At 65.5% G+C, this 56,197-nt stretch carries 53 protein-coding genes and 1 pseudogene (2 of these 54 cut by a window edge); 33 read left to right on the top strand and 21 right to left on the bottom strand.

Annotated features, from left to right (window positions below; translation table 11 throughout):
- Positions 1 to 1,797: the 3' portion of an AMP-dependent synthetase/ligase gene (locus AC066S_RS08880; RefSeq protein WP_478269444.1), read on the top strand. 51 nt of this gene lie to the left of the window's left edge; 1,797 of the gene's 1,848 nt are visible here — the last part of the coding sequence; its start codon lies off the left edge, out of view; the stop codon is at positions 1,795 to 1,797.
- A gap of 51 nt (positions 1,798 to 1,848) precedes the next feature.
- Entirely contained in the window at positions 1,849 to 3,453 is a 1,605-nt protein-coding gene (locus AC066S_RS08875) for an oleate hydratase (protein ID WP_478269443.1), read from the top strand.
- 164 nt (positions 3,454 to 3,617) lie between these two features.
- On the opposite strand, the gene AC066S_RS08870 is transcribed toward AC066S_RS08875, so the two are convergent.
- From AC066S_RS08870 to AC066S_RS08855, 4 genes are all read right to left on the bottom strand, one after another.
- Positions 3,618 to 4,196: a hypothetical protein gene (locus tag AC066S_RS08870; protein ID WP_167767424.1), complete on the bottom strand. Its 579-nt coding sequence runs from the start codon at positions 4,194 to 4,196 to the stop codon at positions 3,618 to 3,620.
- 204 nt (positions 4,197 to 4,400) lie between these two features.
- Entirely contained in the window at positions 4,401 to 5,714 is a 1,314-nt protein-coding gene (locus tag AC066S_RS08865; RefSeq protein ID WP_478269442.1) for a tetratricopeptide repeat protein, read from the bottom strand.
- 16 nt (positions 5,715 to 5,730) lie between these two features.
- Positions 5,731 to 6,741, bottom strand: a complete 1,011-nt coding sequence (locus AC066S_RS08860; protein ID WP_126260352.1) for an aldo/keto reductase — start codon at positions 6,739 to 6,741, stop codon at positions 5,731 to 5,733.
- 167 nt (positions 6,742 to 6,908) lie between these two features.
- Positions 6,909 to 7,334 (bottom strand): PaaI family thioesterase, encoded by a 426-nt coding sequence (locus AC066S_RS08855; protein WP_167772068.1) that lies wholly within the window; start codon positions 7,332 to 7,334, stop codon positions 6,909 to 6,911.
- A gap of 70 nt (positions 7,335 to 7,404) precedes the next feature.
- Here AC066S_RS08855 and AC066S_RS08850 point away from each other — a divergent pair, with 70 nt between their 5' ends.
- Both AC066S_RS08850 and AC066S_RS08845 read left to right on the top strand, forming a co-directional pair.
- On the top strand, positions 7,405 to 8,031 hold the full coding sequence (locus AC066S_RS08850; protein WP_478269441.1) for an NUDIX hydrolase: 627 nt from the start codon (positions 7,405 to 7,407) through the stop codon (positions 8,029 to 8,031).
- Positions 8,032 to 8,084: 53 nt separating this feature from the next.
- Positions 8,085 to 9,302, top strand: a complete 1,218-nt coding sequence (locus AC066S_RS08845; protein WP_478269440.1) for a hypothetical protein — start codon at positions 8,085 to 8,087, stop codon at positions 9,300 to 9,302.
- A 169-nt stretch (positions 9,303 to 9,471) separates the two neighbouring features.
- On the opposite strand, the gene AC066S_RS08840 is transcribed toward AC066S_RS08845, so the two are convergent.
- Positions 9,472 to 9,789, bottom strand: coding sequence for a hypothetical protein (locus tag AC066S_RS08840; protein ID WP_126260356.1), 318 nt, complete (start codon positions 9,787 to 9,789; stop codon positions 9,472 to 9,474).
- A 193-nt stretch (positions 9,790 to 9,982) separates the two neighbouring features.
- Here AC066S_RS08840 and AC066S_RS08835 point away from each other — a divergent pair, with 193 nt between their 5' ends.
- The 5 genes from AC066S_RS08835 (at position 9,983) to AC066S_RS08815 (ending at position 15,213) form a co-directional block, all read left to right on the top strand.
- Positions 9,983 to 10,462: a hypothetical protein gene (locus AC066S_RS08835; RefSeq protein WP_167767423.1), complete on the top strand. Its 480-nt coding sequence runs from the start codon at positions 9,983 to 9,985 to the stop codon at positions 10,460 to 10,462.
- 329 nt (positions 10,463 to 10,791) lie between these two features.
- Positions 10,792 to 11,739, top strand: coding sequence for a TAXI family TRAP transporter solute-binding subunit (locus AC066S_RS08830; protein WP_126260358.1), 948 nt, complete (start codon positions 10,792 to 10,794; stop codon positions 11,737 to 11,739).
- Positions 11,740 to 11,900: 161 nt separating this feature from the next.
- Complete coding sequence (locus AC066S_RS08825) at positions 11,901 to 14,015, top strand: TRAP transporter permease (protein ID WP_478269439.1); 2,115 nt, start codon at positions 11,901 to 11,903, stop codon at positions 14,013 to 14,015.
- Positions 13,976 to 14,395, top strand: coding sequence for a DUF1850 domain-containing protein (locus AC066S_RS08820; RefSeq protein ID WP_478269438.1), 420 nt, complete (start codon positions 13,976 to 13,978; stop codon positions 14,393 to 14,395). Before AC066S_RS08825 ends, AC066S_RS08820 begins: the two co-directional genes overlap by 40 nt.
- A gap of 11 nt (positions 14,396 to 14,406) precedes the next feature.
- The gene (locus tag AC066S_RS08815; RefSeq protein ID WP_135168824.1) at positions 14,407 to 15,213 is read left to right on the top strand and encodes an SDR family NAD(P)-dependent oxidoreductase; all 807 of its coding nucleotides are present in this window, start codon (positions 14,407 to 14,409) and stop codon (positions 15,211 to 15,213) included.
- A 179-nt stretch (positions 15,214 to 15,392) separates the two neighbouring features.
- Here the strand turns inward: AC066S_RS08815 and AC066S_RS08810 are convergent, their stop codons facing one another.
- On the bottom strand, positions 15,393 to 16,163 hold the full coding sequence (locus AC066S_RS08810) for a hypothetical protein (RefSeq protein ID WP_478269437.1): 771 nt from the start codon (positions 16,161 to 16,163) through the stop codon (positions 15,393 to 15,395).
- Between the two features lie 127 nt (positions 16,164 to 16,290).
- Positions 16,291 to 17,835, bottom strand: a complete 1,545-nt coding sequence (locus AC066S_RS08805; RefSeq protein WP_167767421.1) for a cation:proton antiporter — start codon at positions 17,833 to 17,835, stop codon at positions 16,291 to 16,293.
- Between the two features lie 137 nt (positions 17,836 to 17,972).
- On the opposite strand from AC066S_RS08805, the gene AC066S_RS08800 reads away from it, so the two are divergent.
- From AC066S_RS08800 to AC066S_RS08780, 5 genes are all read left to right on the top strand, one after another.
- Positions 17,973 to 18,737, top strand: coding sequence for a tetratricopeptide repeat protein (locus AC066S_RS08800; RefSeq protein WP_478269436.1), 765 nt, complete (start codon positions 17,973 to 17,975; stop codon positions 18,735 to 18,737).
- Positions 18,738 to 18,868: 131 nt separating this feature from the next.
- The gene (locus tag AC066S_RS08795; protein ID WP_478269435.1) at positions 18,869 to 20,260 is read left to right on the top strand and encodes a tetratricopeptide repeat protein; all 1,392 of its coding nucleotides are present in this window, start codon (positions 18,869 to 18,871) and stop codon (positions 20,258 to 20,260) included.
- 313 nt (positions 20,261 to 20,573) lie between these two features.
- Positions 20,574 to 22,484, top strand: a complete 1,911-nt coding sequence (locus tag AC066S_RS08790) for a propionyl-CoA synthetase (protein WP_478269434.1) — start codon at positions 20,574 to 20,576, stop codon at positions 22,482 to 22,484.
- 161 nt (positions 22,485 to 22,645) lie between these two features.
- The gene (locus tag AC066S_RS08785; protein ID WP_126260366.1) at positions 22,646 to 22,915 is read left to right on the top strand and encodes a hypothetical protein; all 270 of its coding nucleotides are present in this window, start codon (positions 22,646 to 22,648) and stop codon (positions 22,913 to 22,915) included.
- Between the two features lie 192 nt (positions 22,916 to 23,107).
- A complete protein-coding gene (locus AC066S_RS08780; RefSeq protein ID WP_167772064.1) occupies positions 23,108 to 23,854 on the top strand; it encodes an OmpW/AlkL family protein in 747 nt (248 codons plus the stop codon).
- A 302-nt stretch (positions 23,855 to 24,156) separates the two neighbouring features.
- On the opposite strand, the gene AC066S_RS08775 is transcribed toward AC066S_RS08780, so the two are convergent.
- Positions 24,157 to 24,852, bottom strand: a complete 696-nt coding sequence (locus tag AC066S_RS08775; RefSeq protein WP_164718923.1) for a DUF1013 domain-containing protein — start codon at positions 24,850 to 24,852, stop codon at positions 24,157 to 24,159.
- A 265-nt stretch (positions 24,853 to 25,117) separates the two neighbouring features.
- On the opposite strand from AC066S_RS08775, the gene ispH reads away from it, so the two are divergent.
- From ispH to rnhA, 3 genes are read left to right on the top strand one after another with little or no spacing between them, the layout of a single operon-like run.
- Positions 25,118 to 26,086: a 4-hydroxy-3-methylbut-2-enyl diphosphate reductase gene (gene ispH, locus AC066S_RS08770; protein ID WP_126260369.1), complete on the top strand. Its 969-nt coding sequence runs from the start codon at positions 25,118 to 25,120 to the stop codon at positions 26,084 to 26,086.
- Positions 26,087 to 26,092: 6 nt separating this feature from the next.
- A complete protein-coding gene (locus AC066S_RS08765) occupies positions 26,093 to 27,076 on the top strand; it encodes a homoserine kinase (protein WP_478269433.1) in 984 nt (327 codons plus the stop codon).
- Positions 27,073 to 27,537, top strand: coding sequence for a ribonuclease HI (gene rnhA / locus AC066S_RS08760; RefSeq protein ID WP_126260371.1), 465 nt, complete (start codon positions 27,073 to 27,075; stop codon positions 27,535 to 27,537). Before AC066S_RS08765 ends, rnhA begins: the two co-directional genes overlap by 4 nt.
- 148 nt (positions 27,538 to 27,685) lie before the next feature.
- Here the strand turns inward: rnhA and AC066S_RS08755 are convergent, their stop codons facing one another.
- From AC066S_RS08755 to AC066S_RS08730, 6 genes are all read right to left on the bottom strand, one after another.
- Positions 27,686 to 28,171, bottom strand: a complete 486-nt coding sequence (locus tag AC066S_RS08755; protein WP_126259570.1) for a peroxiredoxin — start codon at positions 28,169 to 28,171, stop codon at positions 27,686 to 27,688.
- Between the two features lie 108 nt (positions 28,172 to 28,279).
- On the bottom strand, positions 28,280 to 28,852 hold the full coding sequence (locus AC066S_RS08750; RefSeq protein ID WP_478269432.1) for a DUF924 family protein: 573 nt from the start codon (positions 28,850 to 28,852) through the stop codon (positions 28,280 to 28,282).
- 12 nt (positions 28,853 to 28,864) lie between these two features.
- Entirely contained in the window at positions 28,865 to 30,550 is a 1,686-nt protein-coding gene (locus tag AC066S_RS08745) for a long-chain-fatty-acid--CoA ligase (RefSeq protein WP_478269431.1), read from the bottom strand.
- Between the two features lie 188 nt (positions 30,551 to 30,738).
- The gene (locus tag AC066S_RS08740) at positions 30,739 to 32,277 is read right to left on the bottom strand and encodes a D-alanyl-D-alanine carboxypeptidase family protein (protein ID WP_478269430.1); all 1,539 of its coding nucleotides are present in this window, start codon (positions 32,275 to 32,277) and stop codon (positions 30,739 to 30,741) included.
- A gap of 189 nt (positions 32,278 to 32,466) precedes the next feature.
- The gene (locus AC066S_RS08735) at positions 32,467 to 34,263 is read right to left on the bottom strand and encodes a glucan ABC transporter ATP-binding protein/ permease (protein WP_478269429.1); all 1,797 of its coding nucleotides are present in this window, start codon (positions 34,261 to 34,263) and stop codon (positions 32,467 to 32,469) included.
- 85 nt (positions 34,264 to 34,348) lie between these two features.
- The gene (locus AC066S_RS08730; RefSeq protein ID WP_478269428.1) at positions 34,349 to 35,401 is read right to left on the bottom strand and encodes an ABC transporter substrate-binding protein; all 1,053 of its coding nucleotides are present in this window, start codon (positions 35,399 to 35,401) and stop codon (positions 34,349 to 34,351) included.
- Between the two features lie 228 nt (positions 35,402 to 35,629).
- Between AC066S_RS08730 and AC066S_RS08725 the strand changes: the two genes are divergently transcribed.
- The 7 genes from AC066S_RS08725 (at position 35,630) to AC066S_RS08695 (ending at position 41,433) form a co-directional block, all read left to right on the top strand.
- On the top strand, positions 35,630 to 35,989 hold the full coding sequence (locus AC066S_RS08725; protein WP_126259575.1) for a hypothetical protein: 360 nt from the start codon (positions 35,630 to 35,632) through the stop codon (positions 35,987 to 35,989).
- Positions 35,990 to 36,107: 118 nt separating this feature from the next.
- Complete coding sequence (gene hisE / locus AC066S_RS08720; RefSeq protein ID WP_126259576.1) at positions 36,108 to 36,512, top strand: phosphoribosyl-ATP diphosphatase; 405 nt, start codon at positions 36,108 to 36,110, stop codon at positions 36,510 to 36,512.
- Positions 36,513 to 36,557: 45 nt separating this feature from the next.
- Positions 36,558 to 37,160: a YqaA family protein gene (locus AC066S_RS08715; RefSeq protein ID WP_205680526.1), complete on the top strand. Its 603-nt coding sequence runs from the start codon at positions 36,558 to 36,560 to the stop codon at positions 37,158 to 37,160.
- Between the two features lie 47 nt (positions 37,161 to 37,207).
- Complete coding sequence (locus AC066S_RS08710) at positions 37,208 to 37,747, top strand: hypothetical protein (RefSeq protein ID WP_478269427.1); 540 nt, start codon at positions 37,208 to 37,210, stop codon at positions 37,745 to 37,747.
- A 131-nt stretch (positions 37,748 to 37,878) separates the two neighbouring features.
- Positions 37,879 to 39,279, top strand: a complete 1,401-nt coding sequence (locus AC066S_RS08705) for an aspartate ammonia-lyase (protein WP_478269426.1) — start codon at positions 37,879 to 37,881, stop codon at positions 39,277 to 39,279.
- 266 nt (positions 39,280 to 39,545) lie between these two features.
- Positions 39,546 to 40,514, top strand: a complete 969-nt coding sequence (locus AC066S_RS08700; RefSeq protein ID WP_126259579.1) for an NAD(P)H-dependent flavin oxidoreductase — start codon at positions 39,546 to 39,548, stop codon at positions 40,512 to 40,514.
- Positions 40,515 to 40,659: 145 nt separating this feature from the next.
- Positions 40,660 to 41,433, top strand: a complete 774-nt coding sequence (locus AC066S_RS08695) for a thioesterase family protein (RefSeq protein WP_478269425.1) — start codon at positions 40,660 to 40,662, stop codon at positions 41,431 to 41,433.
- Positions 41,434 to 41,774: 341 nt separating this feature from the next.
- Here AC066S_RS08695 and AC066S_RS08690 read toward each other — a convergent pair whose 3' ends face one another.
- Positions 41,775 to 43,337: an AMP-binding protein gene (locus tag AC066S_RS08690; RefSeq protein WP_478269424.1), complete on the bottom strand. Its 1,563-nt coding sequence runs from the start codon at positions 43,335 to 43,337 to the stop codon at positions 41,775 to 41,777.
- Positions 43,338 to 43,460: 123 nt separating this feature from the next.
- Here AC066S_RS08690 and AC066S_RS08685 point away from each other — a divergent pair, with 123 nt between their 5' ends.
- From AC066S_RS08685 to AC066S_RS08670, 4 genes are all read left to right on the top strand, one after another.
- Positions 43,461 to 44,435: an NAD(P)H-dependent flavin oxidoreductase gene (locus AC066S_RS08685; RefSeq protein WP_135171332.1), complete on the top strand. Its 975-nt coding sequence runs from the start codon at positions 43,461 to 43,463 to the stop codon at positions 44,433 to 44,435.
- 139 nt (positions 44,436 to 44,574) lie between these two features.
- The gene (locus tag AC066S_RS08680) at positions 44,575 to 44,823 is read left to right on the top strand and encodes a hypothetical protein (RefSeq protein ID WP_126259583.1); all 249 of its coding nucleotides are present in this window, start codon (positions 44,575 to 44,577) and stop codon (positions 44,821 to 44,823) included.
- Between the two features lie 145 nt (positions 44,824 to 44,968).
- Positions 44,969 to 45,688 carry a hypothetical protein gene (locus AC066S_RS08675; protein WP_167767764.1) on the top strand — a complete coding sequence of 240 codons (720 nt, stop codon included), beginning with the start codon at positions 44,969 to 44,971 and terminating at the stop codon, positions 45,686 to 45,688.
- A gap of 86 nt (positions 45,689 to 45,774) precedes the next feature.
- Positions 45,775 to 46,503, top strand: coding sequence for a hypothetical protein (locus tag AC066S_RS08670; RefSeq protein WP_478269423.1), 729 nt, complete (start codon positions 45,775 to 45,777; stop codon positions 46,501 to 46,503).
- A gap of 60 nt (positions 46,504 to 46,563) precedes the next feature.
- Here AC066S_RS08670 and AC066S_RS08665 read toward each other — a convergent pair.
- Positions 46,564 to 46,780: pseudogene (locus AC066S_RS08665) on the bottom strand (hypothetical protein); the annotation flags it as partial.
- A 92-nt stretch (positions 46,781 to 46,872) separates the two neighbouring features.
- Here AC066S_RS08665 and pcaB point away from each other — a divergent pair.
- From pcaB to AC066S_RS08650, 3 genes are all read left to right on the top strand, one after another.
- On the top strand, positions 46,873 to 48,234 hold the full coding sequence (pcaB, locus tag AC066S_RS08660; RefSeq protein ID WP_478269422.1) for a 3-carboxy-cis,cis-muconate cycloisomerase: 1,362 nt from the start codon (positions 46,873 to 46,875) through the stop codon (positions 48,232 to 48,234).
- A gap of 113 nt (positions 48,235 to 48,347) precedes the next feature.
- Positions 48,348 to 49,595, top strand: coding sequence for an aminopeptidase (locus AC066S_RS08655; protein WP_126259586.1), 1,248 nt, complete (start codon positions 48,348 to 48,350; stop codon positions 49,593 to 49,595).
- 303 nt (positions 49,596 to 49,898) lie between these two features.
- Positions 49,899 to 50,348, top strand: coding sequence for a cupin domain-containing protein (locus AC066S_RS08650; RefSeq protein ID WP_126259587.1), 450 nt, complete (start codon positions 49,899 to 49,901; stop codon positions 50,346 to 50,348).
- A 262-nt stretch (positions 50,349 to 50,610) separates the two neighbouring features.
- On the opposite strand, the gene AC066S_RS08645 is transcribed toward AC066S_RS08650, so the two are convergent.
- The 3 genes from AC066S_RS08645 to AC066S_RS08635 all read right to left on the bottom strand — a co-directional run bounded on the left by AC066S_RS08645 (position 50,611) and on the right by AC066S_RS08635 (position 52,252).
- Entirely contained in the window at positions 50,611 to 51,132 is a 522-nt protein-coding gene (locus tag AC066S_RS08645) for a hypothetical protein (protein ID WP_164718851.1), read from the bottom strand.
- A gap of 65 nt (positions 51,133 to 51,197) precedes the next feature.
- Positions 51,198 to 52,010, bottom strand: a complete 813-nt coding sequence (locus AC066S_RS08640) for an MBL fold metallo-hydrolase (protein WP_126259589.1) — start codon at positions 52,008 to 52,010, stop codon at positions 51,198 to 51,200.
- Positions 52,010 to 52,252, bottom strand: coding sequence for a hypothetical protein (locus tag AC066S_RS08635; RefSeq protein ID WP_478269421.1), 243 nt, complete (start codon positions 52,250 to 52,252; stop codon positions 52,010 to 52,012). The genes AC066S_RS08640 and AC066S_RS08635 overlap by 1 nt, the downstream gene beginning before the upstream one ends.
- On the opposite strand from AC066S_RS08635, the gene AC066S_RS08630 reads away from it, so the two are divergent.
- Positions 52,217 to 53,317 (top strand): acyltransferase family protein, encoded by a 1,101-nt coding sequence (locus tag AC066S_RS08630; protein WP_478269420.1) that lies wholly within the window; start codon positions 52,217 to 52,219, stop codon positions 53,315 to 53,317. The genes AC066S_RS08635 and AC066S_RS08630 overlap by 36 nt on opposite strands.
- 20 nt (positions 53,318 to 53,337) lie before the next feature.
- On the opposite strand, the gene AC066S_RS08625 is transcribed toward AC066S_RS08630, so the two are convergent.
- Complete coding sequence (locus AC066S_RS08625; protein ID WP_126259591.1) at positions 53,338 to 54,864, bottom strand: permease; 1,527 nt, start codon at positions 54,862 to 54,864, stop codon at positions 53,338 to 53,340.
- On the bottom strand, positions 54,861 to 55,610 hold the full coding sequence (locus tag AC066S_RS08620; protein ID WP_167767763.1) for an ABC transporter ATP-binding protein: 750 nt from the start codon (positions 55,608 to 55,610) through the stop codon (positions 54,861 to 54,863). Before AC066S_RS08620 ends, AC066S_RS08625 begins: the two co-directional genes overlap by 4 nt.
- Positions 55,611 to 55,885: 275 nt before the next feature.
- On the opposite strand from AC066S_RS08620, the gene AC066S_RS08615 reads away from it, so the two are divergent.
- Positions 55,886 to 56,197: the 5' portion of a branched-chain amino acid ABC transporter permease gene (locus AC066S_RS08615; RefSeq protein ID WP_126259593.1), read on the top strand. The gene runs 564 nt beyond the window's last position; only the first 312 of its 876 coding nucleotides appear in the window; it begins with the start codon at positions 55,886 to 55,888; the stop codon falls past the right edge of the window.

Genomic DNA, 56,197 nt, shown 5'->3' with positions numbered 1-56,197 from the left:
CCGCAGCTGCTGCGCTGGCGCGTCGAGGCGACGCCGGCGGCGGAGGCCTATCGCCATTTCGACGCGAGCTCGCGGCGCTGGGTCAGCCAGTCCTGGCGCGAGATCGATGCGGAATTCGAGCTATGGCGGCGGGCGCTCGCCGCGGAGGCCCTCGCGCCGGGCGAACGTATCGCGATCCTGATGCCGAACGGCGTTGCGCATATCGCCATGGACCAGGCGGCGCTGTCGCGCGGTCTGGTGCCGGTGCCGATGCACGCCGTCGACAACCCCGACAGCATCGCCTACGTCCTGGTCGATTCCGGCGCGCTGCTCTTGTTCATCGATACGCTGGAGCGCTGGCAGGCAATCGTGGCGACCGGCCAGCCGCTCGACCATCTCAAGCGCGTCGTCTGCGCGGATGCGGGCGGGCTCATCACGCCGGATGCACGCATCGTCGGGCTCGACCACTGGCTCGCGCAAGCACCTGGCGCGACCGCGCCGCTGCCCGATGTCGCGATCGAACCGGACGATCTCGCCGCCATCGTGTACACCTCGGGCACCACCGGACGGCCGAAGGGGGTGATGCTGTCGCATGGCAACGTGGTCGCCAATGTGAAGGCGATCGCGCGCCGACTCAAAGCCGAGCCGCACGACGTCTTCCTGTCCTTCCTGCCGCTCTCGCACACCTTCGAGCGCACCGGCGGCTATTACTATCCGATCGCGGTCGGCGCCTGTGTCGCTTATGCGCGCTCGGTGCCGCAACTCTCGGAGGATCTGAAGCATGTGCGGCCGACGGTGCTGGTCTCGGTGCCGCGGATCTACGAACGGATCTACGCGCTGATCATGCAGCATCGCGCATCAGCGGGGTGGATCGAACGCTCATTGCTCGACCTCACCATCGCCGTCGGCCGGCGACGCTTCGACGCGCGGCAGCGGCATGGCGTGCCGTCGCTGCTGGACCGGCTGGCCTGGCCGCTGCTGAAGCGCCTCGTCGCCGACAAGGTGCTGGTGCAGCTCGGCGGCCGCCTGCGCGTCGCGGTCTCCGGCGGCGCGCCGATCGCGGAGCCCGTCATCGGCCTGTTTCTCGCGCTCGGGCTCGACGTGCTCCAGGGCTACGGCATGACGGAGACCTCGCCGGTGGTCTCGGTCAATATTCCCGACGACAACGATCCGCATTCGGTCGGCCACGTCCTCGACGGCGTCGAGGTCAGGCTGGGTGAGAACGACGAATTGCTGGTGCGCGGCCCCAGCGTGATGCTGGGCTACTGGCGCAAGCCGGAGGAAACGCGGCGCGCCAAGGACGCCGACGGCTGGCTGCACACCGGCGACCAGGCCCGCATCGAGAATGGGCACATCACCATTACCGGTCGCATCAAGGACATCCTTGTCACCTCCACCGGCGAGAAGATCGCGCCGGTGGATCTGGAGACCGCGATCCTCGCCGATCCCTTGTTCGAGCAGGTGCTGGTGGTCGGCGAACAGCGGCCGTACCTCGCCGCATTGGTCGTGCTGAATGCCAAGGCCTGGGTCGAGGAGAAGGAACGGCTGGCGGCGCGCGGCCAGCAAGGCGGCGCGGCGGAGCGGGCGGCGCTGCTGGCCAGGATCGCCGCGGCCGTGAAGGCCTATCCGTCCTACGCGACGCCGCGCGCGGTGTGGTGGACGCTGGATCCGTGGACCATTGCGGCGGGCCTGCTCACGCCGACGCTGAAGAACAAGCGGCCGGCGCTCGAACGTCGCTTCGCGGACGAGATCGAGCACATCTATGCGAGGAAGGCGAATATTTCGCCTCTTCCTCCGCGGGCGCTCACATCCTCTTGAACGCTGCGTCCGACGCGCTTGATCCAGCGCAACTTACAGCGCGGCCTCCGCATGCAATGTCGCCGCCGAAACTTCGTACGGCAATCGAGGCAAGTCATGAAGGCGTATTTCATCGGCGGCGGCATAGGATCGCTCGCGGGCGCGGCGTTCCTGATCCGCGACGCACACCAGGCGGGGCGTGACATCGTGATCTACGAGGCGCAGCCGCTGGTCGGCGGCAGCCTCGACGGCGCCCAGCTCGCGAACGGCGCCTATTCGCTGCGCGGCGGCCGCATGCTCACCACCGACCACTACGAATGCACCTGGGACCTGCTCTCGAGCATCCCCTCGCTGGAGCATCCGGGCCTCAGCGTGCGCGACGAGACCATCGCCTTCAACGTGGAGAATCCGGCGCACTCGCAGGCGCGGCTGGTCGACCGCAACCGCTTCAAGGTCGACGTCTCGCATATGGGCTTCTCCGCGCGCGACCGGCTGGAGCTGCTGCGGCTCACCGAGGCCTCGGAAGAGGCGCTCGGCAACAGCCGCATCACCGACTGGCTGTCACCCGGATTCTTCGAGTCCAATTTCTGGTACATGTGGCAGACCACCTTCGCCTTCCAACCCTGGCACAGCGCGGTCGAGCTGAAGCGTTATCTGCATCGCTTCATGAACGAGTTTCCGCGCATCGAGACGCTCGCCGGCGTCAAGCGCACCGTCTACAATCAATACGACGCGATCGTGCGGCCGCTCGCCGACTGGCTGAAGCGCCAGGGCGTGCAGTTCGTGCGCGGCACGCGCGTCACCGACATGGCGTTCGAGACCGAAGGCGCGCGCTTGCGCGTGCGCCAGCTGACGCTCGACCGCGACGGCCGCACGGCCAACGTCCGGCTCGAGGACGACAACATCGTCGTCTTCCAGAACGGCTCGATGACGGACGCCTCGAGCCTGGGCACGATGGCCGAACCGCCGCCGCGCCTGACCAGGAAGGACAGCCAGGGCTGGGCGCTGTGGGAGACGATCGCGCAGGGCCGTCCCGAATTCGGCAATCCGGCCGCCTTCAACACGTCGATCCCGGAATCCTACTGGCTGTCCTTCACTGTCACCTGCCGCGATCCGCTGTTCTTCGACCGGATGGAGGAGTTCTCCGGCAACCGGGCCGGCACCGGCGGCCTGGTGACGTTCAAGGATTCCAACTGGCTGATGTCGGTCGTGCTCTATCACCAGCCGCATTTCGTGGGACAGCCGAACAACGTGCAGGTGTTCTGGGGCTATGCGCTGCATCCCGATCGCGTCGGCAATTTCGTCGCCAAGCCGATGTCCGATTGCGGCGGCGCGGATATCCTGAAGGAGCTGCGCGGTCACCTGAATTTCGATGCGAGCGTGTTCGACGACGCGATCTGCATTCCCTGCCGCATGCCCTACATCACCAGCATGTTCATGCCGCGCCATCTGGCCGACCGGCCGCTGCCGGTGCCGAAGAACTCGGTCAACCTCGCCTTCGTCAGCCAGTTCGTCGAGATCCCCGACGACGTCGTGTTCACCGTCGAATATTCGGTGCGGGCGGCGCAGATGGCGGTCTATCAGCTGATGAAGATCGACCGCCCGGTGCCGCCGGTGACGCGGCACGACAAGTCGCTCGCGGTGATCTTCGCGACGCTGGAAAAGGCGTTCGCGTGAAGCTGTTTCTCCCTCGCCCCGTTATTACGGGGAGAGGGGTGGGGTGAGGGGCTTTCTCCACAAATACGGTGGCAGATGGACTCGCGGAGGCCCCCCCCCCCTCACCCGGAATTTGCTGGCGCAAATTCCGGCCTCTCCCCGCAAGCGGGGAGAGGCGAGAAGAGCTACTTGAACGGATCCTGGATCGAGGGCGAGGACTGCCGGATGCGGCGCACGCTGACCGGCGTGCCGTCGGAGACGAACAGCAATTCGTAGCGCCGGCCCTCGCTGTCGGTGGCCGAGCAGGTGACGTCGTTCACCTTCCTGGCGGCGAAATTGCCGGTCTGGCGGCAGAGGCCGGTGGAGGTCTGCTCGGCCGGCACCGGCAGGCCGTCGACCTTGGGGCGGTGCTTGGAGTTGAGCAGCATGCGGTCGATCCGCAGCTCGTAGGAATTGTCGTCGGCACGCTTGCCGTTCTCGCCGGAGAACGACACGACGTGGCTGTCGTCGGCGGGATCGTCGACCGCGACCGCGAAATTGACCCGGCCTTTGTCGCCATGGGCGTAGGCGACCGTCTTGCAGGCAAAGGCGCGGCCGGCGACCTTGAACGTCTTGCATTGGCCGGACATCAGCGCCAACAGGTCGATGAGACCATTCTGCTGCGCCGGCGGATTGTTGACCGGGATAGGGCTGGAAGTCTCGGCAAAACAAGGACTTGCCAAAGCCATGGTCAAGGCGGCGAGAACCGGTCGGCAGAAGCGCATCGTCGGGCTCGTGTGCCAGAGGGCCGTGGCGGCGGAGGAAAAGTTCCGCACCATAACCATCGAACCGCAAATTGGTTGCGATCCCGTTTGTTCTGCAACACCCGCCTGGAATACCACCGCGCCACCCCCACGGCGATTCGTCCACATCGCCCAACCCGTCCGCCCGGCACTTGCCGCCAGGCCGGTGTTTTTTTCGTGGCGGAGCTAGCCCGTGGCCGCCTGCCAGCGCGTGTCGCGAAGCGATGGCCGACGGTGCAGGCGGGCGTCCAGCAGGGCGCGGGCGCGGGGCAGCTCGCCGCTGCGCATGAGCGCGACGATGTAGGTGTCCTCGATCAGCTCGCGCTGGGCGTGGCTGCCGCCGATCCGCACGACCTCGGCGAGAACAGGCGCGAGCATTTGCACGGACGAGGCGTAATCCTCGCCGGCAAAGGCCGCCAGCGCGCGGACGATCGCCGGCACGACCGGGCCGGCCGGCAGCTTGCCCTCGGCGAGCCGCTGCTCGATCGTCGCAAGGCGCGCGGTGAGCGCCGCGTGGTTTTGCGTCGCCGCCGCGAACAGCGCCATGTGAACGTCGGCGAAGGGCAGGCTCGACTTCGGGAACATTTTTTGCGCGGCGGCGTCGGCCTCCTGCCACAGCGTCTTCGGCACGGTGTGGCCGTACGCCGACAGGCGCCAGAGCAGCGAGGCGGCGTCGGTGACGACGTTGAGCGGCGGCGCCTGTGTGACCGCCGGCTGAAGCACGTCGGCATAGATCGCGAGCGCGCGCGCCGAATCGTCCCGCTCGAGCGCGCCGAGCGCCTGGTGCCAGCGGATATGGCCGTGCAGGATGCCGGCGCGGTCGTAAGTCGGAATCCAGTCGTCGACGAGGCGATCGGCCGCCTCGATCGAGCCGTCCTCGAACATCGCGTGCAGCACCGCATGCGCCGCATGGGCGTTCGCCCGGCGCAAATTGAAGCCGCGCTCGGTCACGCTGCGGCCGCGGGCGACATCGCCGTTCTCGGTCATGGCCCAGCCGGCCATGGTCAGGAACCACCAGTCCTCGCCGTAATGTTGCGCGACGCGCTCGCACAGCTCATGCCGCGCGCGATCGTGATCGGCCATGCCGGAGAAGGCGAACAGGCCGAACGCACCGAGCGGCAGCGACAGCACCAGGGCATCGCGCGGCCAGCTCTCGATGTGCTTCAGCGTCGATGCAATCGCCTCGTGCAGCCGGCCCTCGATTGACAGCGCCAGCGTTTCGACATGCGAGCGTTCGCGCTCCGTGCCCCGCCTGGCGACCAGCTCGCGCGCGAGCGCCGCCTTGCTCCGTGCCAGATCGCCTTGCTGGTAGAAGGCATGCACGCGGGCACGGGCGATATGAGGCAGCGCGAAGTCGGGATCGGCGGCAATCGCGCGCTCCAGCGTCTCGGCCATGCCGGTCCACCCCGAGAGCATGAGGTCGACGCCGTCGCGATAGGCGTCAGCAGCCGCATCGGACGCGGTGGAGAGCGGCAGGCCGTAGCGATCTTGATGCGCCATCGTCGTCTCCGAGAGGTCACGCCGTCCGGGCGCGACGGCCTTCGATCGGGTAGGCGGGATCGTTGTAGCCCGGCGTCGAGGGATGGCCCGGGGTGACCAGCCGGTCGACCAGTGCCTCGTCCTCCGCGGTGAAACGATAGTCGAGCGCGCTGATGTAGCCGTCCCATTGCTCCTCGGTGCGCGGGCCGGCGATGATCGAGGAGACGAAGGCGGAGTTGAGCACCCAGGCAACCGCGAACTGGCCGGCGGTGATGCCCTTCCTCTCCGCGTGCGCCTTGATCTCCTGCGCCAGCTGAAGCGATTCCGGCCGCCATTCGGTCTGCATCATGCGGGTGTCGTTGCGCCCCGCGCGCGTCTCCTTGTCGGGGGCGGCGTCCGGCTTGTACTTGCCGGTGAGCACGCCGCGCGCCAGCGGGCTGTAGGGGACGATGCCGAGGCCGTAATAGGCGCAGGCCGGGAAGTGCTCGACCTCGGGCATGCGGTTCATGGCGTTGTAATAGGGCTGGCTCACCGCGGGACGGTCGATGCCGAGCCGGTCGCAGATGTTGCAGATCTCGGCGACGCGCCAGGCGCGGTAGTTGGAGACGCCGAAATAGCGCACCTTGCCGGCGCGGATCAGATCGCCCATCGCGCGCACCGTCTCCTCCAGCGGCGTCGCATGGTCTTCCTTGTGCAGATAGTAGATGTCGATGTGATCGGTGCCGAGCCGCTTCAGGCTCTCGTCCGCGGCCTGCAGCACCCAGCGCCGTGACAGGCCGACACGGTTGGGATCATCGCCCATCGGGTTGGCGAGTTTGGTCGCGAGCACCCAGGCATGCCGGTCGTCGGCAATGGCGCGGCCGACGACCTCTTCGGATGCGCCTTTCGAATAGGCGTCGGCCGTATCGATGAAGTTGATGCCGGCCGCGTGCGCCTTGTCGATGATCCGCTTCGACGCGGCTTGATCGGTCGGCCCGCCGAACATCATGGTGCCCAGGCAGATGGGCGACACTTTCAGGCCGGAGCGGCCGAGCTGGCGGTATTGCATGGGCTATCCTTGCTGCTTCCTCTGCAGGAACATAGCCGCCCAGTTCCGTCATTGCGAGCGCAGCGAAGCAATCCAGAGATGCGTCCGCGGAAAGATCGTGGATTGCTTCGTCGCAAGGGCTTCTCGCAATGACGAGGAGAGCGCGGTGGCAGTTCGACTGTGCGTCTCTATCCCGGCCCCTTCAAGATCTTGAACACGCCGTTCGCCATCACGATGCAGCGGTCGTCGACCGTCACCTCCGTGCTCATGAAGATCAGGCTGCGGGTCGAGCGCACCACGCGCGGGCGCGAGATCAGGATGTCGCCGATCTGGCCGGCCTCGACGAAATGAGTGTCGAGCTGCACGGTCGCCATGAACTCCTTGCCGGAGACGTAGCGGGCGGTCATGCCGCAGGTGCGGTCGGCGAAGGTCATCATCACCCCGCCCTGGACCATGCCGCGACGGTTGTGGTGCTTGTCCTCGGTCGCGAGCGCGAATTCGTAATGGCCGTCGACCTTGCGCTCCCACAACGGGCCGACCAGGTGCACGAAGCCGGTGGTCTCGAGAATGCTCCAGCCCTCTGATTTCAGCCTTGTCGCGGCCCTGCTCGTCATCGCTCCGTCCACCCCTGCAACGCTGTCTCGCCTCGTTTCATCAGATGCGGTCCTGGTGTAGTCAAGCACCATGAGACCTTTCGACGATGCCACCCGGCGGAATATCGCAGAGGCCTGCGCCTCCTTCGCGCGGCTGCCTGACGAGGCTGAGCCGTCGGCACTGAAGCGCGCCGCGGTGGTGCTGGCGCTGACCGAATCCAGCGACGGCGACGACACCGCCTTCCTGCTCACCAGGCGTGCCTCACACCTGCGTGCGCATCGCGGCCAATGGGCGTTGCCCGGCGGACGCTGCGATGCCGGCGAGACGCCGGTCGAGGCGGCGCTGCGCGAGCTCGACGAGGAGCTCGCGCTCAAGCTTCCAGCCGAGGCGGTGCTCGGCCTGCTCGACGATTATCCGACCCGCTCCGGCTATCTGATCACGCCGGTCGTGGTTTGGGCGGCCGACAGTGCCGCGATCATTCCGAACCCGGACGAGGTCGCCTCCGTGCATCGCATCGCGCTCGACACGATCGAACGCGACGAGGCCTTCGATTTCGCCGCGATCCCCGAAAGCACCCGCCGCGTGATTCGGTTCCATCACCAGATGAGCCTGATCCACGCGCCGACGGCGGCCCTGATCTACCAGTTCCGCGAGGTGCTGGCGGGACGGCACACCCGCGTCACCGAGCTGGAACAGCCGGTATTCGCCTGGAAGTGATGGTAAACGGCACGTTAACGTGCCGGTTACCGGATGCCTGCTAAGAGGGCGGCATGCATCGATCGATTCGAAACACATTGGCGCTGGTTCCACTTGCGCTTGTCCTGATCACGCCCGCCGTACGTGGCGGCGAGGCCGACGCATTGTCGCCGTCCGTGCGCGGCGCCAACGCCCAGCTGCTGTCGCAGTTCTTTGCGCAAGGCGCGGGGGCGTCCCCGGCCGTGCTCGAATATCGTCGCAAGCTCGCCGAGTATCAGGCGGCGCGCGCGGCCTTCGACGCCGAGGCAAGCGCCTATTGGAGCCAGATCTCGGAGAAGCGGAAGGGTCGCAATGCCAAGCGGCGCAGCGGGCAGCAGGTGACGCTCGATGATTACGTGCTGGAGCATCCGCCGCTCTATAACGGGCCGAAGAAGCCGGTGAATCCGGAGCCCGAGGAAACGCCGGACCGGCCGCCCCGCAAGCCTATCCCCGTCGTCGCCGATTTCCTGCGCGCGGCGCAGGAGCTCTATCAGTTCACGCCGCAGCGCCCGTCCGGCGAGGTCGAGTTCAAGCGCGCTTATGCGCGCTACGCGCTCGCCTCCGGGCTGACGCGCGAGCAGGCCGTGCGGGTTTACGCCTTCGAGACCGGCGGCACCGGCAGCCACGACGTGCAGGCGGGAATTGAACATGGCGGCAAGCGCGCGATCTCGACCGCGATGGGTTACAACCAGCTCCTGACCACCAACAGCGTCGAGCTGCTGGCGGAGCAGGGACACGAACTTATTCGCGCGCTCTCCGAGAAAGTGGCGCGGTCGTCAGGACCGGCGCGCCAGGCGCTCGAGCACAAGCTCGTCGTGCTGAAGAAGATGGTCGCGCATGCCAAGTCGGTGCCCGACACCTGGTCGGAGCACGAGAAGATCGGCAATACCGCGCAGGGCTGGGCCATGCATGCGATGGTGCTCGACATCGATATCGGGCCGATGCTGCAGACGCACAAGCTGCTGACCTCGGTGCTGTTCGCCCGCGCCAAGGGCCACACCCGTCCGCTCACCGCGGCCGAGCTCGAGATGATGAACCTCACCGGCGACGGCACCGGGCTCGACATGGTGACGATGCCGCAGGCCATGCGCGAGCAGGTGCCGACCTCGAACTTCTTCCAGCGCGGCGGCTACGAGCGCAACCCGGTCGCGATCCGCCACAACACGGTGGCCAAGCTGCTGGCGGTCACGGACGATCGGATGGACGTGAACAGCGGCAAACCCGGCGCCCGGGAATTGGCGGCGGCGTTTTAGCCCCTTCGCGCTGCCGCATCCTCCACTGTCATGCCCCGGCTCGACCGGGCATCCAGTACGCAGCGGCCTCTCGATTCAATCACGACGGCCTCTGGAATACTGGATCACCCGCCTTCGCGGGTGATGACACCGAGAGTGTGGCCGCGCATCGTCCCGCCCGCCGCAGCTCCTACTGATCCGGCCCGAACTTGAACTTGCCGTCGCCTTCGAGATAGGGGCCGCTGCGCATGTAGAGCTGGCCGTTCTGGCCGATGAAGAACAGCGTGCCCTTCGGCACCTTCTTGGCGCCCTTCAGCAGCTCGCCGGCATTGCTGGTGCCCATCTTGTAGGAATAGGTCTTGCCGTCCCTGTCATACGCATAGCCCATGTCGGACTTGAGCTCCCAGGGCGTTGCCGTCGATTGCGCGCATGCGGGCGCGGCGAACCCGCCGAGCAGCGTTACGCATGCGACCGAAACCAGCGCAAATGTCTTCGTTGAAAATGCCATGATCCCATCCTCCCCGTCGTGGGCATCGGGCTTGAACAAATCACGAACGGTGCACCCGGGTCAATTTGCGAAAGCGCCGCAGCGCATCACGTCTTGTCCAGCAGTTTGTGATTTTCCCTCCGTCCCCTCGCGACTATGTTCCGCTTTCCGTCTAGAACGCAACTCGACAAAATTATTGGTGGGGATGATTCGGATGCGCCATGTGATCAAACTTTGCTGGGCTGCTGCATTGTCGTTGACGGCGCTGGCGCCGGCCGCCCGGGCCAACGATTACCAGCTCAGCCACAACCAGCGCATTTCGTGCAGCCGCGGCCTTGCCCCGGGCAAGCTGAACACGGCGACCTGCAAGTCCTACACCTATCTCTTCAACACCAGGACCTCGGAATATTTCCGCTGCCAGGTTTCGCTGGCGCTGACCCGCGACAACAAGGAAGTCATCAACGTCCAGACCGATGGCGGCTGCACCAAGAAGCCGCGCATCTTCGAGACCGACGGGAAGTATGATTTCGATGCGACCGAGACCGAGCCGCCGAACACCAATTCGTTCTTCGGCCCCGGCGGCTATTCGGTCTGGGCCGCCGACGTCGGCGCTCAGAAGGTGCGCGGCTGCATCACCATCTCCTCCGGCCTCGGCTCCGACATCTCCAAGTGCCTGGACATGACGTTCCAGTGAGAACGCGCTCGATCGCCTCATAGGCGGTGCACTCCCTCCCCCGCCTGCGGGGGAGGGTCGGGGAGAGGGTGTCTCGGCATCGGGACAATCCCCTGGAGGAGAAAGCCCTCACCCGCGCCTTCGGCGCGACCTCTCCCGCGAGCGGGAGAGGTGACGGAGCCCGCGGCGCGTGCGATTGAGCCTCACGCTGCGCCACCTCGCCGCACCCACCGGTTCCCAAAGTCCAGTCGGATCGGCCGTTCGCCGCAGTCCTGTTTTGCCTTTTGGATGGGTTGACCCGCATGCCTCATCCGGCCAATTTCGCGCCCGGTTTGGGGAGAACAACAACCATGAAACGGACCATTTTCGGCGTTGCCGCGGCTCTTGCTCTGGCGGCGTCGGCACCTTGCGCGCAGGCGCAATCCTTCATCAACGTGCTGACCGGGGGTACCTCCGGCGTGTATTATCCGCTCGGGGTCGCGATCGGAAAGATCTACGGCGACAAGATCCCGAACGTGAAGACGCAGGTGCAGGCCACCAAGGCGTCGGTCGAGAATCTCATTCTGCTGCAGCAGGGTCGTGGCGAGCTGGCCTTCACGCTGGGCGACTCGCTGAAAGCCGCCTGGAACGGCGAGGAGGAAGCCGGCTTCAAGACCAAGCTCGACAAGCTCCGCACCATCGGCGCGATCTATCCGAACTACATCCAGATCGTCGCGACCGCCGACAGCGGCATCAAGACGCTGGCCGACCTCAAGGGCAAGAGCCTCTCGGTCGGCGCGCCGAAGTCGGGCACCGAGCTGAACTCGCGCGCGATCCTGGCCGCGGCCGGCATGAGCTACAAGGATCTCGGCAAGGTCGAGTATCTGCCGTTCGCCGAATCCGTCGACCTCATGAAGAACCGGCAGCTCAACGCGACGCTGCAATCGGCCGGGCTTGGCGTCGCCTCGCTGAAGGACCTGTCGACCTCGAGCCCGATCACGGTGGTGTCGGTGCCGAAGGAGACCGTCGACAAGATCGGCCCGCCCTTCGTCTCGGCGATCATTCCGGCCAACACCTATACCGGCCAGGACAAGGACGTTCCGACGGCGGCCGTGATCAACTATCTCGTCACGAGCTCCGCCGTGTCGGACGATCTCGCCTATCAGATGACCAAGCTGGTCTACGAATCGCTGCCGGAATTGCAGACCGCGCATGCGGCCGGCAAGGAGATCAAGCTCGAGACCGCCGCGACAGGCAGCCCGGTTCCGCTGCACCCCGGCGCGATCCGCTATTACAAGGAAAAAGGGCTGATCAAGTAAGGTCGGCTCTCGGTATCGGACGTCATGGCCGGGCTTGTCCCGGCCATCCACGTTCTTAGGCAGGGCGAGAAAGCTCGTGGATGCCCGGGACAAGCCCGGGCATGACGGTCTGGAGACGCTGTGCAATGTTATAAGCGCTGGACGGTTGGGGACGGATTGAAATGCTGGAAAAGGCAGAGGGCACTGACGCTGCCCCCATCAAGGTCGAGTTCGACAATTTCGAGCACGGTTTCCCGGAAGGCTTCGGCCCGGGCGTGTGGGGCGCGCTTGCGTACTGGATCGGCATCGCCTTCGCGACCTTCCAGCTCTATGTCGCCGCTTTCAACTATCTGCCGAGCCAGGTGGTGCGCGGCGTCCATGTCGGCTTCCTCGTTCTGCTCACGTTCGGCCTGATCGCCAACTTCACGGCGAGGAGCACTGCCGGCCGCGCGCTCGGCTGGGCGATCGGCGGCGCCGGCTTCCTCTGCGGGCTCTACCAATGGATCTTCTATGCCGACCTGATCGCGCGCGACGGCGACCCGACGCGGCTCGATCTCGTGGTCGGCACGCTGCTGGCGGTGCTGATCTTCGAGGGCACGCGGCGCCTGATGGGCGCGGCGCTGCCGCTGATGTGCGGCGCGTGCCTCGTCTACTGGTTCTTCGGCCAATATCTGCCGTCGCCGCTCAACCATCGCGGCTACGACTTCGACCAGATCGTCACGCATCTGTCGTTCGGTACCGAAGGCTTCTACGGCGTGCCGATCTACGTCTCGGCCACCTACATCTTCCTGTTCATCCTGTTCGGCTCGTTCCTGGAGCGCGCCGGCATGATCCAGCTGTTCACCGACGTCTCGCTCGGCCTGTTCGGCCGCACCCGCGGCGGCCCGGCCAAGGTCGCGGTGTTCGCCTCCGGCATGATGGGCACGATCTCCGGCTCGGGCGTCGCCAATGTGGTGACCGTCGGCCAGTTCACCATTCCGCTGATGATCAGGTTCGGATATCGCCGTGCCTTCGCCGCCGGCGTCGAGGCCACGGCCTCGATGGGCGGGCAGATCATGCCGCCGGTGATGGGCGCGGTCGCCTTCATCATGGCCGAGACGCTCGGCGTGCAATATTCGGAGATCGTCAAGGCGGCGGCGATCCCTGCGATCCTGTATTTCGCGTCGGCCTTCTGGATGGTGCATCTGGAAGCAGGCAAGCACGGGCTCGTCGGCATGAAGCGCTCGGAAATTCCGAGCGCCTGGAAGGCGCTGGTGACGCGCTGGTATCTCGTGCTGCCGCTCGCTGCCCTCGTCTACATGCTGTTCGAGGGCTTCACGCCGCTCTATGCCGGCAGCATGGGCCTCGCGCTGACCGTGACGCTGATCCTTGGCGCTGCCATCACGGCCGGCGTCTCCGCAACCGCCATTCGGTACATCTTCTGGATCGGACTCGCGCTCGTGGTCGCCGCGCTCTCGCGCGATGGCTTGCAGATCGTGCCGGTCGCGAGCGTCGTCGTCGGCCTGATCGTGATCACCGCCTTCGTCCGCGGCGGCTTTGCGGCGCTGCGTGCCTGCCGCGACGCGCTGGCCGAGAGCGCCAAATCCGCCATCACCGTCGGCATGGCCTGCGCCATCGTCGGCGTCATCATCGGCATGATGTCGCAGACCGGCGTCGGCACCATCTTCGGCGGCTGGGTGATCGGGCTCGGCGAGAAGAGCCTGTTCCTGGCGCTGATCATGACCATGCTGCTGTCGATCCTGCTCGGCACCGGCATCCCGACCATCCCGACCTACATCATCACCGCCGCGCTCGCCGCGCCGGCGCTCGCCAAGCTCGGCGTGCCGCTGATCGCGAGCCACATGTTCGCGTTCTATTACGGAATCATGGCCGACCTTTCGCCGCCGGTGGCGCTGGCTGCGCTCGCGGCAGCCCCGATCGCCAAGGAGAACCCGGACAAGATCGGCTGGGAGGCGATGCGCATCGCGCTCGCCGGCTACGTCATCCCCTTCATCTTCGTCTATTCGCCGGCGCTGCTGTTGCAGACGGGCGATCCCATGGCGGCCAAGCTCGGCTTCTACGGCGCGGTGGCGCTGGCCGCCACCAAGGCATTGGTGGCGATCGGCCTGTTCGGCATGGTCGCGATCGGCTTCCTGTTCACGCGGCTGACGCTGATCGAGCGCCTGGTCGCGCTCGGCGCCGCGTTCTGCCTGCTCGGCGAATTCCCGTTCAGCGACACCGCCGGCTTCGTGCTCGCTGCTGCGCTGGCGCTGTGGCAATGGCGGCAGCGCCCGCCGGCGCCGGTCGAGGCGGTGTGAGCCTCTGCTTCGCAACAGCTTTCGGCGTGAAGGCGCTGGCGCTGTCCGCCTTTACGCTGGCCTGGACGCATTCGGTTGCGAAGGTCGACTGGCAGGAGGATTGGCGCGTCACCCCCGCCGGCCTCGAGCTGGTGCAGGCCCGCGTCAAGGGCACCGGCCCCGGCATGGAGCCGCCGCCGGAGGCACGGCTGGTCGACGGCTGGTTTCAATGGCAGCCGAAGCGGGCGCCGATGCAACAGGTCGTGCTCGGCAATTCCGGTGCGGCCGGGGAGTGGCGGTTGTGCCATGACGGGACGTGCCGGACGCTGTCCGAGATTGTCGGCCATCCGATCGGTGCTAACGTCACCACAATGAGCATCTGCGAACAACAAAAGAAATAAGGGAGATCACGATGGATCGGCTCAAGGGCAAGGTTGCGATGGTGGTGGGGGCCGGCTCGATCGGGCCCGGCTGGGGCAACGGCAAGGCCACTGCCGTGACCTTCGCGCGCGAGGGCGCGCAGGTGTTTTGCGTCGACCGCAACGGCGCCGCGGCCGAGGAGACCGCGAAGATCATCACCGGCGAGGGCGGCAAGGCGACGGCGTTCACCGCCGACGTCGCGCGTCCGGCCGAGATCGAGGCCATGGTGGCGGCGTGCCTGAAGGCCTATGGCCGCATTGACGTGCTCGACAACAATGTCGGCATCGCCGAGATGGGCAGCGTGGTCGAGGTGACCGAGGAGAGCTGGGACCGCGTCTTCAGCGTCAACCTCAAGAGCGCCTATTTCGCCATGAAGCACGTCATTCCCGTGATGGTGAAGCAGGGCGGCGGCTCGATCATCAACATCTCCTCGATCGCCTCGATCCGCCACATGGGCATCTCCTACGTCACCTACGGCAGCTCGAAGGCAGCGATGAACCAGATGACGCGCACCACCGCGATCGAGTTCGCGCGCCAGCATGTACGCGTCAATGCGATCCTGCCCGGCCTGATGAAGACGCCGATGGTTGAGCATTCCGCAGGCCTGGCCGCCAGCTACGCCAAGGGCGACGTCGAGGCGATGTGGCGCGCCCGCGATGCGCAGGTGCCGATGGGGCACATGGGCGATGCCTTCGACGTCGCCAACGCCGCGCTGTTCCTGGCGTCGGACGAATCGAAATACGTGACCGGGATCGAGCTCGTGGTCGACGGCGGGATCACCTGCAAGGCGGGGGCGTAAATTACTTCAACCAGTCCCGTCATCCTGAGGTACGAGCCGCGCGGCGCAACGCGGCGCGCGGGGAGCCCCGAAGGATAGACGGCCCCGATGCAGCCGGGCCGTCGCCCTTCGAGGGCCGCTGAAGAAGCGGCCGCCTCAGGGTGGCGGATTGAAATTGATGCTCGGGACGACAGCGGTGATTACTGCGCCAGCGCCAGGATCCCGCCGGCGAACGAATGCCACGCCGCACTCTCGCTGACCGGCCAGTTCAGCACCTTCACCGCCAGCAGCGCCAGTGTGCCGTAGATGTAGACCGGATGCACGCGGCCTTCGGCGCGCCAGTCGCGCGCCATGGCGACGACGAGCAGGAGCGAGGCGACGACGGCCGGCGCGATCGTCACCGGCACCGGCGGCGGGCCGGGCGGGCCGGGAGGCGCCAGGAAGGTCAGGAACCAGCGCGCGATGGCGGCATCGAGGATCGAGACCGCGGCCAGCAGCATCAACCGCTTGTGAACCTCGGGCCTGCGCGTGTTCATGATCGCGAGCACGAACACGATCGCGAAGAACGCGATCCCGCTCATCGGCACGATCGAGAAGCCGATGCCGGCCTCGCGCTGGCCGAGCGCGGCGGAATGCTGCATCACGTGCACCGAGGCGAGGAAGCCAAATATCGTCATTGCGGTGGCGAGCGACACGCCGGCAATGCCGAGCGAACGGTGATTGACCACGCGGCCCGAGGCCGCGAGCCAGGTCTGCAGCACGAAATAGAGAGACCAGGTGAAGAACAAGAATCCGTGAAAATGAATCACCGGGCTTGCGGACAGCGTCCGGTGGGCGAGCGGCACCCAATAGGTCGGCGCGAAACCGAGAAACGCGGTGGCCGCGCAGGCCAGGGCCATGTGCAGATAAAAATACCGTGCAGGCGACGCATCACGCGCGCGTACACGACGGTCGTCGGTCAGGGTCGTCATCTGGAGTGAGTCTGGAGACGAGGGATTTGGTTCAATGCCGGCCGTTCACGCTCGGCTGTCCCGGATCGGCGCGCGCTTTAAGGCGCGCTTGTCCGGGACGACACCGAGCTTGTATCCACGAGTTGCCTCATCCCCCCGCGCTCAATTCTGCGCGATCGAGCTCCTCTTCGATGCGGTGGAAGGCATCGTCACCTATCACCTCGGTGGCGCGGAGGTCGAAGATCGCTTTGCGCGCGGCGTCGATGGCACGGCGGCGCAGCGGATCGGCCGGCAGTTCGCCGTTGGCGATGCCGCCATTGGGATCGTTCTCGGCCTGCATCAGGATGGCGCGATATTCGAGCCGCAGGATCTCCGCCTCCTCCGACGGATCGCTCTCGATCGCCTCGAGCGCAGCGCGATACGCGACGGCACGTCCGCGCGCGACCTCGATGCCGACGGGATCGTCGTCTTCGAGGCGGAAGGCGAGGATCAGCGGCCGCAGCGTCAGGCCCTGGATCACCAGCGTCCCCAGCACCACCGCGAAGGCGATGAAGACGATGAAATCGCGATAGGGGAAATTCTCCGGCAGGGCAAAGGCGGTGGCGAGCGTGACGAGGCCGCGCATGCCGCACCAGGAGATGATGAGCCCGCCCTTGGGCGAGGCCACCTGTTTCGGATCCTTGGGATGATAGAGCCCGCGCGCGATCAGCACCCGGAGCGTCGTGCGATAGAACGTGACCCAGAACAGGCGCACCATAATCACGGTGAGCAGGATCCAGGCGGCGGCCACGCAATATTCCCAGCGGACGTCCGCATCCAGCCGCGTCCAGATCGGCCGCATCTGCATGCCGATCAGCATGAAGGCGAGCACGTTGAGCACGAACACCGTGGTCTCCCACACCGCATAGGATGGCACCCGCAGCCGCGCCGGCATGCGCGCGGGCGCGGTGCGCGCCAGGGTGATGGCGTAGACGACGATGGTGAGGATGCCGGAGAGGCCGAGATGCTCGGCGGCGATCCAGACCATGAAGGTGGTGGCGAACTGAACGATGATCGCGCTCGGCGCCTCCGTCATGCGCTCCATGATGGGCGAGATGAGGCGGGCTGCGACAAGGCCGGCGACCACGCTGCCGACCAGGGCCAGCGCCATGGTCGGCGCAACCTGGCTCCACGTCAGGTGTTCGGTGGCGACCGCGCCGACCGCGATGCGATAGATCAGAAGAGCGCTGGCATCGTTGAGCAGGCTTTCGCCCTCCAGGACCTTCACCATGCGATGGGGCAGCTTGACCTGGCTCAGGATCGCGACCGCGGCGGCCGCATCCGGCGGCGCAACGATGGCGCCGAGCGCGACCGCGGCGGCCCAGGGCATGTCAGGCATCAGCCGGTGCGCGACGAAGGCCACGGCGGCCGTGGTCAGGCCGACCGCGGCGACGACCAGGGTCGAGACCGGAACCCAATTGTTGCGCAGATCGCGCAGCGAGGTGTCGAACGCGGCGTCGAGCAGGACCGGTGCGACAAAAAGGGCCAGTGCGAGGTCGGGCTCCAGCGTCCAGGACGGACTGGACGGCACGAAGGCGATCAGCGCGCCGCCGATGGCGAGAAAGGTCGGGTAGGGGACCTTGATCCGCCGCGCCAGCGCCGATAAGGCAACGGCGCCGAGCAGGAGCACGATGATCCATTCGAATGTCGACACGATGATCCCCGAAACCGATGTGGGCGGCACCACAAGCTAGCACCAATCCGGCCGTATGACGGATTGTACGGCCCCGAGGCAAGGCGTAAGGCAAGACCGAGAGCAAGGCCCAAAGCAAGCTTCCGACTGCAACGAGCATGCGTTTTCAAAAACTCATCCAATCGTCAGGTGCCGTAGTGCTTTGCGCGCTCTCGCTCGGCGCCGCCCGGGCTGCGACCGGCGGCGAGCCGGCTGCGGTGATCAAGGTCGATGTCGAATCATGTCTCGCGGCGGCCGCGGCCGACGATATGGACAGGGCCGCCACGGCCTGCGCCGCCGTGATCGATAACGAGAAGACCGCCAAGGAGGATCTGATCAAGGCTTTGGTCGCGCGCGCGGCGCTCTATGCGCGGCACGATCAGGTCGACCGCGCCATCGCCGACGACAGCCGCGTTCTCCTGCTCGATCCCACGCTTGCCGACATCTTCAATGCGCGCGGCGAGCTCTGGCTCAGGAAGGGCGACAAGCCCAAGGCGGTGCAGGATTTCGGCGCGGCCCTGAAGATCGATCCGAACCACGAGAAGGCCAAGGCCAATCACAAGGCGATGGCGCGCGAGCTCGAGCGCATCGGCGCGCAGATGGCCGTCGCCGGCAAGCCCAGCTTCAACTGCCGGAATGCGGTCCGGGCCGTGGAGAAGGCGATCTGCAGAAATCGCGAGCTGGCCGATCTCGACCGCGAGATTTTCGGGTCGAACGCGCGTGCGATCCGGCAGGCGCCCAATCCGGCGGAGGCCAAGAGGCTCCAGCGCGAGCAGGACGCGTTCATCGCCCGCCGCAATGCGGCGTACGGCCGGCCGGGCTATGATCTGAAGAAGGCGATGCAGGAGCGGCTGCAACAGATCAACGGGGTGGATGGGTATTGAGGCTTGTTTCGCCCCTCCCGCAAGCGGGGCGAGGGACTGATGCAGCGGGGCGCTCCCAGCTGGCCCGAATTGAACCCATTCCGTGCCCGACGCGACAATGGTGAAAACCTGACGTCACGGAGCAATCTGCCATGTGCGGCACGCATCCTTCCGCGCAAGCGCTTTCGCTTGCCAAAAGCTCGTTTCGCGCCTTCCTTCTCAGCGCTGCCATGAGCCTTGTCCTCGCTGCGCCGGCCTCGGCCGGTACCGACTGCGTGATGGGCAGCAAGGCTGCTCCAGCGGAGCTGATGCCCGCCTGCACGGCTATCATCGACCAGACCGCCAATCCCGCCTCCGATCGTGCCGCGGCCCTGCTGGTTCGCGCCGACGCCCATGCCCGGACTTCGGGCGGCCTCACCCAGGCCTTACGGGACATCGACCGCGCCATTGCGCTCGACGGCAGGAATGCGAAGGCCTGGCGCCTGCGCGGCGACCTGTTGCGCGAGGCCGGCGGGGATCTCAACCGCGCCGCAGCCGACCTCAGCAAGGCGATCGAGCTCGATCCCGCGGACGCAGAGGCCTACGAGCTGCGCGGTATCGTCTACACCAATCAGCGCCGGCTCGACCGCGCGCTCGCCGACTACGACCAGGCGATCAAGCTGAAGCCGGACTTTGCGCAGGCCTGGTCCGATCGCGGCGTTGCCCACTATCTCGGCGGCGACAACGAAAAGGCGATCCGGAATTTCGACGAGGCCCTGCGGCTCGACCCCGACCGGCCCCGCACCTATACCAATCGTGGGGCGGCCTATAAGAAGCTCGGCCAGCTCGACAAGGCGCTCGCCGATGACGGCGAGGCGATCAGGCTCGATCCTAAGGTGCCGGAATATTACGACAACCGCGGCCTGATCTATGCGGCCATGGGCGAGTACGACAAGGCCATTGCCGATTACGACCTGGCGATCCGGCGGGAGCCGCGCGCCAACTTCCTGACCAACCGCGGCGATTCCTATCAATTCAAGGGCGAGCTCGGGGCCGCACTGAGCGACTACGAGGCGGCGCTGAAGCTCGATCCGAATTTCGCGAAGACCTACAACAACCGCGCCGTGCTCTACAAGAAGATGGGCGAGCGTAAGAAGGCGCTGGCGGACTACGAGATGGCGCTGAAGCTCGATCCCGGCAACGAGAACGCCGCGAATGGCCGCCGGGCCACGATCGCCGAGATCGCGAAATTCGGCGCGGCGTCCCCGGGCCCTATTCATGCGCGCTCGGCCGATGATCGCGGTCCGTCATTCGATTGCGCCAACGCGAAGCGCGAGGTCGAGCAAGTGATCTGCGCCGATCCGCAGCTTGGCGTGCTTGACCGCCAGATCGCCGAGGCTTACGCGCGTGTGCTGAAATCCGCAAGCAAGCGCGCGGCGGAAGGCCTGCGCAAGTCCCAGCGCGATTTCCTCGTCACGCGCGATGCGAGTTTCCGTCGGCCCGGCTATGATCTGAAGAAGGTCATGCAGGATCGCTTGCTGCGGCTGAATGCGATGGAGAGCTGAGCGCCCCTTCGCCTCTCCCCGCCTGCGGGAGAGGCCGGAATTCGCGACAGCAAATTCCGGGTGAGGGGCTCTGCGCGCGTCCAACCCTCACCGTGACCGCGGATGCAGCCCCGACCCTCTCGGCGCGAGCGGAGCTCGTTGCGACCCGTAAGAACGGGGAGAGGGAGAAGATGCATCCTTTTCAGCTTGAACCGCGGCCCGTTCCCGGGAAAATAGCCCTCAAACAAGGCCGGCATTGATCCTGGTCATGGCGGGGCGTCTGTCCTGCCACGAGGTTCGGAGCCAGCCGAATAAAGGGAACGGGAGCGCGGGAATGAACATCCAGGGCAAGAGTCTCTATCACGAGGTCCATACGCGCTCGCTCGCCGACCCCGAAGGCTTCTGGGCCGAGGCCGCCAAAGACATCGACTGGATCGAGCCGCCCAAGACGATCTTCGATCCAAGCCAAGGAACCTACGGCCGTTGGTTCACGGGCGGTGTTGTCAATACCTGCTACAACGCGCTCGACCGCCATGTCGCAGGCGGCCGCGCCGACCAGATCGCGCTGATCCACGATTCGCCGCTGACCGGCAGCGTCACCAAATTGACCTATGCCGAGCTGCTGAACGAGGTGCAGGCGCTCGCCGCGATCATGCAGGATTTCGGCGTCGCCAAGGGCGATCGTGTCATCCTCTATATGCCGATGGTGCCGGAGGCCGTGGTCGCGATGCTCGCCTGCGCGCGGATCGGGGCGGTGCATTCCGTGGTGTTCGGCGGCTTCGCAGCGAAGGAGCTCGCCACCCGCATCGACGACGCGCAGCCGAAACTCATTCTCTCCGCAAGCTGCGGCATCGAGCCGGGCCGCATCGTGCAGTACAAGCCGCTGCTCGACGAGGCGGTCAAGCTTGCCGGCAGCAAGCCGAAAGCCTGCATCATCCTGCAACGTCCGCAGCTTACCTGCGATCTGACGCCGGGCCGGGACTACGATTGGGCGAGCCTGCGCCGCAAGGCGCTGAATGACGGCAAGAAGGCAGCTTGCGCGCCTGTAGCCGCGACCGATCCGCTCTACATCCTCTACACCTCGGGCACCACGGGCATCCCGAAGGGCGTCGTGCGCGACAATGGCGGCCATCTCGTCGCGGTGAAATGGTCGATGTTCAACCTCTATGGCGTCAAGCCGGGCGAGGTGTGGTGGTGCGGCTCCGACATCGGCTGGGTGGTCGGCCACAGCTACATCGTCTACGGCCCGCTGCTGCACGGCGCGACGACGATCATGTACGAGGGCAAGCCGGTCGGCACACCTGACGCCGGCGCGTTCTGGCGCGTGATCTCGGAGCACAAGGCGGTTGCATTGTTCACCGCGCCGACCGCGTTCCGCGCGATCCGGAAAGAGGATCCGGAAGGAAAGTTCATCCGGCAATACGATCTCTCGAAATTCCGCACCCTGTTCCTCGCCGGCGAGCGCGCCGATCCGCCGACGGTCGAATGGGCGGAAGCGCAGCTCAAGGTGCCGGTAATCGACCATTGGTGGCAGACCGAGACCGGCTGGTGCATCGCCGGCAACCCGGTCGGGCTCGGCATGCTGCCGGTGAAGCACGGCTCGCCGACGGTGCCGATGCCGGGCTACCAGGTCGACGTGGTCGACGAGGCGGCGAAGCCGGTGGGGCCCAACACGATGGGCTCGATCGTCATCAAGCTGCCGATGCCGCCGGGCTGCCTGCCGACGCTGTGGAATCAGGATACGCGCTTCAAGGAAGCGTATTTGAGCGAATTTCCCGGCTATTACAAAACCTCGGATGCCGGCTACAAGGACGAGGACGGCTACGTCTTCGTCATGGGCCGCACCGACGACATCATCAACGTCGCCGGCCATCGGCTCTCCACCGGCGGCATGGAGGAGATCCTGGCCTCGCATCCCGATGTCGCCGAATGCGCCGTGCTCGGCGTCAAGGACGCGATCAAGGGCGAGGTGCCCTGCGGCTTCCTGGTGCTCAAGGCCGGCGTGAAACGGGCGCCGGCCGAGATCGAGAAGGAGATCATCGCGCTGGTGCGCGACAAGCTCGGCCCGGTCGCCGCCTTCAAGCTCGCGATCACCGTCGGCCGCCTGCCCAAGACGCGCTCCGGCAAGATTCTGCGCGGCACCATCAAGAAGATCGCCGACGGCGAGTCCTGGACCATGCCGGCGACGATCGAGGATCCCAAGGCGCTCGACGAAATCGGGGAGGCGCTGAAGGGGCGGGTGTGAGGAAGTTCTGCGGTCATATGAGTGAGGCGCGAGGCCGTCTCTCCAACCTCAACGGTCATCACCCGCCTGCGCGGGGAATGACAGCGAGCGTGGGACGGCGTCCAGGGACTTACATTCTCCTCATTCCCCGCTAAACAGGGTCGGTCAACAAGGGACCCTCGATGCCACTTGCCGCCGCGCCGCGCCTGCTTGCAGCTGTGCTGCTCGCCACCGCTGTTTCCGCCTGCTCCGCGCGCTACCAGAATACGGTGGCGGTGGGCGGTGACGATGACGACGCGGTGTGCCAGGGCCGGGGCTATGCGCAGGGCTCGCCGGAATACGTGGCCTGCCGCAAGGACCGCGACGTCCAGCGCAACGCCGCCACCGCGCGCGCCGACCGCCGCCAGCGCGATCTCGGCGAATACATGCTGAACCATCCCGAGCGGCCCTGACGTGTGGGAGCGGCACTATGTTGCCGCCAGCGCGTCTCGCCTGCCTGGTTTTCGTGACACATATGCAACGCCGTGGCCAAATCGTGGCGGCGTCCGCCTGAATTGATCGAGATCAAATCCTCCAGCGTCCCCTTTCTGCTCTGACGCTCATGGCGCGCAACGATGCGCGAGAGATGGCTGAAGGGGATTGAAATGCAGAGAACGACAAGAAACCTGGCGCGGCTTGCGACTTTTGGCGCGATGCTGGCGGGCACGTTTGCATCGGTGCAAGCTGCCGATTTGCCTGTCTACAAGAAGGCGCCGCCGCCGGTGGAGGCATTCAATCCGTGGATGGTGCGCCTGCGCGTGCTCGGCGTGTTGCCGGATGGCGGCAGCTCGACCGTCAATGTGGCGGGCGTGCCCTCGCTGTCCTCGCCGAATTCCGGCCTCTCGATCAGCGACCAGGTCGTCCCCGAGCTCGACATCAGCTATTTCTTCACCAAGAACATCGCGGCCGAGCTGATCCTCGGCGTGACCCGGCACTCGATCAACGGCACCGGGTCGCTCGCAAACCTGCCGATCGGCAAGACCACGCTGCTGCCGCCGACCCTGACGCTGCAATATCACTTCGACCAGTTCGGCGCGTTCAAGCCCTATGTCGGCGCCGGCGTGAACTACACCGTGTTCTTCAACACTTCCGCCCGCAATACGCCGTCCGCGATCGTCGGTCCGCCCGCGATCGTCGCCACCACCACCAACCTGCATGTCAGCAACGCATGGGGCGGCGCCGTGCAGTTCGGCTTCGACTACATGATCGACCGGCACTGGGGTCTCAACGTCGACGTCAAGAAGCTCTGGCTGCGCCCGGATTACAGCGCCACCGTCTCCGGCCTGCCGGTCACCGGCACCGCGCATATCGATCCGTGGCTGGTCGGCGCCGGCGTGACGTACAAGTTCTGAGATTGTTGCTTGGAGACGAGCTGTGACCACAGCCGACCCTGCGCTCCCTCCCCCCTTGCCGGGGAGGGCGGGGGAGAGGGGTAGCTCAGCAAGCGGTGTGCAAGAGTCGCACCGCTTCGAGGTGATGGAGGGAGTCCCCGTGGGGTACCCCTCTCCCTAACCCTCCCCCGCAAGGGGGGAGGGGACGCAGTGTGCGTGTGGCGACACGCGTCACACGCGCTCAGCCCGTCTTCACAAAACAAAAAGCGCGGCAGGCTTCCCTGCCGCGCTTTTTGCGTTTGAAGCGAGCGAAGAAGGAGGAACTACTCCTCCTCGGCGTCCTGCTTCTTGCCGCCGAGCGTCTTCAGCTTGGCGAACACGGCGTCGACGTTGAGGTCGTCGCTGGACTTCTCCGCGGATTCGTATTCGTCCTTGCGGGTGGTCTCGGAGGCCGGCAGCAGCGTGGCGCCGCCATAGGCGGCGTCGACCGGCTTTTCCTTGGCGGCGCGCTGCACCTCGAAATCGAGCTCGATCTGCGAGCAGAGGCCGAGGGTGACGGGATCGATCGGGGTGAGCTGGGACGTGTTCCAGTGGGTGCGGTCACGCACGCTGGCAATGGTGCTCTTGGTGGTGCCGACCAGACGCATGATCTGGGCGTCCTTGAGCTCGGGATGGCTGCGCAGCAGCCAGAGGATGGCGCTCGGACGCTCGTGGCGGCGCGACACCGGGGTGTAGCGCGGGCCCTTGCGCTTGGGCTGCGGCGGCAGCACCACCTTGCTCTCCTGGAGGCGGAGCCGGTAATCCGGGTTCTTCTCGCCCTTCTCGATCTCCTCGCGGGTGAGCTGGCCGTTGGAGAGGGGATCCATGCCCTTGATGCCCTGGGCCGCATCGCCATCGGCGATCGCGCGCACCTCGAGGGGATGCATCTTGGTGAAATCGGCGACCTGGTCGAAGGTCAGCGCGGTGTTGTCGAGCAGCCAGACGGCGGTCGCCTTGGGCATCAGAGGTGCGTTGCTCATGGCAAATCTCCTTTGTGCTTCGCCCACCCCTCTGGAGGCGAAACCGGTGGTCATCAGCGATGACAGGGAATTCGCGCTATATAAGCCCGGAGGGGCTGGCCACGCAATGGTTCTGCTATAGATAGTGCCTTGACAGCGCCCGAAAGGGGGCCCAATTCCCTTGGAAATCGCGGTATAGTTCAACCCGACCGTTTTAAGCCCTATTCCATCCATCGACCGCCCCCGCCGGAAGGCGAAACGGGTGATTCGGTCCCGAGATCGCTCAATGTCAGCCAAACCAGACCTCAAGATCGTGCTTTGTTCTCCCCGCGGCTTCTGTGCCGGGGTGGTCCGGGCGATCGACACCGTGGAACGGGCGCTCGATAAATACGGCGCCCCCGTCTATGTTCGCCACGAGATTGTGCATAACAAATACGTCGTCGACGGGTTGAAGAAGAAGGGCGCCATCTTCGTCGAGGAGCTCGCCGAAATCCCGGAGAACACCACCGCGCCGGTGGTCTTCTCGGCCCATGGCGTGCCGAAATCGGTTCCGGCCGACGCGCAGTCCCGCAATCTGTTCTCGCTGGATGCGACCTGCCCGCTGGTGACCAAGGTCCATCGCGAGGCCGCGATCCATTTCAAGCGTGGCCGCGAGATCTTCCTGATCGGCCACTCCCATCACCCAGAGGTGGTCGGCACGCTCGGCCAGCTTCCGGCCGGCGCGGTGACCCTGATCGAGACCGCCGAGGACGCCAAGACCATCGCCCCGCAGGACCCCAACAACCTCGCCTTCGTGACCCAGACCACGCTGTCGATCGACGACACCGCGGAGATCGTGGCGCTCTTGAAGGAGCGCTTCCCCAACATCAACGGCCCGCACAAGGAAGACATCTGCTACGCCACCACCAACCGCCAGCTCGCGGTGAAGAAGGTGGCGCCGGTGGTGGACGCGCTCATCGTCGTCGGTGCCCCCAATTCGTCGAACTCGCAGCGACTGCGCGAGGTTGCCGAGCGCGAGGGCTGCAAGATCGCGGTGCTGGCGCAGCGCGCCGCCGACATCGACTGGGACAAGTTCGGCAACCTCACGAGCCTCGGCATCACCGCCGGCGCTTCCGCGCCGGAGGTGATCGTCGAGGAGATCATGGACGCCTTCGCCGAGCGCTACACGCTGCATGTGGAGACGGTCTCGGCCGCGGAAGAGAACGAGTTCTTCCCGCTGCCGCGTCAGGTGCGTCCCGAAGCTGCCGCCGAGTAGACCTTGATGGCGGTCTACACCGACGTCGCCGCCGACGAGCTTGCGGATTTCCTGAAGCAATATGATCTCGGCGAATTGCTTTCCTACAAGGGCATCGCCGAGGGCGTCGAGAACACCAACTTCCTGCTGCATACCAGCCAGGGGTCGTTCATCCTCACGCTCTACGAGAAGCGGGTGGCGAAGAACGATTTGCCGTTCTTCCTCGCGCTGATGGCGCATCTGGCCGAGCACGGCGTCAACTGCCCGCTGCCGGTGAAGGGACGCGACGGCGAGGCGCTGCGCGAGCTGTCGGGACGGCCTGCGGCGATTATCACCTTTCTCGAAGGCATGTGGCCGCGCAAGCCGACCGTGGCGCATTGCGCCGGCGTCGGCGAGGGGCTGGCGAAGATGCATCTGGCCGGCGCGAACTTCGGGATCAAGCGCGCCAACGCGCTGTCGGTCTCGGGCTGGCGGCCGCTGTTCGATGCGGCGTCGAACCGCGCCGACGAGGTGCAGCCGGGACTGCGCGCGTTCCTCGCGGCCGAGCTCGATCATCTCTCGAGCGGAATCTGGCCGACCGATCTGCCGGAAGGCGTGATCCACGCCGACCTCTTCAACGACAACGTCTTCTTCCTCGGCGACAAGCTCTCCGGGATCATCGACTTCACCTTCGCCTGCAACGACATGCTGGCCTACGACGTCGCGATCTGCCTCAACGCCTGGTGCTTCGAGCCGGATCATTCCTTCAACGTCACCAAGGCGCGGGCCTTTCTCAACGCCTATGGCCGGGTGCGAAAGCTCTCCGAGGCGGAAGAGGCCGCGCTGCCGCTGCTGGCGCGCGGCGCGGCGATCCGTTTCCTGCTGACGCGGCTGGTCGACTGGCTCAACGTGCCGCCCGGTGCGTTGGTGAAGCCGAAGGATCCGCTGGAATATTTCCGCAAGCTGCGCTTCCATCAGAGCGTCGGCAGCGTGCGCGACTATGGACTGATGCCGTCGGGGCTGGTGGCGTGAGCGAGCGTCCCAATGTCACGATCTATACCGATGGCGCCTGTTCGGGAAATCCCGGGCCGGGCGGCTGGGGCGCGATCCTGAGGTTCGGCGACAAGGAAAAAGAGCTGAACGGCGGCGAGCGCCACACCACCAACAACCAGATGGAGCTGATGGCGGCGATCTCGGCGCTCGAAGCGCTGAAGAAGCCGTGCATCGTCGATCTCTACACGGACAGCCAGTACGTCCGGCAGGGCATCACCGGCTGGATCTTCGGCTGGAAGCGCAACGGCTGGCGCACCGCCGACAAGAAGCCGGTGAAGAATGTCGAGCTATGGCAGCGCCTCGACGCCGCGCTGAAGCAGCATGAGATCCGCTGGCACTGGGTCAAGGGCCACGCCGGCCATCCCGAGAACGAACGCGCCGATCAGCTCGCGCGCGACGGCATCGCGATGGCGCGGTTGCAGCAGCGGGTGCGGGAGTAGGCGACGACGTCGTCGCTCCACCTTCAACTGTCATCGCCCGCGAAGGCGGGCGATCCAGTATTCCAGAGGCGGGTGTGATTGAGAGGCCGCGGCGTACTGGATGCCCCGGTCAAGCCGGGGCATGACAGCGTCTGTTGTCGCGAAGCGCTCAGAGCTGCCCGAGCAGCGTATCGCCGCCGGAGACCTCGACCTTGCCGGGCATCGCCTCGAGGTTCAGCTTCTTGACCACGCCGTCCTCGACCAGCATCGAATAGCGCTTGGAGCGGATGCCGAGGCCGTTGGCGGAGGCGTCGAGCTCCATGCCGATCGCCTTGGCGAAGTCGGCATTGCCGTCGGCGAGGAAGATGGCCTCGTCGCGCTGGTCGGTGTCGCGCTTCCAGGCGTTCATGACGAAGGCGTCGTTGACCGAGACGATCGCGATGGTGTCGACGCCCTTGTCCTTCATGGCATAGGCGTTGAGGAAGATGCTCGGCAGATGCATCTTGTGGCAGGTGCCGGTGTAGGCGCCGGGCACCGCGAACAGCGCCACCTTCTTGCCCTTGAAAATATCGTCGGTGGTCTTCACCTGCGGGCCTTCCGCCGTCATCACGCGGAATTTAGCCTCGGGCAGCTTGTCGCCAATCTGGATCGCCATGGTCAGTCTCCCTGAAAATCGGTCCCGCTTTTTAGACCGTGCGGCGGGGCTGCACAATATTGCCGGCGGTGAAAGCGGCGGAGGCGGCGGCTCTTCACCTCGATGTCATCAGCCGGAAAAGCCGCCACTGTCGAGGAAGGCCTGCTCTTCCTCCGTGGACGAACGCCCGAGGACGCGGTTGCGGTGAGGGAAGCGGCCGAAGCGGCGGATGATGTCGGCATGCTCCCGGGCGTATTTCAGGTTCTCGGCATTGTCAGCTTCGTTGGCATTGTCGGCGTTTTGAAACAGCGCGACGCAATGCAGCTGGTCGGCCAGGTGCTCCGAATGCATGAAGGGCAGATAGAGGAATTCGAGCAGGATCGGATCGACCCTGGTGTCGACACCTCGATCGATGGCGCGGCTAGCGACCTCGCGCGCCAGCGCGTCGCTGGCAAAGGCCTCGGGCGTGCCGCGAAACATGTTGCGGGGAAATTGGTCGAGGACGATGACGAGCGCCAATGCGCCTGCGTCACTGTCTTCCCATGATGCCAGTTCGCCGGCGACCGCCTTCTGCCACAGCGCAAGAAAGCGGCGCCTGATCTCCGCGTCGAAAGCGTCGTCGCGCTTGTACCAGCGCTCGCGGCCGGCATCGCGCCAGAAGGTGAGAATTCCTGATGGCGCGATGTCGCCGACGTCCGTCATCGGCGGTGCAGCCTACGCCGCCTCTGCCTTCTTCTCGTCGCGCAACTGCCGGCGCAGGATCTTGCCGACATTGGTCTTGGGCAGGTCGGTGCGGAATTCGATGTGCTTGGGCACCTTGTAGCCGGTGAGCTGCTCGTGACAGAACTTGATCACCGCCTCGGCGGTGAGGTTGGGATCCTTCTTCACCACGAAGGCCTTCACCGCTTCGCCCGACCTGGAATCGGGGATGCCGATCACGGCACATTCGAGCACGCCGGGATGGCTGGCGATGACTTCCTCGATCTCGTTCGGATAGACGTTGAAGCCGGAGACCAGGATCATGTCCTTCTTGCGGTCGACGATCTTGGTGTAGCCCTTCTCGTCCATGATGCCGATATCGCCGGTGCGGAAATAGCCGTCCGCGGTCATCACCTTGGCGGTCTCCTCCGGCCTGTTCCAGTAGCCCGACATCACCTGCGGGCCTTTGGCGCAGATCTCGCCGGGCTGACCGAGCGGGATCTCGTTGCCGTCGTCATCGCGGATCGAGATCCAGGTCGACGGCACGGGGATGCCGATCGACCCCGTGAATTCAGTTGCCGTTGCCGGATTGCAGGTCAGCGTCGGCGAGGTCTCCGACAGGCCGTATCCCTCGGCGATGAAGCAGCCGGTGATCGCCTTCCATTGATCGGCCACGGGGCGCTGCACCGCCATGCCGCCGCCGTTGGAGATCTTCAGCTTGGAGAAGTCGAGCTTCTTGAAATCGGGATGGTGCATCAGCCCGTTGTAGAGCGTGTTCACGGCCGGGAAGCTGTTGACCTGGTATTTCGCCAGCTCCTTGATGAATCCGGGAATGTCGCGCGGGTTGGGGATCAGGAGATTGCAGCCGCCGGCGCGGACCGCGAGCAGGTAGCAGGCCGTCAGCGCGAAGATGTGGTAGAGCGGCAGCGCGCAGACGATCATGAGCTGATCGACATGCGGCGGCGCGGCCAGCGCCGGCTGCAGCCAGGCGTCGTTCTGCAGGACGTTGGCGACGATATTGCGATGGAGCAGTGTGGCGCCCTTGGAGAGGCCGGTGGTGCCGCCGGTATATTGCAGGAAGGCGACGTCGCCTGGCGAGAGCTTGGGCTTGCTGAAGGTCATGCCGCGGCCGGCGGACAGCGCGTCGTTGAAGGAGACCGAGCCCGGCAGCGACCACGCCGGAACCATCTTCTTGACGCGGCGAACGACCAGATTGACGATCACGCCCTTGAAGCCGAGCAGGTCGCCCATGCTGGCGACGATGACATGCTTCACCGCCGTCCTGGCGATCACCTGCTCGACCGTGTGGGCGAAATTCTCCAGCACGATGATGGCTTCGGCGCCGGAATCCTTGAGCTGGTGCTCGAGCTCGCGCGGGGTGTAGAGCGGGTTGACGTTGACGACGGCGAAGCCGGCACGCAGCACCGCGGCGGTCGCAACCGGATATTGCAGCACGTTCGGCATCATGAGGGCGACGCGGGCGCCACGCTGCAGCCCGCGGCCCTGCAAGTAAGCCGCGAGCGCGACCGACATCTGGTCGAGGTCGCGGTAGCTGATCGACTTGTCCATGCAGATGAACGCCTTGCGGTCGGCGAACTTGGTGAAGCTCTCCTCCAGCAGGTCGACCAACGATGCGTATTGGGTCGGCTCGATATCGGCGGGCACGCCGGGCGGATATTGCTTGAGCCAGATGCGCTCCATGGAAAACTCCCCTCATTGACCAGAGCCCGTTGTGTCTCGGGCTTGCCTCATTACCGCCAGTATCGAGCCTGCCTGAACCGCTGGCAAGCCGTCGACGCTTAGGGCAAAGGTCGGAAGGTGGCTACCGGAATCGTCGCGAACGGCTGCCGCAGGTGCGAAGCCGGGCCGGATCGGCCCGGGGTGCGCCGTTAACTGTTGTTGGCCGGCTTGGCCGCGGGCTTGGTCGCGGCCTTGGGCTTGGCGGGCTTCTGATCGCCGCTGGCCGCAGGCTTCTCGGCGGGTTTAGCCGCCGCATCAGGCTTGGCGGCAGCATGCTTGGGCGCTGCCGGCTTCGCCGCAATCTTGGGATCGCTCTTGGGATCGCTCTTGGTGTCGCTCTTTGCGTCGGTCTTGCCGTCGCTCTTGCCATTGTTCTTGACCCCAGCCGGCTTGGCATCCGGCTTCACCGCTGCGGTCTTGGTGTCCTTGCTGGCGTCCTTGCCGGCGTCTTTCGGCTTGTCGGCCGCATCCGGCTTCTTGGCCACGCGCGACTTCTTGCCACGCGGCTTGGAGGACGCCGCCTGCTGGTCGGCATCGGCCGCGACCGCCGCGATCAGGGCGGTGCCGGTGCGGGTCGGGCCGGTATAGACCAGCACAGGCTCGGTCGGCGCCGCCGCCGAGGCCATCAGCTCGGAGGCCTTCATCAGGGGCGGCTGCAGGCCGGCGGTGAAGAAGGTCACCTGGGCTTCGCCGCCGGTGGCCGCGGCCGATCCTGATGCGCCGCCATTGGCGGCAATCAGCGCATCGTCGTCGTCGCTGGCCGGCCGCTTGCGGTGGGGCCCGCACATCTCGTCACGCAGGTTCGGCGGCGAGGCGTCGACCGGCACGAGGTTATCGACCGTGCCGAGCGAGGGACGCAGCCAGGTGAGATTGTCCTGGGCAAAACCGCGCTCCAGCAGCTGTGCCGCCTTCACCGCGCGCGCCGTGCCGGAGCCTGCGCCCAGCACCACCGCGATCAGCCGGCGGCCGTTGCGCGTGGCCGAGGCGACGAGATTGTAGCCGGAGGCGCAGATGAAGCCGGTCTTGAAACCGTCGGCGCCGGGATAGCGGCCGATCAGCTTGTTGAAATTACCGGTGATGCGCTTGCCGAAGCGGATCGCCGGGATGTGCACGAAATATTCGTATTCCGGCAGGTCGCGCAGGAACGCGCGCGCGAGGATGCCGAGGTCGCGCGCCGACGTGATCTGGCCGTCGGCGGGCAGGCCGTTCGGATTGACGTAGCTGGTCTGCGTCATGCCGAGCCTCTTCGCGGTATTGTTCATTATCGCGGAGAAGCCGTCGATCGAACCGCCGACGCCTTCGGCCAGCACCACGGCCATGTCGTTCGCCGACTTGACCATCATCATCTTCAGCGCGTTGTCGACGGTGAGCTGCGTTCCCGGGCGGAACCCCATCTTCGAAGGCGATTGCGAGGCCGCGACCGGCGAAACCGTGAGCAGCGTGTCGAGCGTCAGTCTGCCATCCTTGACCGCCTTCAGCGTCACATAGGCGGTCATGATCTTGGTGACGGAGGCCGGATACCAGGGAATGGTGGCGTTATCCGCCTGCAGCACCTTGCCGCTGTCGGCCTCGATCAGCAGCAGCGCTTCGGCGCTCGCCGCGCGCGGCGCCAGCAGCGCGGCGCATGCGACACTCGCAGCGACCAGGTTGAACAAGGATTTGCGAAGCAGCGGGCGTAGGGCGTGCACTATCCGATTCCGGTCCTTGGAGATCCGCCGGTTCCCGGGGTTCTCGTGATCTGATTGTCGGTTCTGAAAATCCAGCGCCGCCGCTTGCGGCGCCGCAAACCTATACCGGCTGATGCGTCGAGAATAGGGGGCTGGGTGCGGTATTCCGCAATGAAATAGGCCGAATTTCGACGGCGCCGTGGGGACTTGCTAGGGGGATTTGGCTGCCGTCGCGGCAGCCTCAGAGGCCGTCACGCTGGCCCGTGCGTTTTCCTGCACCATGAATTGAGCCCGGGCGAGCTCGGCAAAATGGCCGCCTTTGGCCACCAGTTCATCGAAAGTTCCACTTTCGATCACCCGGCCGTTCTCGAACACCAGGATCCGCGTGGCGTTGCGGATGGTAGAAAGGCGATGGGCGATCACGAAGGTGGTGCGGCCCTTCATCACTTCGTCGAGAGCGGTATTCAACTTGGCCTCGGTGATGGCGTCGAGCGCGGAGGTCGCTTCGTCCAGGATCAGGATCGGCGGGTCCTTCAGTAGCGCGCGGGCGATCGACAGGCGCTGCCGCTCGCCGCCGGACAGCATGCGGCCGCGCTCGCCGGCATTGGTCTCGAAACCGCCGCTGCGCTCGATGAATTCGAGCGCCTGGGCGCGCGCCGCCGCCTGGCGCATCTCGGCCTCGGTCGCGTCCGGCTTGCCGACGCGCAGATTGTCCGCGATCGACCGGTTGAACAGCAGCGCCTCCTGGAACACGACGCCGATGTTCCGCCGCAGCGAGGTCAGCGTCACGCCGCGCACGTCCATGCCGTCGATCTTGATGACGCCGGATTGCGGGTCGAAGGCGCGATGCAAGAGCGCGATCGCGGTCGATTTGCCGGCGCCGGTCGGGCCGACCAGCGCGATGGTCTGGCCGGGCAGCGCGGTGAAGGTGAGATCCTCGATCGCCGGCCGCTTGCCGTCATAGGAGAAGGTGACGTCGTTGAACTCGACGAGGCCGGACAGCCTGCCGGCGTCGATCGCGTCGGAGCGGTCGCGCACCGCGGGCACGGCGTCGAGCACATTGAAGAACTCGCGCAGGCGCGGGGCTTCCATGAACACGTTGTTGATGAAGCTCACGACCTGCTCGAGCTTCTGGATCAGCATCGTCGCGAAGCTCACGAACATCACGATCTCGCCGACCGAGGTCAGCCCCTGGTCGTGCAGCGCGATGCCGAAGGTGAAGATCGCCAGCACCGTGATGGTGGTGGAGGCGCGGGTGATCACCGTCACCAGCGCCCACCAGGACAGCACCGGCATCTGCGCCGCGAGCAGCTCGTCGGCGACGGAGCGCAGGCCTTTGACCTCGGATTCGACGCGCACGAAGCTCTGCACCAGCGCGACGTTGCCGAGCGCATCCGACGCGCGCGCGGAAAGCTCGCTGTAGTGCTCCTCGACCTCCATCTGCATGCCGAACGTCCTGCGCACCACGAAGGTGGTCAGCGCCGTGAAGACGATGCAGAGCACGAACAGCAAGATCGCGAGGCGCCAGTTCAGGTAAAGCGACAGTGGCAGCAGCACCACGACCGAGAGGATCGCGGCAAAATGCTCGCGGAAGAAGCCGAGCCACAGCCGCCACAAGGCGTCGGTGCCGTTGAGCATCACTTTCATCAGCCGGCCCGAATGGGTGCCGGAGTGGAACGTTAACGGCAGTTGCAGGATGTGCTCGAAATAGTCGGTCAGCACCGCCTGGCGCTGACGGTGCGAGAGCCGGTCGGCTTGCAAGGCCACGAGCGCGCTGCACAGGATGGTGAAAAGCCCGAACCCGACCCAGGCGGCCAGGAACGGCCAGGCCGAGTTCGAGCCGGCCACGGTCTTGCCGGAGAGCACGTCGACGATCCGGCCGAACAGCACGGGTTCGGCGAATTGCGAGCCCGCCAGCAGGAGATTGGCGACCGCGAGCAGCCAGCCCAGCCGCGCCTCGTTGCCGAGCAACTCGAGAACGCGGGTATAGAGGCGCAGGATGGACATGTGGGGGGCGAACTCGAGCGGATGACGGAGCTCATATTCTAAGCAGGGATCGCGCGCGAGATATAGCCGAAGCTGCCGGTTTTTCTCAATTGATCAGCCGCCCCGCGACCGGCGGCAGGAACTGGTCGTCGAAAATGTCGCCGGGGGTCGGCCGCTTGCGGAATTTGAAGTCCTGCGCGATCTGCTCGATCGAGCGCTGCAGGCGCAGCGGCTCGATACCGCCGAGCCCGTTGCGCTTGACCTCGTCGGTCAGGATGTCGTCGGCAAGGACGGTGCGCAGGCGTTCCAGCTCCAGGTCGCGGTCGCCGCCGTCGATGCGGCTCGCGGCCTCGTCCGCCGCGCGCGCCGGCTCCTTGACGGTTGCGGCGATGCCGGCGATCAAGGCGCGGACGAAGCCTTTCACGGCGTCCGGCTTTGCCGCGGCGAAGGCGGCATTGGCCACCACGGCGAAGCCATAGGCCTCGCAGCCGTAATCGGCATAACGCAGCACGACGAGATCGGCACCGGGCACGCCGCGATCGCGCAGGTTCACCGCCGAGAGATGGCTGAAGCCCGCGACGGCATCGACCTGTCCCGCGGACAGGATCGGCTCGCGCACGGCCGCGCCGATCTTGTGGAATTTGACGCGCGATGCCTTGATGCCGTTCTGCTGCGCCAGCGCCGGCCACAGCCGCATCGACAGATCGCCCTCGGCAACCCCGACGGTCTTGCCGTCGAGATCGGGCAACAGATGGATGCCGCGGCTCCTGCGCGCCACGATGGCGTAAGGCGCGCGGTTGAACAGCACGAACACCGCCTTGACCGGCGCCGGATCCTCCTTGTCGCGAAACCGGATCAGCTCGTTGATGTCGACGAGCGCAAGCTCGCTGTCGCCTTTGGCGACGCGTGCGAGTGCCTCCGGCGATCCGGTCGCGCTGCCGAAGGACACGTTGAGACGCTCGGCGCCGAACCTGCCGTCCTTCGCGGCAAGGAAGAACGGCGCCATGCTCGCGTCGGGCGGGCGGTCGAAGGTGAAGTGAATGGCAACGGAGGGCGGCGCAGGCGTCTCGGCCGCGCCGACACCGCGTGGACTCAGTGCCGCAAGCGAGATCGAGAGGGCCAGCAGGCAACGAAGCGCGATCGTCTTGAATTGAGACATCAGTTGCGCCGGTCCCGCATTGTTATGGTTTCGTGACGCTTGCAGCGCCGGCCGACGATACCGTGCGCGCGCCAACATGAACGGCGGATGAGCGGCGGTTGCGTCACGATTACGCAACCCCGTTCAGCTTGTGTTGGGGTTGGGGAACCCAACTTAGGTCATGCGGGTTTGAAAGGCATGAGCCTGTCCGCAGGCGTCCGTTCCAGGTCCCAAAGGAGGGCCCAAGACATGTTCGACCGATTCTCCAAGATTGCGGGCCGCAAGGCCGTTCTTGCTACCGCCGCCGTGGTGGCTCTGACTGCGGCTGCACCCAACGCCTCCTACGCGGGCGGCCGTCATTGGCACGGTGGTGGTGGCGGCGCCGCCGCTGCTGCGATGTTCGGCCTGGCCGCGACCGGCCTGGCGATCGCAGCCAGCCGCAATGCCTACGCCTATGATCCGGGTCCGGGTTACTATTACGACAGCGGCCCGGTCTATTACAGCAGCCCCGGCTATGGTCCCTATTATTACGACTCGAGCAGACGCTACACCTATGGCGGCTACAAGAACCCCTGCGCCCACGGCTATTCCGGCTACAGCTGCTATTAACCGGTCGGCCATGCGTCATCGGCGAACAGGCCGGCGCGCTTGCCGCGCCGGCCTGTTTTCTGCTTTTATTGCCGAGCGTTAACACGCCGGCCATTTGTTTAGAGTAGTTTTGAGTACCATGAGTGATTCGCTTGAGCGGCTATATCTGGCTGTGCTCGCGGCCAGGGATCTTGATCCGGCAACATCGCGGACCGCCCGGCTGTTTCAGCGCGGGCCCTCGCAAATGGCAAAGAAGCTCGCTGAAGAGGCCATCGAGGTCGTGATCGATGCCGTCAATGGCGACTCCGAGGCCGTGATCCGGGAAAGCGCCGACCTCTTGTACAATCTCACCGTGCTCTGGGCCTCAGCCGGCGTGCGCCCCGAGGACGTCTGGCGCGAGATGTCGCGGCGGGAAGATATGCTCGGCATCGCCGAGAAGCTGCCGAAATCCTCAATGAAACTGCCCAAGGTCGCGTCACCGCGCGTGGCGGCCAGGCGGCCAATTGTCGCGCTCGAGGGGCGTGCTGCGCGCAAGCGCCACTAGAAACGTCACAATTCGCCTCAATCTCGGCATGGACAAATCCGTCCCATGGTGCTTCATCGCGGCGCCATGCTGAAACGTATCTACGACTGGTGCATCGACGCCGCCCACAAGCCCTACGCGCTCTGGATCATGGGTGTCGTCTCCTTCGCCGAAAGCTCATTCTTTCCGGTCCCGCCGGATGTGATGCTGATTCCGATGTCACTGGCGCGCCCGCAGCGCGCCTGGCTCTATGCGGCGGTCTGCACCGCTACGTCGGTGCTTGGCGGCATCGTCGGCTACGCCATCGGAGCGCTGCTGTTCGACTCGGTCGGCCAGTGGCTGATCCAGGTCTACGGCCTCGGCGACAAGGTCGACGCCTTCCGCGCCTCCTATGCGGAATGGGGCGCGGTGATCATCCTGCTCAAGGGGCTGACGCCGATCCCCTACAAGCTCGTCACCATCACCTCGGGCTTTGCCGGCTACAACATCATCCTGTTCATCCTCTGCTCGATTATCGCCCGTGGCGGACGCTTCTTCGTCGTCGCGATCCTGCTCAACCGCTATGGCGACTGGATCCGGGTTCGGATCGAGAAGCATCTCGGATTGTGGGTCGCGCTGGGTGCCATCGTGCTGGTGCTCGGCTTCGTGGTGGCGGTCAAGTTGATCTAGGCGCTGGCGGCTTTGCCGCAGGGCCGGCTTCGGCTACGGTTGCCGCCATGATGGTTCGATCCGGCAATCCGGCGGTGCGGCTCGGGACGCTGATGTCAGCGGCGCTGCTGCTCCTCCTCAGTGGCGGCGGCATCGGATGGACGCAATCTGCACCGCCATCGCTCGGCCTCCAGCAGCAGGGGGGCCAGGCCGCGCCGTCGCCCTCGACGCCGGCCTCTTCCGCCGCGCCGGCACGCGAGGAAAATCCCGGGCTGATCAATGAAATGGGCAAGCTGTTCGACAAGCTGCCCTCGATCCTGCCGCCGATCAAAAGCCCCAGTGAAACCATGAACGACCTGTCACGGCTGGCCAAGCCCTCGACCATGGTGTCGGGGCGCGTGGCCTGCCCGCTCTCGTCGAACGGCGCGCCCGACTGCAAGCAGGCCGCCGACCAGCTCTGCCAGAGCAAGGGCTACAAGGAAGGCAAGAGCCTGAATGCCGATTCCGCGGAAAAATGCTCGGCCAAGGTTCTGATCCCCGGCCGGCAACGCAAACCGGACGACTGCCGCACCGATACTTTCGTGACCAGCGCGCTGTGCCAGAACTAAAGCGCGATGCGACTAGGATGAATCATCATCGCGCTTTGGGTTGTTGTTTAAGCATGATCTTTTCGGAAAACCGCTGCGCACTTTTCCGGATCATGCTTTAGAGGACGTCGCGCGAGCAACAAGGAGCGCCCATGAGTCGTACGGAGCAGGACTTCCTCGGACAGCGTGAGATCGCCGACGACATCTATTACGGCGTCCAGACCATCCGGGGTAAGGAGAACTTCCACATCACCGGCATTTCGATGAACCAGGAGCCTTACTTCGTGAAGGCGCTCGGTTACGTCAAGAAGGCCGCCGCGATGGCCAATCGCGATCTCGGCGCGATCGACGCCAGGGTCGCGGACGCGATCATTCTCGGCTGCGACCGCGTCATCGCCGGCGAGATGATGGATCAGTTCGTCACCGACTTCATCCAGGGCGGTGCCGGCACCTCCACCAACATGAACGCCAACGAGGTGATCGCGAACCTCGCGCTGGAATCGCTCGGCTTCGGCAAGGGCGACTATCAGCACGTCAGTCCCAACGACCACGTCAATTACGGCCAGTCGACCAACGACACCTATCCGACCGCCTTTCGCCTCGCGCTGATCCTGCGGCTCGAGAGCTACATGACCGCGCTGCGCCAGCTCCAGGAAGCTTTCTTCAGCAAGGGGCGCGAGTTCGACCGTGTTCTGAAGATGGGCCGCACGCATCTGCAGGATGCCGTGCCGATGTCGCTCGGCGCGGAATTCCGGGGCTGGGGCACCACGATCGGTGAGGAGGTCGACCGCATCTCGGAAGCGCGTGCGCTGCTGCGCGAGATCAATCTCGGCGCCACCGCGATCGGCACCTCCGTCACGGCTGCGGTCGGCTATCCCAAGCTCGCGGTCCGGCATCTGAGCGCGCTCACCGGCGTCGACTTCATCCTCGCCGGCGATCTCGTCGAGGCGACCTCGGATACCGGCGCCTATGTGCAGCTCTCGGGCGTCCTGAAGCGCACCGCGAGCAAACTGACGAAGATCTGCAACGACATCCGCCTGCTCGCCTCCGGCCCGCGCGCCGGCTTCAACGAGATCAACCTGCCGCAGCTGCAGCCGGGCTCTTCGATCATGCCCGGCAAGGTCAATCCCGTGATCCCCGAAGTGGTCAACCAGACCAGCTTCCTCGTCATCGGGCTCGACACGACGGTGACGCTCGCGGCCTCGGCGGGCCAGCTCCAGCTCAACGTGATGGAGCCGGTGATCTCGTTCGCGCTGTTCTTCTCGATCCGCACCATGGAACGCGCGGTCAATAGCCTGCGCGAGAATTGCGTCGTCGGCATCACCGCCAACGACGAGCACACCCGCAACATGGTACTGAACTCGCTCGGCATCGTCACGGTGCTGAAGCCGCTGCTCGGCTACAAGCAATGCGCCGAGATCGCGCGCGAGGGCTACAAGAGCGGCAAGTCGCTGCACCAGATCGTGGTGGTCGAGCGCAAGCTGCTGACGCAGGAGAAGTGGGACGAGATGTTCTCGTTCGAGCGGCTGATCAATCCGGATTTGATCGGGTAGCTGTCAGTGACCACAGTTCTCTCCTCGTCATTGCGAGGAGCCCTTGCGACGAAGCGATCCAGGACTGCTTCCGCGGAGACAGTCTGGATTGCTTCGCTACGCTCGCAATGACGGAGGAGAGATGTGGGGTTGAGAATTCCGCTGCTTGGAATTGCGGCAGCGGCATCCGTGACGGCGTCAAAACGCAATACTTGACAGTGGAAAGATTGCCTTGTTGGTATGGCGCCCAACCTTCCATTGACCGGCCAACAGAGGATCGTCTCGCAATGTCCATGCCTGCCTTGTTCAAAGGGCGCCTGTCGATCCCCGTGATCGGCTCGCCGCTCTTCATCATCTCGGTGCCCGATCTGGTGATCGCGCAATGCAAGGCGGGGGTGGTCGGTTCGTTTCCGGCGCTGAACGCGCGGCCGCCGGAGCTGCTCGACGAATGGCTGGCACGGATCACCGAGGAGCTCGCGGCCTATGACCGCGCGCATCCGGAACGGCCGTCGGCGCCGTTTGCGGTCAACCAGATCGTGCACAAGTCGAACAACCGGCTCGACCACGACATGCAGCTCTGCGCCAAGTACAAGGTGCCGATGATCATCTCCTCGCTCGGCGCCCGCGAGGAGCTGAACCAGGCCGTGCACGGTTGGGGCGGCATCGTCTTCCACGACGTGATCAACCAGAAGTTCGCGCACAAGGCGATCGAGAAGGGCGCCGACGGCCTGATCCTGGTCGCGGCCGGGGCCGGCGGCCATGCCGGCACCATCTCGCCGCTCGCTTTCGTTGCCGAGACCCGCAAGTGGTTCGACGGCCCGATCGCGCTGTCGGGCGCGATCGGCAACGGCCAGGCGATCCGCGCCGCGCGCATCCTCGGTGCCGACTTCGCCTATATCGGCTCGGCCTTCATCGCCACCAAGGAGGCCAACGCGGTCGAGCGCTACAAGGAGATGATCGCCGGCTCGAGCGCCGACGACATCGTCTATTCCAACCTCTTCACCGGCGTGCACGGCAATTATTTGAAGCCCTCGATCCTCGCCGCCGGCATGGATCCGGAGAACCTTCCGACCTCCGATCCCTCCAAGATGAATTTCGGCACCGACGCCTCCGGCGAACGCGCCAAGCCGAAAGCCTGGAAGGAGATCTGGGGGAGCGGCCAGGGCATCGGCAGCATCGACAAGGTGCTGCCTGCAGCGGAGCTGATCGCGCGCTTCAAGAAGGAATACGACGAAGCGATCGATCCGCCGTTGTGACGATCTCGTGTCCCGGACGCGCTGCAGCGCGCAACGCTGCTGCGCAGAGCCGGGACCCACGCAGCAACGTATGGACCCCGGATCAGCAGCGCACCGCTACGCGCGGCACAGCATCCGGGGAACGTCAACCGAGGCTGATTGAACGATGACCGCCATCTACCGCGTCGACGGCGACAGCGTCGTCACCAGCCCGGATGCCGCCGGCCCCTGGGATCGGCGCATGCAGCACGGCTCGGCGCCGGCTTCGCTGGTGACGTGGGCGGCCGAGCGCGTTCCGACGCCGGCTCCGATGGACATCGCGCGCGTCACCATCGACCTGATGCGCCCGGTGCCGGTGGCGCCGCTCACGATCGCGACCGAGGTCCTGCGCGAGGGCCGCAAGATCCAGCTCTGCAACATCAAGCTGCTTGCCGATGGCGTGCAGGTGGTCGGCGCGACCGTGCTCAAGATCCGGCGCCAGGCACTGGCGCTGCCCGACGATGTCGAGGAGCTGCCGGTCACGCTGCCCTCGCCGGAGGACTCGCTGGCCGAGGACGGTCACGCCGCCACCAGCCCGTTCGTGCGTTCGGTCTCGATGCGTGCCGCGCGCGGCCGCTTCGGTCAGGCCGGCGCCGGCGCGATCTGGTTTCGCGTCGATCATCCGCTGATCGAGGGGGAGGCGATCTCGCAGGCCATGCGCGCCGTGGTCGCCGCCGATTTCTCCAACGGCACCGCCTCGACGCTCGACTTCCGCGCCTGGACCTACATCAATGCCGACCTCACCGTGAGCTTCGCGCGTCAGCCGGTCGGCGAGTGGATTCTGCTCGACGGCGAGTCCTGGATCGGCGCCGACGGCACCGGGCTTGCAATGTCGCGCCTCGCCGACCGCCAGGGCTATTTCGGCCGCGCGGTGCAGAGCCTGGTGATCGAGAAGCGCTGAGGCGTGACGGCAAGCGTCGCTGTTCGGGCCGCCCAATTGAACGGCAGGCTTCCGCCGCCGCGGAAGGGATGCAAGGTCGTGTTCGACCGGGGCATCCTGCCAGTTCACATTCCGTAGAAGATCTTGATCTCCCACAGCACCACAATGATAGCCGTGATCAACGTGATCGCGGCGACTGCACTTTCCAGGGAAGCGACTCTCATCTCTTACTCCGCTTCCCAGCCCCGTCAGCGGTCTAGGTGATTCCCCGATTCGGCGGCAATTGCGTGCGCCGCGCCGCCATCCACTCCGTTCCGCGTTGTGGTGTCCGGGACACAGTGGCCCCGTAGAATCCCGGGTATTTATCCCACCATCCGGTCCCGGCCGCTCCAGAAGCCTGCGCGCAGCACCTTCTTGTCGACCTTGCCGACTCCGGTCATCGGCAATTGCTTGACGAACTCGATCTGCTTGGGCGCATGCGCCGAGCCTTTTCGCGTCTTGACCAGGTTGATCAGCTCGTCCGGATCCGGCCTTGCGCCCTCGCGCGGCACGACGATGGCGGTGACGGCCTCGCCCCACTTTTCGTCGGGAATGCCGACGACCGCGACCATGGCGACATCGGCATGTTGCGACAGCACGTCCTCGACCTCGCGCGGGAAGATGTTGAAGCCGCCGGACACGATCATGTCCTTCTTGCGGTCGAGAATGAAGATGTAGCCGCGCTCGTCCTGGCGCGCGATGTCGCCGGTGTGGACCCAGCCGTTCTTCAGCGTCTCGGCGGTGATGTCGGGCCGTCTCCAGTACTCTGCCATCGCATGCGGGGCGCGCACGCAGATCTCGCCGGCCTCGCCCGTCTTCACCTCCCGGTCGTTGTCGTCGAGAATCCTGACCTCGCACGCCGCGATCGGAAAGCCGCAGGACAGGAACAGCTCCGGCGTCTTCGGATCGTGATCCGCCTTGCGCAGCACCGAGACCGGATAGCATTCGGTCTGGCCGTAGAGCTGCGAGAACACCGGTCCGATACGCTCGATGCCCTCGACCAGCCGGCTCGGCGACATCGCCGACGCCCCGTAGAGCACCAGCTCCAGCGAGGACAGATCGGTCTTGTCCAGCACGGGATGATCGAGCAGCACGTAGATCATGGTCGGCACGAACAGCGTGAAATTGATGCGCTCGCGTGCGATCGTCGTCAGCACCGCCTCGGGATCGAAACCTTTGAGCATGTGCACGGTGCCGCCGCGCATCAGAGTCGGCAGCACTTTCGTGCCGGCCACATGGCTGATCGGGGCGACGGTGAGGTAGCGTGCCGCGTCGGGGATTTCGAAATCGGCGAGGATCGCGGCCGCGGCTCCGGCATTCTCGCGGTGATAGCGCAGCGCGCCCTTGGATTTGCCGGTGGTGCCGCCAGTGTAGTTCAGCGTGGAGAGATCATCGAGGCTGGCGAGGTTCCGCGCGCTGGCGTGTCCCGCGCTCTCGATGGCTGCCAACAGATCGGCACCGTAACCGGCCGGGCCCATGGTGAAGATCGCCTTCAGCCGCGGCGCTCTCGCCGCAAGCTCGCCACCGCGGTCGCGGAAGGCGGCCGCATCGACCACCAGCATCTCGGCTTCGGAATCATCGAGCTGGAACAGCTGGTCCTCCAGCGATCCCAGCGGATGCAGCCAGGTGATGCAGAGCCGCGACAATTGCGCGGCGACGCCGGCGCACCAGGTGTCGGCGCGGTTCGCGGTGAGGAAGGCGACGCGCGCGCCCGCCTGCAAGCCGAGACGCATGAAGACGCCCTGGATGCGTCCGATGAGGTCGATGGTGCCCTGATAGCTCAACGATCCGCCGGGCCAGGCGAAGGCGGTGCGGCCGGGATAGCGCGACAGCGCCCGTAGCGTCTGCGCACAAGTCGGGGACGATGCGTGGAGCGGATCGGACATATGTTTCCTCGTTGCTTGTCACCGGCTTCTGACGTGCCAATGTTGCCGATGACGCTAGCACACGGACTGCGGGAGGAAACCACAAAGCCCGCGCAAGGAGGTATGCGTGACAAGGAGATTTGCGTGACGTCAGATCGGCTGCAACGCTTCGGCGATCGTCTCGCTCTGCCGCTGATCGCAGCGCCGATGTTCCTGGTGTCGGGCGTCGAGCTCATGGTCGCCGCGTGCCGGAGCGGCGTGATCGGCAGCTTCCCCACCGCGAATTGCCGCAGCACGGACCAGCTCGATGAATGGCTCACCACCATCGAGACGCGGCTGTGCCAGCACGAAGCTCAGACCGGCCGCAAGGCAGCGCCGCTCTGCCCGAACCTGATCGTGCATCGCTCCAATGCGCGGCTGGAGCAGGATCTCGCGGTGCTGCTGCGGCACAGGCCGGAGATCGTCATCACGTCGGTCGGCTCGCCTGCGCCCGTGGTGAAGCCGCTGCACGATGCCGGCGCGCTGGTGCTGGCGGACGTCGCTTCCATCCGCCATGCCGAACGTGCGGCGGAAGCAGGCGTCGACGGACTGGTGCTGCTCACCGCGGGCGCCGGCGGGCAGACCGGCTGGCTCAACCCATTCGCCTTCGTCCGCGCGGTGCGCGCGTTCTATGACGGCGTCATCGTGCTCGCGGGCGGCATCAGCGACGGCCGCGCGCTGTATGCGGCCGAAGTGCTCGGCTGCGATCTCGCCTATATGGGCACCAAGTTCATCGCGACGCGCGAGAGCATGGCGGACGACCGCCACAAGCGAATGCTGGTCGACAGCAGCGCCGACGACATCCTGCTCACGACCGCGTTCACAGGCCTGCAGACCAGCATGCTGAGGCCGTCGATCGTGGCCGCCGGGCTTGATCCTGACGATCTGCCGGCGCGCGGGGCGATCGACATCGCCAGGGATATCGACGTTGGCGCGCGCGAGAGCCGTCCGAAACGCTGGCGCGACATCTGGAGCGGGGGGCATTCCACCTCGGGCGTCACCGACGTGCTCGGGGTCGACGATCTCGTTGCGCGGACGGCGGCCGAATATCGTGAGGCGAGGGCGCACGACCCCCCGTAGAATTGCGGAAAGGCGGGCTCCGCTCGTCCCGATCACGGTTAATCCCGCGCTCTTCCGCCCCGCTCACTTAACGGCAGATTAACCATCGCCCGCCAAGAATCCTCTCACGGCCGCCAATCAGGACCGAGAGGGACAGGCGATGGACTTCGATTATCTCAACACCAAGACGGCGGCTTCGCTGGACGAAATCCGCGTTCGCGTCGCTCATGCCCTGGCCCGCCACCCGCTGTGCCGCAACGTTCGCTTCGACATCGTCAGCGTCCCCCGCACCCGCCGGGGCGGCAACTGGACGGTGGCGCTGCAATCGGTCGAGCCGCGCGCGGTCTGGGAGGCCTCGGAGATCGTCGCGGACATCCAGGACGCCTACGATCTGGCCGCAGCTGCCTGATATCCTTTGCCTTTTACGCAAAATGTCGCTGCAGACATGCTGATTGTCCTGATTGTCGCGACGAAGGCGCACTCAAGCCATAATTCGTGCCCTTTTCCCGGGCATCTCTAACAAACTCGTGAAGCGTCCGTTCCCGGAGAGACGTTTGTCCAAAGCCATCACCATCGTTGTGCTGACCTGCTTCCTCGTCCTCGGCGCCGCGACCACCGCCATTCTTGGCCGCGACAGCGTCCCCAGCGTCAGTGAAGACATGATCGCGCAGACGCCTCCGCCCAAGCCGCTCGCAACCAACCGCGCCGCCAAGGCCGACCGTCTGGTCCCGACCCTCGCCTTGGCATCGGCCGCGATCGAGCCGGTCCTGGTGCCCGCCGACAGGCTTTCGCAGGCGCCCGTGCTGACCGAGCCGCTGCGCCAGGCCTTCGCTGCTGCCACACCGTCCGATTTCCCGATGCCCAAGGCGGCGCCCGGCGTGTCCGAAGCGCCCGCCGCGGCGGAGGTTCCCGCTGTCGAAGTCCCCGCCAAGCCGAAGGTGGTCGCCAAGCCGCAGCCGCAGAAGCATTATACCCTGCTGTCCGACGCACAGATTGCGGGGATCAGGGACCGCCTGAAACTGTCCTCGTCGCAGGAATATTACTGGCCCTCGGTCGAGAGCGCGCTGCGCAACGTTGTCCGCAAGATCTCGGCGAACAAGCTCTCCAATCCGAACGCGCCGCCCAGCGCGCAGATCGACCCGAATTGCGATGAGGTCCAGCAGTTGAAGTCGGCGGCCATGCCGTTGCTGTTCCAGCTGCGTGACGATCAGAAAGAGGAAGTGCGCAAGCTCGCTCGACTCATCGGGCTCGAGAAGGTCGCGCAGCAGATCTGACGCTTAAGTTCCTTTGGGAACTGCTTCCGTACCAGGAACATCCGGCAATCAACGCGCGTTGCTCGCCCCAAAGAGGGAGTGGATCAATGCGCGCCTCGACAGCCTATTTCGTCGGTGCCGGAACCATTGTCGCAGCCATTGCCATTGGTTTGGGCGGCGGGATCGTGGCCGGCAACATCATGAATCCGGTCGCGTCCAAACAGGGCCCGGACACCAGCAAGATGGCGCAGCGTGCCGAATCCGCTAGCGCGCCGGCGGCGACAAACGCACCCTCGGAACGCGTCAATTACCTCACCGGCTCGCAAGCCTTTGGCGCGATGATCGCCGCACCGGCCCAAGCCGAACTGAAGCCCGAAGCCGGCAAGTCTGAGGCCGCAAAGCCTGGCACCCAGCCCGCTCAGGCGACTGCCGAACCGCCGGCACCGCCGCCTTCACAGGCGGCCGCGGTCGAGCCACCCAAGGACCAGTCCAAGGACCAGTTCAAGCCAACCGTCGCATCGTCGCCGAAGGCCGCAAAACCCGGCGAGCAGCAAGCATCGGTCGATCCGGCCTCTTCACTCGACAACGCCTATGCCAAGGCGAAGGATTTCGACGTGAGGCGCGCTGCGTCCGAGCGGCGTCGGATCGAGCGGCGCGAACGCTGGGCCGAGCGCCGCCATTACTACGAGGGCCGCGAGCCGCGCGGCATGCGCGACCGCACCGATTGGGACGACGTCGCGCGCAACATCCGCGAAGATTCCGATGCGCGCGACTACGCCGGCCGGCCGCGCGGCGGCTTCCCGCAGATCAGGCTGTTCGGGCCCGAGGACGATTAGCGCTGAGCCCGCGATCACCGCTGCCGGCGAAGAAGACGCGGCGTCATTGTCGAGCCGCCGTCACTTCATTCCCGCGTGCCACAATCCTTCCAGGTAATGCGCTCGATCCTCGTCCCGCAGCACCGGCAGCTCGCGCGTGATCCAGGCGAGTGAGACCCCGGGGCTGAGCGCGGCGTAGACCGTCCAGGGCGGACGCCGCGAGCGCCGTGTCTCCTGACATCCCGGCGGCAGCCGTCAGCACGCGGTGCGCGCCGACGAAATCGCCGCGTTGCCGCAGCTATTCCGGCGAAACTGCGAATGTGCTTTGCGCAAGCTGCGCCGCCTCCGTAAGCTACCTCCCACACAAACGCCAACCACGAAGAAACGCCCATGCCTGCCTTCAGCGCTTCCACCACCGTGCTCGATTCGATGCTGTTCCGCGACGCCTTCGGCACGCCTGAGATGCGCGAGGTGTTCTCCGACGTCGCGCTGGTGGCGCGCTATGCCGAGGTCGAGGTGGCGCTGGCGAAGGCGGAAGCCAGCTGTGGCGTGATCCCGCAGCAGGCGGCCGAGGCGATCGCGGCGCGGACCGACGTCGCCGCGCTCGATTTCGATCTGCTCAGGCAGGAGACCGACATCGTCGGCTATCCGATCCTCCCCTTGGTGCACCAGATGGTGAAGCAGTGCGGCGAGGCCGGCCGCTACGTGCATTGGGGCGCGACCACCCAGGACATCATGGACACCGCCGTGGTGCTGCAGCTCCGCGCTGCGCTCGAGATCGTGGCGCGCGACATCGACGAGCTCCGCGGCATCCTGGCGAACCTCTCGAGACGCCATCGCGACACGCCGATGGCCGGCCGCACCCACCTCCAGCAGGCACTCCCGGTGACCTTCGGCTACAAGACCGCGATCTGGCTCGCCATGTTCGATCGCCACGCCGAGCGGCTGGCGCAGCTGAAGCCGCGCGTGCTGGTCGGTCAGTTCGCCGGCGCCGCCGGCACGCTGGCCTCGCTCGGCAACAAGGGATTCGAAGTGCAGGAGGCACTCTGCGCCGAGCTGAAGCTCGGCGTTCCCGTCTCGACCTGGCACGTCGCGCGCGACGGATTTGCCGAGGCGGTGAACTTCCTTGCGCTCGTCACCGGCTCGCTCGGCAAGATCGCGCTCGACATCATGATCATGGCCTCGACCGAGTTTGGCGAAGTCTACGAGCCGTTCGTCAAGGGGCGCGGCGCCTCCTCGACCATGCCGCAGAAGCGCAATCCGATCTCGTCGGAGCTGATGCTGGCGGCGTCCAAGGCGGTGCGCCAGCACGCCGGCCTGATGCTCGACGCCATGGTGCAGGATTTCGAGCGCGCCACGGGTCCCTGGCACGCCGAATGGATGGCCATCCCCGAAAGCTTCGTGCTGACCGCCGGCGCGCTGCATCAGGCGAAGTTTGCACTTGCGGGCCTCATCGTGGACGAGGCGAAGATGAACGACAATCTTGCGATCAGCCGCGGCCTGATCGTGGCCGAAGCGGTCATGATGGGGCTCGCGCCGCAGCTCGGCCGGCAAGAGGCCCATGACGTGGTTTATGACGCTTGCCGGCTCGCCAACGACAAAGGCTTGAGCCTGGCGGATGCGCTGTCCTCCGACTCCCGCGTATCGAGCCGTATCGACCGTGTCACAATCGAGGCGCTCACCTCACCGAAAAATTACCTCGGACTCGCGCCCGCCATGGTTGACCGGGTGCTGAAATCGGCAACGCGTTGAAAACCAATATGCGTGAAACTGCGTATCTTCTCCGTGTCGCAAGGTGCTCGCGCACTTGCGCCTTGCGGTGCTAGGCTTAGATTGAACCAGAGACTTTCGGCAGAGGGCCCGGCATGACTGATCACCGCAATTCCATTGATCCCGCGAAGCTCGACCGGCTGGCCGAGGTGGCGGTGAAGGTGGGCCTGGGCTTGCGGCCAGGACAGGATCTGCTTCTGACGGCGCCCGCGATCGCGCTACCGCTGGTCAGGCGCATCGCCGTGCATGCCTACAAGGCCGGCGCCGGCCTCGTGACGCCGATCCTGTCGGACGAGGAGATGACGCTGGCGCGCTACCGCCATGGCCATGACAGCAGTTTCGATCGCGCCGCCGGCTGGCTCTATGAGGGCATGGCCAAGGCGTTCTCGGAGAACACCGCGCGGCTCGCCATCGTCGGCGACAACCCGATGCTGCTGTCGGGCGAGGATCCGTCCAAGGTGGCACGCGCGAGCAAGGCGAATTCGATGGCCTATCAGCCCGCGCTGGAGAAGATCGTCAATTTCGACACCAACTGGAATATCATCGCCTATCCAAGCCCGTCCTGGGCCAAGCAGGTCTTCCCCAACGATCCCGAGGACGTCGCGGTCGGCAAGCTCGCGGATGCGATTTTCGCCGCGTCCCGCGTCGATCGCGAGGATGCGATGGGCAATTGGGCCAGCCACAATGCGGTGCTGCGCGAGCGGACCAACTGGCTCAACGGCCAGCGCTTTCGCGCGCTGCAATATTCGGGGCCGGGCACCGACCTCACCATCGGCCTGGCCGACGGCCACGAATGGGAGGGTGGTGCCTCGCTCTCCAAGAACGGCATCAGCTGCAACGCCAATATCCCGACCGAAGAGGTGTTCACCACGCCGCATTGCCGCCGCGTCTACGGCCATGTCGTGAGCTCGAAACCGCTGTCCTATCAGGGCACGCTGATCGACAACATCGCGGTGCGCTTCGAGGACGGCAAGATCGTGGACGCAAAGGCCTCGCGCGGAGCGGAGGTGCTGAACAAGGTGCTCGACACCGACGAGGGCGCCCGCCGCCTCGGCGAAGTGGCGCTGGTGCCGCATTCCTCGCCGATCTCGCAGAGCGGGCTGTTGTTCTACAACACGCTGTTCGACGAGAACGCTGCGTCTCACATCGCGCTCGGCCAGTGCTATTCGAAATGCTTCGTCAACGGCGCGCAGCTCACCCCGCAGCAGATCGCGGCGCAAGGCGGCAACCAGAGCCTGATCCATATCGACTGGATGATCGGCTCCGCCGAGACCGATATCGACGGCATCTTGCCCGACGGCAGCAAGGTGCCGGTGTTCCGCAAGGGCGAGTGGGCGAAGTAGTCTGCCTACCTCTCTTCCAGGAGGGATTGGTGCGGCGACAGATTTTCCGTGCGCTCGTTCCTTGCGTGCGGAAAGGTATGTGGGTTCTGGTGCCTTCGCGCATTTTGTCGCACCCCGGAAAAGGACTGGGTCATGTGCGCGGATTTGCACGGGAATTGCGACGTTAACCGTTTGCTCTTGTCGCTTCCGGCTGATTCCCGAAATGGATGTAAGAAAGAATTAAAAACGGGCTACTAGCGTCCGAGCATCTTTCGAAACACTCCCGGCCGGATCGGCCGCAAATATCATTTCCCGAGGAAGCAAATGGCATTGATTGAAGTCGGTAGTTGCAACGTGGACCTCGAGCTGCGGCCGATCGAGCCGTCCTGGATCATCGAAGGCAACCCGGTGTCGCGCTCGCGCGTCCTGTCGACCAGCGCCGACGGCACCGCCCAGACCATCATCTGGTACTGCACCGAAGGGCGCTTCAACTGGTACTACGACATCGACGAGACGATCATGATCATGGAAGGATCGATCGTGCTCGAAAGCGAGGGCATGCCGCCGAAGCGTTACGGCCCCGGTGACGTCATTTTCTTCCGCGATGGCGCGCATGCCAAATGGCACGTCGAAGGCCACGTCAAGAAGATCGCCTTCTGCCGCAAGACCAATCCCGTGATGATCGGCTTCCTGATCCGGGTCGTGAACAAGCTCAAGAAGATCTTCACCTCGACCGGCGAGCGCCGCCCCGCCTCGCTGATGGGCGCAGGCTAGAGCATGATCCGGAAAAGTGCGCAGCGGTTTTCCGAAAAGATCATGCTTAAACAACAACCTAAAGCGCGATGACGATTCAGCCTAATCGCATCGCGCTTTAGAAGCTCACAACAACTTTCAAGGACGCTTCCCAGCGGCTACGACGAAGACGGGTTCGGGAATCAACATCCCGGCCCGTCTTCTCGTTATGACGGCAGCTCGAGTTAGTAGATATCTGTTGCGGTTTGCGAGAACCTTCACCGCCGGCACAGCGGCGCCTTTGTCAGCCCTTGTGTCGCCTGGCCCTGACGTCGACGATCAGCCGCCAATCGGCCGCGGCGGCCGGCCTCGCCTCGCCGAGCCAATGGAAGGAGTCCCCGGTGATCTCCGTGAAGCTCCACCGCGTCAGCTCGCCGGCTTCGGTCGTGCCTTCCTGCACGATGTCCTCGCCGCGGGGACGGCCGATCTGCTGGCGGAAGACGCTGCGACCCGGATCGAACCAGGAGATCCGCCACGCATCGATGGTCGGATCGTAAACGCGAAGCGTCGTGCCGTACCAATTGCCGGCGATTGGAAAGGCCGGCGCGCCCGCGGGCCGGGGTATCATCCAGACGTCCTGGACGGCTCGGCCTTCCAGCACCCAGCCGAAATGAATCTCGCCGGGCGCTACGTGCTTCGTGCCATCGGATCCATGGGCGGTGATCTCGGCATCCCAGTCGCCGACGAAGCGGCCATAGAGTTGAAGCGCCGCCGCATGCTCGGGGTTCGGTCCGTCCGCGTGCAAAAGTCTGGCAAAGTCGGTCATGTTGCTCTCCTGTTGCCGGCAGATCAACACGACCGGCCGGCGGCCGGCTTGGAGAAAATTGCGGCTCAGACCCCGTCGAGGATGATCACCGTCGGCTTCGACGGCAGCGCATCGCGCGACATCCGGAAGGTCCGCTCGGAGCGCCGGTCGATCTCGAACTGCTGGCCGATCCGGCGCATGAAGTCGTCGAGCGGGGTGGCGAAGCGGTGCATCGGCAGCACCACCGAGGCGCGCAACCGCTTGGTGATTTCGGAGATGCCCTCCAGCGACATGGTGTAGGTGCCGTCGATCGGCACCATCACGATATCGAGCCGCCCGATCTGGGCGAAATGGCTGTCGTCGAGCTTGTGATGGAGGTGGCCGAGATGGCCGATGCAGAGGCCCGCGGCCTCGAAGATGAAGATCGAATTGCCGTCGCGGATCATGTCGGTGCCGGCATCGTCGCCGAAATAACGGCGGATGTCGGTCGTGACATTTCGGATGAAGGCATCGCCGATGCGTTGCGACACGATTGCCGGCTTGCCGTCCTCGCTCCAGCCATGCAGCACGTGGGGAATTCGCCTGTCGGGAAAAAGAGTGTAGTGGGTGCTATGGGCGCGGTTCATGGTGGCGACGTCGGGCAGCCGTCCCACCTGATAGGCGCCGCTGTAATCGGTCGCGATGCGCAAGCCGCCGGGCGTGTCGACGTAATAGGTGGAATGGCCGGCATAGGTGATCTCGACCTCGGCCGCGGCCGCCACCTGCCGGAATGCGACCGGCATCGCACGGGGCGCCGCGTTCGCCATCGCCAGGCACTCGCTGCGCTGCGGCTGCTGGGCAAGGGCTGGGGCCAGCAGCCAGCCGAGGAAACCGAAGGCCGTCAGCAATAGTCGAGACATCACTGGTCCATCCGCCATTCAGTCGACGATCCGGTCAGTGTATCTTCGAATTGTTGCGGCGTCATGCCGTCGCGTGCCACATTAAGCATAGAGTCATCCTCCGCTTGTTCCGGTGTCGGGTCTTGCCTACCCATTACCCGATGGACGCGGCCGCAAATATCGAGCGATATCGCGCGCTCGACAGTTGGCGCGGCATTTGCGCTTGCATGGTTGCGCTGTTCCACTTCGACGTGATCAGCCATCTGTCCTTCCTGCCGCTCACCAGACATGCCTATCTGTTCGTCGATTTCTTCTTCGTATTGAGCGGCTTCGTCATCGCGTCGAATTACCGTTCACGCCTTGCCGAGGGCTTCGGCATCGGCCGCTTTCTCCTCCTGAGGCTTGGGCGGATCTATCCGCTGCATCTTGTGACGTTGCTGCTGTTCATTCCCGTCGACGCTGCGAAGGACGGCATCGGCCCGAACCTGCTGCAGGCCATCGTCACCAACCTGCTCCTCTTGCAGGGACTCGGCGTCAATCCGCAGAACTGGCTGAATTTCGCGAGCTGGAGCATCAGCGCCGAGTTCGCCGCCTATGTGATCTTCGCCGCGGTCGTCAGCAGGATCGGGCCGACGATCTGGCCCTGGCTGCTCCCGATCATCGCCGGGCCGATCGTCCTCGCCACGATAAGCCCGGACGGCATGAACGCGACTTACGATTACGGTCTGGTGCGCTGTCTGTATGGCTTCGCGCTTGGCGTTCTCTCCTTCGATCTACGAGAGCGATTCACGGTGTTGCGCGCAGGCCTGACGCCGTTCGGCGAGACGTTGCTGGAGACGGCGAGCCTTCTGCTCGTCATCGGCTATGTTTCGGCGGCCGGGCGCAGCGCCGCTTTGCAGGTGGGCTCGCCGGTGGTGTTCACGCTGGTCGTTCTGGTGTTCGCCCGCGAAGCTGGGGCGGTCAGTCGCCGGCTGACGATGCCGTTCATGCTCGTGGTCGGGACGCTGACCTATTCGATCTACATGCTGCATCCGCTCGTCAGGGCCGTGGTGCGGGCGATCCTCATGGTCGTCGAGCGGCTGGGGCATACCAACCTGTTCGTCTCCTCCGCGTTGAGCTCGGGCCATGAGCCGACGAAGGTGGTCTCCATCGATGGATCGCTGTGGCTTGGCGATCTGCTGCAAATAGCGATGCTGCTGCTGACCGTCCTGCTGTCGGTTGCAACGTATCGTCTTGTCGAGGAGCCCGGGCGCAACTGGGTCAGGCGCCTGGTTGATCGGCGGAAGGTCGCCACGGTACGCCGCGCACAGCCGGCTTTCGACACCTGACGTTTGCGGCTCGATCAGCCTCACTCCCGCCTTGGGCTGAACTTCCAGGTGACCGCAACGAGGCTCGCGGTGATCAGGCCGCTGATGAGGCCCGCAACGGGGAGCGCGAGCAGCAGCGCTGCGGTCGCGGCCCAGCCGATCGAGGAGAAGGCTTCGGCAATGGTCGCCAGCCGCGACGAGGTCTGGCGGCGCCGGAATTGGCTGCGCCGGGCCTGCACCCGGAACCAGAGCTGGATCGCCGTCGCGGAGGCCGCACTGACGATGACCGCGCCGGCACTGATCGCGGCCTGATACGGCGAAGCGAAAGCGAGTGCCGCGACCAACGGGCAGAAGATGACGGCGACCGCGATCAGCACCACCTCGATCTTGGCGCGGATGAGGCTGGCTGGCGTCAATGGCGCAGTCGCGACCAGGTCGGGAGCGTCCTCGCCCGAGATAGTCAGCCAGGCAAGTCCGCCGGCGAGCTGTCCGGCCGCCATCACGATGACAGGCGTGATCAGCGTCAGCGCCGCCGAGCTGTCGGCAAAATTGCGCCAGAGCAGCAGCGCCGGCGGCACCAGATAGAGCAGCTGCATCAGCGTCTGCGAGATCAGCCAGGGATCGCGCCAGAGCAGCGAGAATTCCTTGCGCCGCAGCGCCTGTTGCCGCGAGCCGATGCGGAACGGCCGCTCCTTCGCGCGCCTCATGCCAGAGGTGCCGTAGGCCGCGGCATCGATCGCCGTGTCGGCAAAGCGGTGCGAGAAGACCGCCATGACGCTTCCGAGCAGCACCAAAGCGAGCCCCAGGAGCAGCAGCAGGGCCTCGTTGTCGCCCATCACCGCCCGCGCCGGCCACCACCAGATGCTGTCGACGTCGGGGGCGTAGGCGGCCAATGTGCCGGAGGTCAAAAGGGTGAAGCGCGACAGCGTGCCGTAGGACATGATCGCGGCGACCTGGAGCGCGATCACGAAGCCGGCGCCGATGATCGCGGCGAGGATCTGGGCAATCAGGCGCGTCCGCGCCGGGCCGATCAGGCGAAACAACAGGATGGTGACGGCGATCGCGATCGCCGCGCCCGACAGGCCCAGGGCGACGACGACCCCGAACGCAGTGAGCCAGCGCGCACCGCCGCCGATCACGAGCACGTCGATGAAGGGCGTCGAGAACAGCAGCGCCATCATCGTGACGGTCAGCGCGATCGCGGCGATGCGGACCGAGAACAGATTGGCTAGCCGCGCCGGCGAGGACATGATCAGATCGAGATCGGCGCGGGCGTAGAACACCCGCGTCACCGATTCGATCGCCTGCGACAGCATCAAGGTCCAGGCGAGAAAGATCGTCGCCGAGATCACGATCAGCGAGGACTTGTCGAGCGGCAGTTGCAGCTCGGCGAAACGGCCGATCACCGCCCAGGCCGGCAGGTGCAGCAGCGCGGCGAAGCAGACGAGGCCGATGATTGCGGCGCGCGTCCGCTTGCGTCGTCCGCCGGTCATCATGGCGAACCATTCGCGCCAGGCGAGCCGGAGCTCGTGGCGGGCGAACCAGGAGAGCGCGGTCGCCGAGCTCATGCGGCTTCCGGCAGCGTCACCAGCGCGATGAAGAGATCCTCCAGGCTGGTATCGGCATCGCCGTTCTGCTGGCGCAATTCGGTCAGCGTGCCTTCGGCGACGAGGCGGCCCGAGGCGATCACGCCGATGCGGTCGGCCATGCGCTCGGCCACCTCGAGAATATGCGTGGTCATGATGACGGTGCAGCCGGCGCGGACACGCTCGCCGAGCAGGCCTTTCACATGGCGGGCCGAGACCGCATCGAGCCCTGTCAGCGGCTCGTCGAGGATGATGAGGCGGGGATCGTGCACCAGCGCACCAGCCAGCGCCACCTTCTGACGCATGCCCTTGGAGAACCCCTCGCAGCGCTCGTGCCGGTGCGGCGCGAGGCCGAGCGAGGAGAGCAGGTCCTGGGCGACCGGCTCGGACACCGACGGCGCGATGCCCCAGAGGCCGGCGACGAATTCGAGATATTCGAGCGGGGTCAGCTTGTCGTAGATCATCGGCTCGTCGGAGACCCACGCCATCACCTGCTTGGCGGCCACAGGGTCTTGGAGCGCATCGATGCCGAAGATCGAGACGCGGCCGGCATCGGGGCGCAGCAGGCCCGCCACCATGCGCAAAGTCGTGGTCTTGCCGGCGCCGTTGGGGCCGACCAGCGCATAGAATTCGCCGGCGTGGACGGTGAGATCGAGGCTGTCGACCGCCAGACGGTCAAAACGCTTCGTTAACCCCAGGACTTCGAGCGCCGAGCTGTCCGGCTTCATGACGGCCATACCATCCGGTTTTGCATCGCTTCCGACCATGATCCGAAGATGTTTCGGCGCGGTGAATCGCGCCGCAGCAAATTCCGTCATCCGGATTGGACTAGAGGCAAGTCACCCGTACAAGTCACCGTTTGTTGACAGCGCTTGGCGGTTCAGGCTGAATTGGTTCCGGACAAATGGCGCTAGCGCAGCGAAACGACTGCCTAGCGACTGGACACAAGATGCGGCACGGCGGCCGGGAAGAGCCGCCGGTTGCATCGGGAGGACGCGCGTCAATGCTGGATTTCGTTCAGCAGCTGGTCAGCGGTGTTGCGCTCGGCTGCGTCTACGGCCTGATCGCGCTCGGCTTCGTGCTCGTCTACAAGGCCACCGAGGTCGTCAATTTCGCCCAGGGCGATCTGATGATGATCGGCGGTTTCTTCGCCTTCACCTTCATCGGCATGATGGGCCTGAACTACTGGATCGGCTTTGCCGGTGCGGTGGCCGCGATGGCGCTGTTCGGCATGCTGACGGAGCGCGTGGTGGTGCGGCCGATCCTCGGCTATCCGCAATTCTCCATCATCATGGTGACCATCGGCCTCGGCTAT

The sequence above is a fragment of the Bradyrhizobium sp. CFUWI genome (assembly GCF_056429085.1).
This window is presented reverse-complemented; position numbering and strand designations above follow the sequence as displayed.

Bases quoted from the DNA above. Each gene is read 5' to 3' on its own strand.
- AC066S_RS08630 (WP_478269420.1), top strand. From the start codon at position 52,217: ATGGTTGCGCTGTTCCACTTCGACGTGATCAGCCATCTGTCCTTCCTG.
- AC066S_RS08725 (WP_126259575.1), top strand. From the start codon at position 35,630: ATGTTCGACCGATTCTCCAAGATTGCGGGCCGCAAGGCCGTTCTTGCT.
- AC066S_RS08775 (WP_164718923.1), bottom strand. From the start codon at position 24,852: ATGAGCAACGCACCTCTGATGCCCAAGGCGACCGCCGTCTGGCTGCTC.
- AC066S_RS08735 (WP_478269429.1), bottom strand. From the start codon at position 34,263: ATGTCCATCCTGCGCCTCTATACCCGCGTTCTCGAGTTGCTCGGCAAC.
- AC066S_RS08765 (WP_478269433.1), top strand. From the start codon at position 26,093: ATGGCGGTCTACACCGACGTCGCCGCCGACGAGCTTGCGGATTTCCTG.
- AC066S_RS08625 (WP_126259591.1), bottom strand. From the start codon at position 54,864: ATGAGCTCGGCGACCGCGCTCTCCTGGTTCGCCCGCCACGAGCTCCGG.
- AC066S_RS08680 (WP_126259583.1), top strand. From the start codon at position 44,575: ATGGACTTCGATTATCTCAACACCAAGACGGCGGCTTCGCTGGACGAA.
- AC066S_RS08795 (WP_478269435.1), top strand. From the start codon at position 18,869: ATGTGCGGCACGCATCCTTCCGCGCAAGCGCTTTCGCTTGCCAAAAGC.
- AC066S_RS08705 (WP_478269426.1), top strand. From the start codon at position 37,879: ATGAGTCGTACGGAGCAGGACTTCCTCGGACAGCGTGAGATCGCCGAC.
- AC066S_RS08755 (WP_126259570.1), bottom strand. From the start codon at position 28,171: ATGGCGATCCAGATTGGCGACAAGCTGCCCGAGGCTAAATTCCGCGTG.
- AC066S_RS08845 (WP_478269440.1), top strand. From the start codon at position 8,085: ATGCATCGATCGATTCGAAACACATTGGCGCTGGTTCCACTTGCGCTT.
- AC066S_RS08830 (WP_126260358.1), top strand. From the start codon at position 10,792: ATGAAACGGACCATTTTCGGCGTTGCCGCGGCTCTTGCTCTGGCGGCG.
- AC066S_RS08850 (WP_478269441.1), top strand. From the start codon at position 7,405: ATGAGACCTTTCGACGATGCCACCCGGCGGAATATCGCAGAGGCCTGC.
- AC066S_RS08800 (WP_478269436.1), top strand. From the start codon at position 17,973: ATGCGTTTTCAAAAACTCATCCAATCGTCAGGTGCCGTAGTGCTTTGC.
- hisE (WP_126259576.1), top strand. From the start codon at position 36,108: ATGAGTGATTCGCTTGAGCGGCTATATCTGGCTGTGCTCGCGGCCAGG.
- AC066S_RS08635 (WP_478269421.1), bottom strand. From the start codon at position 52,252: ATGGCTGATCACGTCGAAGTGGAACAGCGCAACCATGCAAGCGCAAAT.
- ispH (WP_126260369.1), top strand. From the start codon at position 25,118: ATGTCAGCCAAACCAGACCTCAAGATCGTGCTTTGTTCTCCCCGCGGC.
- AC066S_RS08690 (WP_478269424.1), bottom strand. From the start codon at position 43,337: ATGTCCGATCCGCTCCACGCATCGTCCCCGACTTGTGCGCAGACGCTA.
- AC066S_RS08780 (WP_167772064.1), top strand. From the start codon at position 23,108: ATGCAGAGAACGACAAGAAACCTGGCGCGGCTTGCGACTTTTGGCGCG.
- AC066S_RS08750 (WP_478269432.1), bottom strand. From the start codon at position 28,852: ATGACGGACGTCGGCGACATCGCGCCATCAGGAATTCTCACCTTCTGG.
- AC066S_RS08710 (WP_478269427.1), top strand. From the start codon at position 37,208: ATGATGGTTCGATCCGGCAATCCGGCGGTGCGGCTCGGGACGCTGATG.
- AC066S_RS08785 (WP_126260366.1), top strand. From the start codon at position 22,646: ATGCCACTTGCCGCCGCGCCGCGCCTGCTTGCAGCTGTGCTGCTCGCC.
- AC066S_RS08695 (WP_478269425.1), top strand. From the start codon at position 40,660: ATGACCGCCATCTACCGCGTCGACGGCGACAGCGTCGTCACCAGCCCG.
- AC066S_RS08875 (WP_478269443.1), top strand. From the start codon at position 1,849: ATGCAATGTCGCCGCCGAAACTTCGTACGGCAATCGAGGCAAGTCATG.
- AC066S_RS08860 (WP_126260352.1), bottom strand. From the start codon at position 6,741: ATGCAATACCGCCAGCTCGGCCGCTCCGGCCTGAAAGTGTCGCCCATC.
- AC066S_RS08790 (WP_478269434.1), top strand. From the start codon at position 20,574: ATGAACATCCAGGGCAAGAGTCTCTATCACGAGGTCCATACGCGCTCG.
- AC066S_RS08835 (WP_167767423.1), top strand. From the start codon at position 9,983: ATGCGCCATGTGATCAAACTTTGCTGGGCTGCTGCATTGTCGTTGACG.
- AC066S_RS08620 (WP_167767763.1), bottom strand. From the start codon at position 55,610: ATGAAGCCGGACAGCTCGGCGCTCGAAGTCCTGGGGTTAACGAAGCGT.
- AC066S_RS08700 (WP_126259579.1), top strand. From the start codon at position 39,546: ATGTCCATGCCTGCCTTGTTCAAAGGGCGCCTGTCGATCCCCGTGATC.
- AC066S_RS08825 (WP_478269439.1), top strand. From the start codon at position 11,901: ATGCTGGAAAAGGCAGAGGGCACTGACGCTGCCCCCATCAAGGTCGAG.
- AC066S_RS08865 (WP_478269442.1), bottom strand. From the start codon at position 5,714: ATGGCGCATCAAGATCGCTACGGCCTGCCGCTCTCCACCGCGTCCGAT.
- AC066S_RS08655 (WP_126259586.1), top strand. From the start codon at position 48,348: ATGACTGATCACCGCAATTCCATTGATCCCGCGAAGCTCGACCGGCTG.
- AC066S_RS08650 (WP_126259587.1), top strand. From the start codon at position 49,899: ATGGCATTGATTGAAGTCGGTAGTTGCAACGTGGACCTCGAGCTGCGG.
- AC066S_RS08640 (WP_126259589.1), bottom strand. From the start codon at position 52,010: ATGTCTCGACTATTGCTGACGGCCTTCGGTTTCCTCGGCTGGCTGCTG.
- AC066S_RS08870 (WP_167767424.1), bottom strand. From the start codon at position 4,196: ATGCGCTTCTGCCGACCGGTTCTCGCCGCCTTGACCATGGCTTTGGCA.
- AC066S_RS08730 (WP_478269428.1), bottom strand. From the start codon at position 35,401: ATGTCTCAATTCAAGACGATCGCGCTTCGTTGCCTGCTGGCCCTCTCG.
- pcaB (WP_478269422.1), top strand. From the start codon at position 46,873: ATGCCTGCCTTCAGCGCTTCCACCACCGTGCTCGATTCGATGCTGTTC.
- AC066S_RS08855 (WP_167772068.1), bottom strand. From the start codon at position 7,334: ATGACGAGCAGGGCCGCGACAAGGCTGAAATCAGAGGGCTGGAGCATT.
- AC066S_RS08745 (WP_478269431.1), bottom strand. From the start codon at position 30,550: ATGGAGCGCATCTGGCTCAAGCAATATCCGCCCGGCGTGCCCGCCGAT.
- AC066S_RS08820 (WP_478269438.1), top strand. From the start codon at position 13,976: ATGGCGGCAGCGCCCGCCGGCGCCGGTCGAGGCGGTGTGAGCCTCTGC.
- AC066S_RS08670 (WP_478269423.1), top strand. From the start codon at position 45,775: ATGCGCGCCTCGACAGCCTATTTCGTCGGTGCCGGAACCATTGTCGCA.
- AC066S_RS08645 (WP_164718851.1), bottom strand. From the start codon at position 51,132: ATGACCGACTTTGCCAGACTTTTGCACGCGGACGGACCGAACCCCGAG.
- AC066S_RS08715 (WP_205680526.1), top strand. From the start codon at position 36,558: ATGGTGCTTCATCGCGGCGCCATGCTGAAACGTATCTACGACTGGTGC.
- AC066S_RS08815 (WP_135168824.1), top strand. From the start codon at position 14,407: ATGGATCGGCTCAAGGGCAAGGTTGCGATGGTGGTGGGGGCCGGCTCG.
- AC066S_RS08840 (WP_126260356.1), bottom strand. From the start codon at position 9,789: ATGGCATTTTCAACGAAGACATTTGCGCTGGTTTCGGTCGCATGCGTA.
- AC066S_RS08810 (WP_478269437.1), bottom strand. From the start codon at position 16,163: ATGACGACCCTGACCGACGACCGTCGTGTACGCGCGCGTGATGCGTCG.